Genomic DNA, 57,671 nt, shown 5'->3' on the forward strand with positions numbered 1-57,671 from the left:
TGGAGATCAGTTTGTGAGCAAAAAGGATGTGAAGATTCAGCTTGGGAAAAATTTTGAAGCACTTTGTGTCGATATGGAAAGTGGAGCCGTGGCTCAAGTCTGCACAAGATTAGGTATAAAATTTTTAATAATTCGTTCAATTTCTGATTCGATTACAGATGAATCTGATATGGAATATGAAACTTTTGTAAAATTAGCGGCTAAAAATTCTACAAAAATATTAAAAAATTTAACTTTATAATATTAAAAAATAGAATATTTTGAAACAAGAAGATGTTGATTTTCTTGATAAAAAAATTATTTATAGCAAGAGCAAAAATTTTTTATAAAAAGTAAATAAAAATTAGAAAATGAAGGGAGAAAGATATGAGTTTTCGATTAAATCCGTTTAAAGTAATGAGAGCTGTGGGAATTGTTGCAATTGTAGCTTATGGAGCAGTGCTTGTTATAGGATATAAAAAGTCAAAGGTAAATACGACTGAAAGCATTACAAAGGATATGAAAGTACGAAATAAGGATTTTTATAATTCAAAAGATTATAAAAATAATCTAACTTTGCCAAAGCAAGTTGTGGAAAATAACAATGAAACAGTTGCAAAGGAGCTGAAGCAGACTAAGCCAGCAGAAACTGTAGATTTACAAAAGGATTCTGTAAATTCTAACAAACAGCAAGCCGATAAAAAAGTGGCAGATGAAACTAAAAAAAAGGAAGAACAGGCAAAATTAGAAGCTCAAAAATTAGAAATGCAAAAAAAAGCTCAGCAAAAGGCGGATGAACAAAAACGCCAGGAAGAGGCAAAAATTGCAGCTAAACAAGCTGAAATAAAAAAACAGCAGCAAATAGAAGCAACAAGAAAGGAACAAGCAGCAGCACAGGCAAGAGCAGATGCAGCAAGACAACGTGCAAAAGAAGAGGCAGTTAAAAAGGCTAAAGAAGAAGCGGCTAAAAGAGCTAGAGAAAATGCGAAAAAACATCAGGGACCCAAAAAGTACATTCAAGTAGCTTCAGTATCGACAGAAGCTTCAGCAAGAGGAATAGCTAAAAAACTTGGCGGAAATTTTTATTATAAAAAAACAACTGTAAATGGTAGAACAGCTTATGTGGTAATGTCAAATATGACAGACAATCCCAATACATTAAAAGCTATGGAAAATCAAGCTAAAAAAGTAGGCGGAGGATATATGATCCGTTCAGTTGGAAAATAGATAAAACAAAAAATTAAAGAATGGAATAAAATAAAATTTATGAATAAAAATTATAAAGGAAATATTACACCGAAAGAAATTATAAAGGAAATAAAAGTTGCTAAAAATATTGTTTTGACAGTACATATTAATCCTGATGGAGATGCACTTGGTTCAGTTTTGGCATTTTATTTTATGATAGGTGAATATTGTAAAAAAAATAATATTGAAAAAGATATGAAAATTGTTGTTGATGACAAGTTACCTAAATATATGCGACATTTTGAGGATACAAAGTTAATTTCTAATTATGAAAAATTTTGTGATGAATTTAATAAAAATTCTCAAGACAATAAAAAATTTGATTTATTTATAAGTTTAGATTGTGCAAACGAAGAAAGATATGGAAGAGCTGTAGAAATAAAAAAATTAAGTAAAAAGTCAATAAATATTGATCATCATATAAGTAATACTGAACATGCTAATTTTAATTATGTGGAGGATATTTGCAGTACAGGAGAGCTTTTATATCAATTTTTAGAAATTTTAGACATCAAATTGACAAAAAAAATTGCTGAGTATATGTATCTTGGAATAATTAATGATACTGGAAATTTTAGACATGATAATGTTACAGAACAGACTTTTCTTGTTTGTTCAAAATTAATTGGAGCAGGTGTGAATAATCATAAAATTGCCAATATTATTTTTGAAGTTAGCGAAAAGAAAGTTGAATTAATTGGTGAAGTTTATAAAAATAAACAAATTAATGAAACTTATAAATTTGCCAGTTATTATTTGACACAGGCAAAAATTAAGGAACTGGGAATTGAAAAAGATGATACAGATGGTACAGCAGAAATGTTATTAAGAATCGAAGGAGTAGAGATTTCACTTTTTGTAAGGGAAAATACAGATGGTTCACTAAAGGGAAGTTTTCGTGCCAATGATAAATATGATGTAAATAAAATAGCCTCGATTTTTGGCGGTGGTGGACATATAAAAGCTGCTGGATTTAGGACAGATTTATCTTTTGAGGAAATTTTAGAAAAAACATATAAGGAATTGGGAAAATAAACTTGAATAAAAAAATTAATTTTTTGAAAGGAGAATTTAATGGTTGATTTTAATATGTTTAATTATTTAAAAATAAAGGGATTTTCAAATAATCAGCTTGCAGCAAATTTTCAGGAAATTGAACAAGCTAATCAAAATATCAATGAAATTTTAGAAAATAATCCAGATGCTGTTTTGAAAAAAGTAGAATATAAATATTTGGATAAGGAAAAAAAACAATTACAATTTGAAATTAAAATAGAAGTGGTGAATAATTAGTGGGAAAGAAAATAAAAAAAGTAGTAATAATTTTATGTTTTGGAATATTAATAAGCTGTTCATCAGTTGGAAAAAGAGTAGTTCCAAATTCAGCAGTTGTTTCAAGAGATACGGTTGTAAATAATAGCATTGTTGAAGTAAACCGAAAATTTAATGAAGAAATAGAATCACAAAATGTAGGACTTTATAAAAAAGGATTTAGAAACTGGAAAGTGATTTTATATGGAAAACAGGCATATTATCAAGTATTTGTAACAGAAGATGGTAAGATTGTTTCTAGTGAAAGATTTGATTATAAATAATATTTTAAATTATATGTTATTTAACATAAAATTTTAATTTTATATTAAATAAATAAGTTTTGTCATTACATAGTTTAGCACTAAAGTTATTATTATTTATAAAAAAAGATCTATTAGAAATTTTTTAGCAAGGGGTTTTAACCCCTTGTTAGAAATAAATAAAATTTAGCTTTTATTTTTTAAATATTTTTTATTTTATATAAATTATTTAAATTTAGAAAACAAAAATTTAGTTTTAAAAGTAACTTAGTTTCAAAAAGAGAATCGAACTTTTACTAAATTTTTAGTTATTAAGTTTTATTTTTTGTTATTTTCATTATTATTTTCAGTTTTTGAAGCAGAATCTAAATTATCAAAAACATTGATTAAACTTTCTGAATCGACATCATAGTAAATGTCGTCGTTATAATAATTATTTTCTTCTGTGTTGAAATTTCCAATTTCTCCAATTTCTTGATCAGTATTATTAGATTTTTTTGATGTATTATCTAGAATATTTTGGGAAATACTATCAGTATTTTTTTTATTATTCTGAATATCAGAAATTTGATTTTGAGATTTATTTTCTATTTCTTCTTTTATTTCTTTAGTTTCATTATTTTCATTTATTACGAAAATAGAATCGAAAATTACAAAGAAATCATTAATTGCAAAACTTTCCTTTTCTGTTTTTAACATAAGAATAGTACCTTCTAATAGAGCAATTAAAATCCTTGCAGTAGTTTCTGGAACGATTTTATTGTATTTTTCAGGAAAAGCATATTTTAGTGTTGTTATAAAAAATGAAAATCTAAGTTCGATTTTTTTGTATGATTTTACAAGTTCTTCACGGATATTTCTATTAATATCAGATAGTTCCAAAGCTAGATTTCCAAGTGGACTCCCACCGTGAAATTTGTTATTTACAATATTTTCAAAATATTTTTCAAAAAAATAGTGAAATTTTTGGATTGATAAGTCATCTACATTGTTGTTGAAAAAATTTATAAGATTTTCAGTATGATATTTTATAACATCAATAAGAAGCTCTTCTTTACTGGAAAAAAATTTATAAAAAGTATCATTAGGCATTTCACAAGCCTTAAAAATGTCAGTTAGTTCCGTGTTTTTGTAACCTTTATAATAAAAAAGTTTTGCACTTTGTTGTATTATAAAATTTTTGCTATATTTTTTAGTCATTAAATTTACCTCTTTACAGTATTTTGTATATATTTTATAATTTAATTTGAGGATTGTCAATAAAAATAATTAAAAACTATAAATAAATAAAAAAGGATGTGATTTTATGAAATATAATTTTGATGAAATTATCGACAGAAAGAGTAATCATTCTGTAAAATACAATGAACTTACGAGAAAATTTGGAGTGGATGATGTAATTCCGCTTTGGATTGCAGACATGGACTTTAGGACAGCACAGCCAGTAATTGACGCTCTTGAAAAAAAAGTTCAGCATGGAATTTTTGGATACGTGTATCGTCCCGACGAATATTTTGAGTCATTTATAAATTGGCAAAAAAGAAGATTCGGATGGGAGCCAAGAAAGGAATTTCTTAGTTTTAGTATTGGAATTGTACCAACACTTGGATCATTAATACAGCTTTTTTCTGAAAAAGGTGATAAAATTCTAATTCAAACACCTGTTTATTCAGAATTTTATGATATTAGTGAAGATAATGCCAGAGTTGTTATTGAAAATAAATTTATTGAAAAAAATGGAGAATATTTACTTGATTTGAAAGATTTGGAAAATAAATTAAAGGAAAAACCAAAACTATTTATTTTTTGTAATCCTCATAATCCTTTAGGGCATGTGTGGACACATGAAGAATTGGAAGCAATTGGAAATTTATGTATAAAATATAAAGTTCCTGTAATTTCAGATGAAATTCATGCTGATTTAACATTATGGGATAATAAGCACATTCCAATGGCAAGTGTTTCTGAAGAAATTAGACAAAATACAATAACTTGTACTTCAACAGGGAAAGCCTTTAACCTTGCTGGACTTCAAAGTGCGACAATAGTTTTTAATAATTTAGAAATGAAGGCAAAATTTGACAAATTTTGGAAGAATTTGGAAGTTCATAGAAATAATCCATTTAATTTGGTTGCTACAATTGCAGCTTATTCAGATGGCGGAGAAGAATATGTAAAACAATTAAAAAAATATTTAGAAAATAATATTTTATTTTTAAATAATTTCTTTAAAGAATATATTCCAGAGATTACTCCAAATATTCCACAGGCAACATATTTAGTATGGTTAGACTGCAGAAAATTATGTGAAAAATTTGGGTTTAATCAGGAAAATCTGGAAAAATTTATGTTGACAAAGGCAAAATTAGGATTAAATGAAGGGAGAGTATATCAAAAGGGATTGGTAGGATTTATGAGATTAAACACAGCTTGCCCTAGAGCAATTTTAGAAAAAGCATTAAATCAATTAAAAGATGCAATTTCAAATGAAAATGAAAAACTAAAGTAATTTTACTATAGAAGAAATTAATTACATATATTTACATCCTGATAAGCAATTACAAAGAAATAATTAAGTAATTTCTATTTATTAGCCTGTATAATTACAGCATGCAATTACGACAATACATAAAAATTATAAAAAAATTGATTGTTATGATGGAATAGAAATGAAAAAGTAAATATACAGCAATTTTATAGTTATTGCAATTTTATAAAATAAAGGAGGTGTATGTAATTTATGGCAAATATTAACGAAATTTATTTGGCTGGAGGTTGTTTCTGGGGTGTAGAAAAGTTCTTTAAAATGGCTCCGGGTGTCATTAAAACGTCAGTTGGTTATGCAAATGGACAGACTCTTGATACTAATTATGATATTTTAAAAATGACTGATCACGCTGAAACTGTGCATATAACGTATGATGCAGATATAGTATCTTTAAATCAGCTTCTCAACTATTATTTCTCAATAATTGACCCAACAAGTATTAATAGACAGGGACTTGATGAGGGTCGCCAATATCGGACTGGAATTTATTATGTGGATAAAGAAGAATTAAATACAATAAGAATGAGGGTAGAAGATGAGCAAAATAGATATTCAAGAGAAATTCAAGTAGAAGTTAGACCATTAAAACATTATATTCTAGCTGAGGAATATCATCAAAATTATTTAAATAAAAATCCTAATGGATATTGTCATCTAGATCTTGAAAATGCAGTAAAAATCTTTTCAAAGAAATAAAATAAGTAGGAATATAAAATAACAAGTCGGGAAATCCCGACTTTTGTTTCTATATTATAATCTTTATTTAGTTCAACAAAGTTTAAAATTCCTTGTTAGTAAAAAATAAATATTTGATATTAATTACTATTACTTGAATTACTAGAATTTAAAATATCCTTACTTAAAACAGAATATAAAAGATTTACATATCTTTTGGCTGCATGAGGCTTTGGATGTGTTCCATCCTTGTAGAAATATTCTTGTTTACCTTTTGAATATGAATACCAGTCAATTACTTTTATATTTGGGTTTTCAGAACTTACTTTTTTTATTTCAGCATTAACACTATCTTGCCAAGGATCGGGCATAACTGTATTTATAAAGTAAACATTATGTCCCTGCAATGTTTGTAAAACGGATTTCATATCTTTTTCAAAAATCGTACCATTTGTACCAAGAGCGATAACTACTATTTTTTTCAATTTTCCATTTTGAGCATAATTTTTTAACATATTTGGCAATTCGTAAAATTGACGACCGACTTTTGTCTCTATAATGGCATTTGGATATTTTTTCTTCAAATCAATTTTTGTCATATGAAGTACCGAATCTCCAATAAACAATATTTCCCTTTCATCGTTTGGATATTTTTTCAAAATTTCATCTTGAATTTTAGATTCCGCTTCAATACTTTTTGAAGGTGCATTTAAAGCTGCTAGCAATTTATCTATTGTCAGTTCTTCATTTTGGGAATTTTGTGCTGCTGCAGAAGCAGTATTTGCTGGAGTTTCCTTTTTATTTTCTTCCACGGCTGGAGTCTCCAAAGCTTTTTGCACTTCCTTCATTTCTTCCAGATCTTTATTTTCATAAACTGGAGAATATACTAAAATTGCAAGAATAGCGGCTAAAACTGGATAGCTCGCATAATTTATAGCTTTCTCATATTTCTTGCTATTTTTTTCAAGCAAAATATAACATAGTTCTGAAATTGTAACTAAAATAATAACTTGAAAGAAAAATTGCTGTGCATTTGAAAGTTTTGCCCATTTAAAATATTCACGTGAAAATATCATAATGGGATATTGCCATAAATAGTACTGATATTGATGCTGTCCTAATCTTATAATTGGATCAAAAAATTTTGGATATTTTGAAAGACTGAATTTTTGTAATTCTGGCTTTGAAAATAGTAGGATTGTAAATCCAATTAAAATACTGGCTAAAAACATCAATCCGTAATAGTTATAGGCATTTCTGTAATCTATTCCAAATGAAAAGAAAACAAGAGATGCTAAACCAAGCATTCCTAAAATAAATACAATTTTTTTCTCAATTTTATTTTTAATTTCCCTATTTACATAAAAACAAGCTATTCCAGCTGGAATAAAAAATGCAAATGCACGAGTGTCGGTTCCATAATATATTCTTGAAAAATCTGCTCCTTCTGGAGAATTTGAAGTTACATAAAATACGTAAGCCATCATTAAATCTGAAGCTATCCCAATTACCAAAAGAACAATACCAATTATATTATTTTTCAATTTAAGTTTTTTCAATCCTTGAATTAAAATAGGAAAAAATACATACATTTGAGTCAAGAAGGATAATGCCCAAACATGAGTAAGCGGTAAAATAATTCCAAAGTTATCAAAATAGGACATTTTTGAAAAAATTTGATAAATATTATTTAGTCCTAATATTGAAAACAATGCGCTGTATTTATACTTATCTTCAAGCCCATTATTTACAAAATATAATGCGATAGTTGAGACTAGAATAACAATTAGAAGGCTTGGATAAATTTTCTTTAACCTACGGTTAATTACAGAGAATATCGAAAAATTTCTTGAAAGCAGACTGCCTGTCATCAAATACCCACTTAATGCAAAAAATATAACAACTCCAATATAGGTTCCCTTGTAGGAAAACCAGTGATAGACGCAAATAAGAACAAGTGCAACCGCTCTTAATACATCAAGACTTTGTATTCTTTGTTTTTTCATAAATAAAAAAATTCCTTTCTTTTTTTCTTTAAATATAATTTATTTGATTTATATAGTATTAAAATTTTTTGTTGCAAAAAAATTAATACTATTTTCCATTTAAATAGCGGGCTGGTTATTAAATTCTTTGTAAGGAGTCTTAACCCCTGTTAGCAAATAAGATATAACTTTTATTTTTATTTTAAATGAAATATAAAAATAACATTGAAAAAACTACCTTAAAACAAACATTATGAGTTGTTAAATCTATTTTTGTGATAGCTCAACTATTTAAGTTTGAAATTAAAGTAGTTTTTAAAATTTTGTAATTAAATTATGGATATTTTGAAATTGTAATAATTTTATTTTACATTTTTTATCATATTTCTTAAATCTATTGTTTTTTCACTATTTCTATTATTATTTTGTGAATTCAAAGAATTATTTTTTAAAATATCATTTTTTTTAATTTCTCTATTTTCATCTTCTTTATTTTCTTCAAGATAATGTTTTTTAATTTCATTTGTTAAAAAGTCTGCATAATATCTTTGTCCTTTATCATTTGGATGAGTTCTGTCCTTGTAAAAATATTGATTTTTACCTTTTGCATAAGAATACCAATCTATAAGATAAGCATTTGGATATTGAGCAACTTTTTCCTTAAGTTTTCTGTTTACTTCCTGTTCCCATGGATCTTTATGTGCAGTATTCATAAAGAATACATCTTTACCATCTGCCATTTTCATAACATAATCAAAATCTTTATCTGTAAATTTTCCATTTGTTCCAAGGTGAACAACTAATGTAGTTTTTAATTTTCCATTTTCAACTAGTTTTGTAACAATTCCTGGAAGTGTTGAAAATTGACGTGAAATTTTTGTATCAAAATATGGGTTTTTAAAATTAGGAGCAATATACTGCTTACTGCTATCCATTATTGAATCTCCTACAAAAACAATATTTTCTGGCACTTCACTAGCAACAATAATTCCAGAACTAAAAAGTACTACAACTAGCATAAATAAAATCTTTTTCATAAAATTTCTCCCTTTTTTGTATTTTAAAATATAAGTTATTATAAAATATAATTTTGCTTTTGTCAAATATTCTTTTAAATTTATTAATTATTATTAAAAAAAATTAAAGATAAAAAAATAAGAGACTAGCCTTTAAAAAGTTACCATTTAAAGACAGTCTCACTATTTCCCTATTTAAATTAATTATTTAGTTTTCCAGATTTCATTTTCATATTGTGCAATTGTTCTATCTGATGAGAAGAAACCAGCTTTTGCTATATTATTTATTACTTTTTTATACCATAAGTCTTTGTTTTCATAATCTTTAAACATTTTTTCTTTTGTGTTGTAGTAATCTACAAAATCAATTAAAGTCATAAACCAGTCTTTATTTATTAATTCATTTTTAAGTCTTTCCAATCTTTCTTTATTTCCAACTTTGATTAATTTATCTGAAGTTATGAAATCAACTACTTCTTTAATTTCTTCTTGTTTGTAATAATCTTTTGAAACATAACCTGAAGTTTCATATAATTTTATTATTTCATCACTTTGTTTTCCAAAAATATAAATATTTTCATCACCTACAAGGTCATGAATTTCTACGTTTGCTCCATCCATTGTTCCAAGTGTCAATGCACCGTTTAGCATAAATTTCATATTTCCAGTTCCACTTGCTTCTTTTGAGGCAAGTGAGATTTGTTCAGAAATATCAGTTGCTGGGATGATTTTTTCAGCTAATCCTACATTATAGTTTTCAACTAGGTAAACATTTAAGTATTTGTTCACTTCTGGATCGTTGTTTATAATTTCTGATAGACAAAGTATTAAGTGGATGATGTCTTGGGCAATGATGTAGGCTGGTGCAGCCTTTCCTCCAAATAATACTGTTATTTTTGTTTCTGGTAATTTTCCATTTTTAATATCTAAATATTTTTTGATTACGTATAAAGCGTTCATTTGTTGGCGTTTATATTCATGGAATCTCTTAATTTGGGTATCAATAATACTGTTTTCGTCTATAATGATTCCTTGTGTATGTTTTAAATATTTTTTTAATTTAATTTTATTTCCATGTTTAATTTGTTCCAATCTTTCATACACATTTTTATCATCTACAAATTTTAAAAGATCTTTTAATTTTTCAGCATCTTTTAAATATCCTGTACCAATTAATTCTTTAAAGTAATCTGCTAAATCTTCATTACAGCTTTCAAGCCATCTTCTAAATGTAATTCCATTTGTTTTATTATTGAATTTTTCAGGATAAATTTCATAGAAATCTTTAAGTTCACTATTTTTCAAAATTTCAGTATGCAAATAAGCAACTCCATTTACACTTGAAGAAAAATGAATATCCATGTGTGCCATATGAACTCTATTTTGCTCATCTATAATTTGTACCTTTTTATTTGAATATTTAGCTTTTATAATTTTATCTAATTTTTTTATAATTTCAACAATATTTGGTACAACTTCTTCCAAGTAGTCTAAAGGCCATTTTTCCAATGCTTCCGCCAAAATTGTATGATTTGTGTATCCAGTCATTTTTGTTACAATTTCCACTGCTTCATCAAAAGAAATATTATGTTCTTCAGTCATGATACGAATTAATTCAGGAATTACCATACTTGGATGTGTATCGTTAATTTGAACAAAAGCATAATCTGCTAAATCATGAATATTGCTTCCTTTTTCAGTTGCTTCAGCAATAATCAATCTTGCTGCATTTGATACCATAAAGTATTGTTGATAAATACGTAATAATTCTCCTTTTTTTGTACTATCATCAGGATATAAAAATAATGTCAGATTTTTTTTAATATTTTCTTCATCAAATGAAATACCATCTTTTATTAAATTATAGTCAACACTTTCAATGTCAAATAAATTTAAATAATTTTTTGTATCTCTTTCATATCCTAAAATATCAATTCTTTTTAATTTTGAATGTAAAGTAAAGTTTTTGAATTTAACATCATATCCAATATTTGTATCTCTTAACCAGCTTTCATTTTCAATCCAATAGTTTGCTTCAGCTTTTTGCTCATTATTTTTGAAAATTTGTTTAAATAATCCGCAGTGGTAGTTAAGTCCAACTCCTTCTCCGTTGATTCCTAAAGTTGACATTGAATCAATAAAGCATGAAGCAAGTCTTCCAAGTCCACCATTTCCCAATGAAGGTTCTGTTTCAACTTCTTCCACGTGGCTTAAATTTTTCCCAGCAGCCTTTAATTCATCTCTGACTTCTTTATAAATTCCTAAGTTAATCAAGTTGTTTGATAATAATTTTCCAATTAGAAATTCTGCAGAAATATAGTATATTTTCTTTTTAGATTCATTTTTAGTTTTTTCATCTGCTCTTTCCTTAACATATTCAAGCAATTTATAGTAAATTTCTTGATTTGTCATTTTGCTTAATTGCTTTTCACTTTTTTTATTTAAAAAATCTGTAAATTTATAGCTCACTGTCTTAATTGTCTCCTTTTAAATTTTATTTTTATTTTATAATATTTTTTTATATCATTTGAACCGCTTCAAAATTGGAAAACTAAAATTAATGAACCTATAGCTTGAGTATTCGGTCATAATTTTTGTATCCAATTTTAAAGTTGTTTTACTATGTTAAGCCTATTATATAACTATTTTTTTAATTTGTCAAGACATTTACGTAAATGTCAAAAACTAGAGATATAAAAAGACTTTGCGAAACAAACTGGAAAACAAAAAATATACCTTCAATCCCGTATTTGAGATTGAAGGCATAGTAATATTTTTTATTTATCAATTTAAAATGTAAAAAAATTTATTTTTATAAACCAATTACTGAATGTAGTCAAAAGTTTCCAAAGTTAGATTTCTGTTTCCACTTCCATAAAAATATACTTTAAATATTGTTCCTTTTGAGAATTTGTAATAAGTCTGGTCAACAAGTCCTGTAAAATTAAATGTTTTTCCTGACTGAAGGCTAATGCAGTTTGCAAATTTTTTACCATCTTTTGTTATACCTCTTGAAGTTACACGACATTTTTCTACTGTCCGTAAAGTTTTTTGTGCTGCAAAACTGTAAATACTTCCTAATATTAAAAATGCAAAAATAATTTTTTTCATAACAAATCAGCTCCTATTATTATAATTTTTAGTTATTTGTGAAAATTTATAAATTCTACCATTTTACTCCCAGCCTTTTTGCAAGTTGTACATAATTTGCAGGAGGCATCCAGTATTTAATAATTTTTTTGTTTTTATTGAATACATCCAGTGCTTTTTCTTTTTCGCCTTTTTTCAGATAAACATCTATCATAATTCTGAACAGTTCATTCATCGGATGATTTCTACTACTTTCATAAACAAATTCCGGATATTTTTTTGTATCGACATTTTTATATGCTTCAATTCCTTTTTGTGCATAATTTAATATTTCTGAATAATTATCAGGATAATTATGATAAATAAAATCTGTCATAATACGGTATCCTTCCGGATAATCAGGGAGATTTTCTATTAATTTTTGCGATATTCTTTTAAAATTGATGTTATCAGGATTTTTTACCGGTGAGTAAAGTATTAGAAGCATTTTATAATCATCAATTTTTGCTGTTTTATTTTTTATTTTTTCCTCTTTTTCACTAATTAAAAGCTCTTTTTCTTCCTTTGTTGTTATAGGACTTCTTGCTATTTCCCCTATTGTTTTATCCATCCCCTTTATTTTATAATTATCAAGTGAAAGAATATTTATAAATTCCTTATTGCAGTCTTTGGGAATTACCCATCTTCCGATTGGAATATTATATTCAAATTTTACAGTCATCTCTTTTTCGATATATTTTATGTCATTCTTCTTTAATTCACTTTTTAAAAAGGAAGATATTTCCTGTTCTATTATTTCCATCTGTGTTAGGCTGCTTTTTCCTTTAACTAACGAATTAAAATCTTTATTTTTATAAAATTTAGACATTATATAGTTTAAATCGGGATATTTTAGTGACACATTTACATAAGCCAGTTTTATGTCCCTTCCGTTTCCATTTTTCTGCTTCGTTAGTTCAATTTTATTTATTTTATATGTAAGATATTTATAGCTTTCCTGTGAAGTACGCCAGACATTCCTCCATATTAAATGATATTCATTAACTTTTTTTGTATCTTCATTTTTTGCTGCATTGATATAATCGCTAAAAGCCGATGCTACTGCCTTTTTATCATCATTTTCAGAACTCTCGCTAATTCCACAGCTTGTTATAAACATCATTGCCAGTAAAATAAATGATATAAATCTTTTCATGATTCCTCCTGATTTTTCTAATAATAAGTTTTCTTACTTGTACTAAAAAATACTATATTTTAATCAAAAAGCAAACTATTTTTTTATATTTTCTAGAGTAGATGCCACATCTTTGGAAAATGTCATTGAAATTCCTGTATCCTGATTATACTGCACTTTTCCATTTTTTACAATAATTTCATCTGATTCCTTGCCATTTCCTACAAGAATGTATCTCCCGTTGCCCTTACTTTGCATGTCATAAGTTCCTGCCTTTGTTATACAGTTCCCGTTAACTACATTGTTAAGGCTTATATAGGCAATATTTCCTTTTATTTCAAAATATGAATCTTCAAAACATTCCTGACCTGCCACCTTTACAGTCTGCCCTTTCGTAGTCAACGTTTCCACATTATATTTTCCTGAAATGCTGTTTTGGGAAGCTTTCTTCTTTGCTTCACATCCCATACTCATTAAAATCATTCCTGCCATCATAGCTAGATTTATTTTTTTATTTTTCATTTTTTCACCTCTGTCTGTATTTAACTGTCCAAAATTTCATCAGCTATTTCTTATTTTATTAAAATAAATACATATATGCTTTGCTTTTATACAAAGAAACAAGTGTCACAATTGATATAAAAAGTAAAAAAAGAAGTATGCTCTGCATTTTTTTCATTTTAAAAAGTCTGAATTTTACTTTTGGGATCTGTCTTTTCTGGATTACATCAATAATATCATCTATAATTTTAGAAATTCTGTCATCTTCTATTATTATATCTATTTGAGATCTTTTTAACTGTCTTTCAGGTACAAAACAGATTTCCTTTTTGCCATCAAGAAGATAAATATGGGATTTAAGTCTGATTATTCGAGAGCCAAACAGGGGAAATAATTCAGTACCCCAGTTATAGCCCTTTATATCCAATAATTTTCCATTTAAGTAAAAGTCTTCATTTATTATTTCAAGTGTATTTTTTGTTTTTTCTTTTGAATAATAATATTTATATCCGTATATCATACTTATTACAGCACAGACTATTAAAAGCAGTATTCCAATTTTTATTCCCAGAAATATTAATATTAGCATTATGGCAAAGCAAATAAGATTTAGAATAACTGCTTTTTTCAAATCCTTCGGCACTTCATAAAATACTCTTCCTGTTTCTGTTCTTTCACGGTAAACTGTATCAGCTGATAAAATTCCAAGTTTTATTTTCTCTTTAACTTCATCTTCTTGTTTTTGATTAATTTTACGAAGATTTTTTCTGTTTTTTATTTGTTTCACACCAAAAACGATTAATATGACAGCAACTGAAAAATACACTAATACAATAATTAAATTCATTTCAGTCCCCTCCGTATTAATAAGATATTCCTTGCGATGTTATACGGACTCTACTGGCATCCACTTTTAAAATAGTTTCAAGTATCTGTTTTCCTGCTTCCCTTAATTGAGCGGTAGTCTGTGAGTTTGGATTACTCTGATTTAATGACTGTCCCACAGCCAAAGTCATTCCTACCATAACCATCTGGTCATACATGCTTTTTTTCTCTCTATTGCTCATTCCATCAAAGAATCTGCTATTTTCAAGATGAGCTTTGAACTGATTTGCCATAGGTTTCACATAGTCGTCATTAAGACTTATATTGTTATATGCCATGTATGCTCCTGCTATTACGGCCGCTACTGCTGAAGACAAATCATTTGTCGGTATTCCTACAGAACGTGCTACCTGTGGAAAAGCCTCATACAGCTGTTTTAATGATGCCCTTACTTCTTTATGTTGACTTTTCGGATAACTTGCAACTAATGTTTCCAGTCCATCAGTACTTCCGTCCTGTGTGAAAGTGAGCGATGATTTTCCATAGGAATTATTTTGTGAAGACGAAGTTATATTCAGAAGTTCCTGCATAATCCCATTTTTAAATGCATCGCTGTAATCAGCATAAGCCTGTCCTGAAATTCCAAATCCTAGTGTTAAAACACTTAAAAGAAATATTTTTTTCATAAATTTTGTTTTCATAGCTTCTCCTCCTATAATTTTTTTACTTTACTGTTAATTTAAATTAGATAATTTTTTCTTGTTTTCCTCATATTTTTTACTGTTGGAAGATTTTAGCGTTTCATTATCTTTTTTGGCATTATTTAATGCTATATTATACAAAAGAGGATTATAATTTTCCTTTAGAAATTTTTGGTTAATTATAAAAGTTTCTACTGCTTTTTCATTATCTCCTGATAATCTGTAAGCTTGTATCAGCTCTTTTTCAATTATCTCTGAAAGTACATTATTTAATACTTTAATATCCTTATATTCTGCATAACTCTGTTTACCGTGCTTTAAAAGTCCTATTGCTTTTTCATAATATTCAGTACTTTTGTTATATTTTTTTTCATAAAAGAGAATATCTGCCATTACTCTATAACCATAGGAATAATCAGGAGCATTTTTTAGAAATATTTCTGTAATTTCCTTTGTTCTTTTAAATTCACGGTTTTGATAAAATGCCACGGTTACATAATTACGGTATTTCTCAAGATTTTTGCTGTCCTTTAAAAATTCCTCTTCCGCTTTTTTTATAGCTTCTTCTGATGAAACTTCTTTCTGTTTTTCTATTTCAGGGCTATCTTTTTCTGAATTCTTTTTATTTTCTTCAGTTTTATTTTTATCGCTCTGGCTTGTATCAATATTATTATCTTTTTTTGTTTTATTTTGTTCCTGTTTCTTATTGCAGCTAAAAACAATAAAAACTATCATAGCTATTATTAAAATTTTTTTCAATTTTATCACTTCCCCAATGGATATAGAATTTTTTATGTTTTTTATTTTCTTAACAGTTCTTCTTAAACTTTTGCTTTGTAAATATTGGCTTTACTTAATTTCCATAATTCTTACCTATCAAAGAAATCAGATAAATCATAAAAGAAACATAAATCGCCACTATCATTAAAAGATGCAATGGATAAAAGAAATAAAACATATATTTTGTAAATTTGTTATGAATACCTTGTTTCCCATTATAAAGCCATATTATCGGCAGTGAAAATATTGCAAATATCTGTGTTTTTATAAATATTTCATTTCCAAAAAAGTTAAACGGAAATTCAAGTCCAGGCATAATAAATATGTTTAGAAGCACCATTAATAAAGTCTGAAATATTATATTTCTATAATTTTTTTCCCTGAAAAAATAAAATATCAAAATAGTTATAATTCCATATTCCAAATAATCACTTCTTGCAAAATGTGCAATTATAGCAATGATAATACTTATAACAGCTTTTGCAAAAAATTTTATTATTTTATTCAGATTTTCTGATTTATCTACTTTTTCCAGTAAATTCATTCCGCATAGAGCAATTCCGAAAGTCCATAATACATTGTTGTATGGATAAAATACCATTATTTCTCCTCTTAATGCCAGACTTGCAAAAAGATTGAACGGAATTTCTGAAATAGCCGCAAAAATAAAGATACGAGTTAAATACTTTTTTATGTTTTTTGTCCTGTAAAATCCTTCTACGAGCATAAAGGCAAAAATTGGAAATGCAAGTCTTCCAAGCACATTTAACCATATCTGATTGAGAAAAAAGATATTCCACAGATGATCTGCCACCATAAATGTCATTGCCAGAATATGCAGGGTAAAGGAATCTAACCCTTTAGAAAATATATCTTTTTTATTCATTTTTACTCCTAATTTTTTCTTTTCTGTTAATAAGGGGTAAATGAGCTGAACCCCTTATTGTATTTTGTGAATATAAAACTATTCTTTTTATTTAATAAATAAGCCCTGATGATGTAATCTTCACTTTACTTGCACTTACTCCAAGAAGTCCCTCAAGTACCTGTTTACCTGCATTTCTTAACTGAGCGGTAACTTTTGCATTTGGATTTTGCTGATTTTGAGATTGATTTACAGCCAAAGTCATTCCTATTATTACCATTTGGTCATATATATACTTTTTATCGCTGTTACTCATTTTATCAAAGTCATCTACGCCTTGAAGTACTGTTTTTAACTGATTTTGCAGAGGTTTCATATAATTATCATTCAGACTTACATTGTTATATGCCATATATGCTCCTGCTATTGCAGCTGCCAGTCCTGAAGACAGGTCATTTGTAGGTATTCCTACAGAACGTGCTACCTGCGGGAAAGAATCCTGAATTTTTTTCAAATATGTTCTTGCTTCCCCTCTCTGTTTTGACGGATAATTATTAACAAAATAATCAAGTCCTCTTGTATTTCCGTCCGATTTAAAAGTAATATTTGCTTTTGTTGTTTTTGGGGCTGTAGTTGAAGTTGCTGAACTTCCCGTTGTTTTTGTAGTTGTTTTTTTAGAATTTGATTTTTTCTTTGAAGAATAATCTCCTTTTTTAATGTGGCTTATTACTTCACTACTAAGTAAATAATTTCTTGTACTATTTATCACATTGTTTGTATAGTTAAAACTGTCTGACATATCATAATAAAATGCCTGTGCAGGCTGTGATACAAATACTCCCATTCCGATAATTGCTGTAACAAATAGTTTTTTCAAATTTATTTTCATAATTATTCCTCCCAAATTATATATTTTCATATTTTTTATTTTTTTAAATTATCACTATATACTATGATAAAACTTCTTATTTTTATAATTATTTATTTTAAAAAGAAAGTCCTGATGATGTAATCTTCACTTTACTTGCACTTACTCCAAGAAGTCCCTCAAGTACCTGTTTACCTGCATTTCTTAACTGAGCGGTAACTTTTGCATTTGGATTTTGCTGGTTTTGAGACTGATTTACAGCCAAAGTCATTCCTATTATTACCATTTGGTCATATATATACTTTTTATCACTGTTACTCATTTTATCAAAGTCATCTACACCTTGAAGCACTGTTTTTAACTGATTTTGCAGAGGTTTCATATAATTATCATTCAGACTTACATTGTTATATGCCATATATGCTCCTGCTATTGCAGCTGCCAGCCCTGAAGACAGGTCATTTGTAGGTATTCCTACTGAACGTGCTACCTGCGGGAAAGAATCCTGAATTTTTTTCAGATATGTTCTTGCTTCCCCTCTCTGTTTTGACGGATAGTTATTGACAAGATAATCAAGGCCTCTTGTATTTCCGTCTGATTTAAAAGTAATATTTGCTTTTGTTGTTTTCTTGGATACAGTTGAAGCTGATGAACTTCCTGCTATTTTTGTGGTTGTTTGTTTAGAATTTGATTTTTTCTTTGAAGAATAATCTCCTTTTTCAATGTGGCTTATTACTTCACTACTAAGTAAATAATTTCTTGTACTATTTATCACATCGTTTGTATAGTTATAAATGTTTGTCGTATCATAATAAAATGCCTGTGCAGGCTGTGATAAAAATACTCCCATTCCGATAATTGCCGTAACAAATAGTTTTTTCAAATTTATTTTCATAATTATTCCTCCTAAAATTTTATTTTTTTATGATTTCTATTATTTGATTATACTGTATATTTTTTAGATTAAAACAACATTAGAGTTTTTTACTTTTTATTTATTTTTTTAAATATAAGATTACTCTCGGGAACTCCGATATAAAGAGTTTGCTCATTATCCATAAACGTTATTACATCGGCATTACTTAAATCATATAAAAAATCTTTATCACTGTCGCTCAGTTCACTCTCTTTTTTCAGCAGATTGTTCAAATTATCTATTTCAAAAGAAATCCTGTGATTTTTCAGGGAATATTTCCCCGAATATTTTTTTCCATTTTTTCCTGTTATGACAATATTTCCTTTATCAAGTTTTATCGAAATTTTACTGTTTTTAAGCTCAAACCCTGCAATATTTACAAGAGTCCATTCATTAGCCATTATTTTTTTCTCAAAATCTTCGATATTACTAAAAAATGAAAATCTGTCTTTATACTTTTCTTTAGAATATTTTTCCATATTATTTAACATAAATTTGTCCTCTTTTTCAAAGCTGTTTTTCAAAAAATCGGGAATATCCTTTCTGTATATGAGATATACAGTTTCATAATTTTTGTTATCCACATAGACAGGATAATAGCCGTAATCAGAATTTCCTAACGACAGCATAGGCGAAAGGATTGCTTTAACCGTTCCATTTTTAAGATTCTGCACCATAATATCATTGTCCTTATATTCAGTCGCTTCGAAGACAGTATAAGTGGGAGAATGCTCCATTTTTTCGGCAAATTCCCTGTCAATCTCATTGGATACACCTACTTCTAATATATATCCCTTGTCTATTATGTCTTTTTTTGAAGGTTTTCCGCAGGAAATAAATATCATTCCAAAAAGTAGAAGAATCATAAATCCTGTTAATTTTTTAATTTTTATCATACTGTTTTTTCCTTCCTATTAATAAATTTACACCAAGCCCCACAAGAAATACTACATCCAATAAACCTATGGCAAAATAAACATAATAAGTTGATAAAAATTCTTCATCTCTTGCTAATGAAGCTAAATATTTATATGATATTAAAGATATTAGTATTTTTAATATTCATTAAACATCAATATTTTCAACAGTTTTAAAAACTATTCTTCTCCATAAAGTTTCTTTTTATTATCTGAAAAAACATTTAAAATTAATATTATTGTAAATATTACAATAACAGATGATGTTAAATAAAAATAATAATTAAACACTACTTCCTGCAAATTTGCATTTTGCATTATTTCTCTTATAAATCCAGAGAGCGTTTTCATTTTCCAGCCTTGACTTGTTTGAAATAGATATACATCCAAAAATAGCCCAACAAAATAAAAAATTATCATTAGAATTATTGAACTTACACCAGCAAAAATTATTGCAAATAGACTCTTTTTCTTATCATTTTCGTAAACTTTAATCGAGAATAAACACATTGTTAACAAAAATCCAATTAACTGCATCCCTTTTATTCCTTCTAAAACTCCCATTTTAAAAAATATAGTAATTTTATCACTCAAAGAAATACTTCCAATACTTTTAACTATCGAATTTATCATCGAAAAAGTCACTCCAAGTGCAAATAAAACAATAGTTATCATGATTATAACAAAAGTCCAGAATTTTATTTTATTCAAATTCTCCTTACCAAATCTAGTCTTCATCATTTTTATAAAAATAACACTCAATATAATCAATACAACAAGTCTAAATAATGTCTGAACAAGTGTTACTATTTCTCCAGCTTTCAAATCTCCTGTTTTTACCACACTATTGAAATAATAACTGCCAAAAATACCTCTTTGAAAAATTAAAGCACTCCACGTAAAAATCATTATTCCAACTATTTTAATAGCTCCCAATAAAATATCAGCAAAATTCCTATTTTTTATTTTTTCAAAATTTCTCATAAAAATCTCCATTATGTTTTAAATTTTTGTAAATCAACGTTTATAATTTTAAGTATGATTTATTTCACTTAAAAACTGTACTCTTTATAATCAAACCAGACATACCACAGTATTTTTTCTTTCTGATTAGGATATTTCCCAATAAGTTCTGTTGCTATTGCCAATTCTTTTATTACTCCACTAAGCCACATATCTTCATCAGCTTCATTATAATAAATTTCATATTTCTCCATTTTCTCTTTCGTTAGGTAATCACCAATTTTCAAATCTTCTGCTGGAAAATACTTCTCATCTTTTATATCAATCTTTATAATTTTTCCAGTTCTTGGATTTGCAAATAATGAATATTTCTGTCCCTTGTCTTCATACAACAAATACTGATAATATTTTTTTAGATTTCTTTTCTCTGATGCAGAAATTACTTTTTCAATGTGATTTCCTAATTTTATTCCACTATATTTATGGTTAATTTTAATATTTTTATCTAGTTTGACTTCAATTTTCCCAGTATCGAAATATCTCTTTAAGATTTTTTCAATTAATGTTAATTCATTACACCAATTATTGCTACAATTATCAAAGCCTTTTTTCTATTCCTCCCTATTCAAACACAAATTAATCAGTTATTTTTCAATTTTATGATATGTAATGCAGATTAAAATAGAATGAGAGTTTCTACTTTACTTTTTTCTTTCCATAGATATAAAACCAGGCTGCAAGAAATATAATTGAAGGCAGTAATGACATATTGCCGTTTGTTTTATTGCTATTATTAAAAACTTTGTTATGATTATCAAAAGTTTGCTGCAAAAGATTTTCCCGTAACGTATCGCTTGGCAAATTTGTAGGATCCATATAATAATCATATCCCATAAATGCATGTGACTGTTGTGATACAAATATTCCTGCTCCAATAATTGCTATAGCAAATAATTCTTTTAAATTTAATTTCATAGTTCTTACCTCCTAAAATCTGATTTTTTACATTTTCTCTCTTTTAATAAAACTTATTACAAAAAAACCTATTCCCACAGCCAAAAGAGGAGTATTTTTTATTAAAATTCCAATAGAAAGAGCATATATTCCACCCCAGACAAATTTTTTGACAAATCCATATTCTTCTATTTTTTTATCAATTTTCGCTTCCATTTCTTTTAGCGTCAAAACCATATTATCAACCTTTTCTGCCATTTCCTTTTTGTTTTCCCAAAGTATCTCATCATCTTTTGTTGCAAATTTCCAGCCACTTTTTAAAAGCGTATTAATATAAATCCTATTATATAAAAAACTAAATACCACCAATATCAAAAACATTAGTAAAGGCAACATCATATGGGATATAACCATTATTGTCAAAAGCACCCAGCCGGTATTCCAGTCTTTCCTATAAAACGGAACAAGAAAACCGAAAAAGAAAGTTACCCAGGAAAATCCAATTTTCACTATCTTTATCTCCTCTTCTTTACTCAATGTTATCTCTTTCTTGAAGTACCCATTTCTATTATTCATTTCCATACCCGAAATCCTCCCATCATATTTTTTTATGTAAAATTTAAAAATCTTATTTCACCTTAACAATATGCTTTTTAGATTAAAGGAATATTAGAGGAAAAAATTATTTTTATTTTTTGAATAACAAGATTTGTAATTTTCTGAATGTGAAATGCAATAAAAAAATGTTTAACAAGATTATACAAAAGAGATGGGAAAATTAAATACAGGGATTTACGAAAATGAATAATCCCTGCAAAAATAAAAATTAATAGACTACTTTCAATCCTTCCTCTTCCAGTTCCTGCTGTCTTATTTCCAAAAACTGAACATTTATCATATAGAGAATTTGAAAAAGCTCATCATTTGTGCTGATTGAATTATCTATGAAATCCCCGATAAATAGCATATCCTGAAATGCAAGTGCCTTATTTGTTGGAAGCTCTAGTAAATAATAATCTCCTTCTTCTCTGTTTATCGTCTGTTTTGTAAGATACTCGACTGCATAGTCTGAAGCTGTTATGTAACGGTACATATCGCCATCATATTTACACCTCATTTGAAATACAACAAGCCTTTTTTCTTTTAATGTTTTAACAATTTCAGGATTTGCTACGTCAGCCGGTACTTCCTCGTCTTTATATTTTTCCGTATCTTCGTAAATTAATCTTGCTTTACTGTTTATTTTTAGCTCTTTAGGAATATAGCACATGATTTTTTCAATCTGTTCTGCAGAAAAACTTAAATTAAAAAATATAAATGTCAGTATAATAATAATTTTTTTCATTTTCTTTCCTTTCATATATGCAAAATAAAGTAAAAATTTAATTTTAAAGTTATTTAAGTACATTATATAACAGAAAAAGGTTTTTCTCAAATAAAATCTTTAAAAATGGCTAAAAGTTACTTTACTACAAAATAAAATAAATAGAAATAGAAGTAAAATATCTCTCATTTTATTTTAATATCTTAATGATAATATATTTTACAAGAAAAATTTAGGAAAGGGGAACAATCAAAATGGAAAAAAATATTGAAAAATCTAAAATAAAAGAATTGGGGTTACTAATATTAAATACAGCCTGTTATTCAGCAATAGTTATTACATCTGTAATAATTTTACTTGCCATTTTAAGTTCTTTATTGTCTAAAAAGATAGTTCTTTCCGATTATTCAAAGCAGTCTTTTGCAATTAATGAATTACTTAAGTTTTTAGTATTTTATCCTGTTGGAGAAGAATTTTTATTGAGAGGACTGATGCTTCATTTTTTAAAGAAAAAAACAAAATATGCTAATTTAATTCAGGCTATAATCTTCGGAATACTTCATTTGAATCCTATTAAATTTATATACACAACAATATCAGGCATCTTTTTCGGAAATGTACGGCTAAAACCCAATCCAATCTGGTGGATAATTTTATTACATTCAGCATTCAATCTTGTTTCAATATTTCTATATAAGCCTTTTATAATTATAATTGAAAAGATATTTTATCTTCAAAATATGCCAATAATAACATTAATTATCGTATTTATTCCACCTTTATTCATATTTGATTATACTCTTAAACAACTTAAAAATAAATTTAATTATGAAAAACTTTACAAAGCATAATTTTTAACAAAAAATATCCTCTTCAGTCTATTTTTTCAGTTTAAACTTTAGAGGATATTTAACTTCACTAATTTTCATTTACTTCCCATTTTATTACTTCACCTGTTGTAGCATCAATGTCGAACTTATATTCTGTATTTTTATACACCATTCTTCCTTCGTAAATCATTCTTCCTTTTTCATTATCTAGCTGAATATTTGTAATGTTTATTCTTTTTGCACCAGTAATTCGTGAAACTGCTATTTCTTTTGCTTTTTCCATTCCGATATATTTTGGTGTTTTTCTTATTTCTGTATCACTGCCATTTGTATTAATAATTTTTCCGTCATCTCTGATTACTGTTGAAGCGGATGATCGTTCTTTTTCACTGTAACTCAGGACTTTTCCTGTGTTTGCATCAATGTTGTATTTATATTTTTTCCGTTCTGTATAAAATTCTATTTCATAAATAAATTTTCTATTTTCTTTATCCAGACGAATTTTAGTCATTTTTGCAGAATTTTTTGCCACTTTTGAATGATTCAATGCAAGTTGTTTTGCCTGTTCAATCGAAATTTTAACATCAACATTTAAAACTCTTATTGTTTTAGTCTTTTTAACTGAATTTTCATTTGCAAAAACTCCTGTCATTGTAATAAAAAATAGTATAAGCAATTTTTTTAAGAATTTTTTTTTCATTTTACCTCCTTTTTCAACTTAAATATAAACGAACTTCCTTTTCCAATTTCACTTTCTACATAAATATCTCCTTTGTGCGCTTCTATAATCCATTTTACCATTGATAATCCAAGTCCTAGATTTTCAGTTGTTCTGGAACTTTCTACTTGATAAAATCTCCCCCAGATTTTAGGGATATTTTCTTTTTCAATACCAATTCCGTCATCAATAATTTTACATATTGCAAAATTTTTATCTTGTGTTAATTTTATCCAAATATTGCCGTTTTCACGACCATAGTTAATCGCATTTGAAATTAAATTTACAAAGATTCTCATAATCATCATCTCATCACCAATAATAAAAATATCTTCCTCTATTTCAGGATGAATTTTTATATTTTTGCTATCTGCATTGTATAGCTGACTGTCAGCAATAAGATGTGCCATTTCGCTCATATTTATTTTATCAAGATTAAGTTTCTGATTTCCTCTGTCCATTCTTGATAAAGTTAGAAGCTGTGAAATTAATTTTGACATCTTTTTAGTTTCCTCAAGCACAGAAAAAATTGTATGTTTGGCATTTTCTATTGAAGTTAGGTTTTCAAGACCGTATTCACATTCGGAAATAATAATTGAGACAGGTGTCCGCAACTCGTGTGAAACATCCGATGTAAACTGTGCTTCTCTTTCAAAGGAGCTTTGCAGTCTGTCAAACATTGTATCAAATGTATTTGCCAAAGTATAAATTTCATCATTTCCTTCTCCAATGTTAATTCTTTGTGTCAAATCGTTTCCCTCATTGATTTTTTCCGCTGCTTCCCTTATTTTTTCTATCGGTTTAAATGCTTTCTTTGTTATAAAATATCCGCTTATTGCTGAAAATAACAGGAAAAATGGCAATACAATCAGAGAAATTAAAACAATTGTTTCGATAATATTTTCAACTTCTGTCGCAGGAGTGATTCCCCGAATATGAACAATACCATAATCTTGAAAATTCTTTTTGCTATCAAAAATATACCATTTTTTATTTTTGTGCCTTATAATTCTTACATTGTTTTTATCAGAAAAAGTTTCATCATATTCAAAATCCAGTGGAATATCCCCATAAATAAATCCTGTTTCATCGTTATAAACTGACAAATGAACATTATTATTAAAAATAATAAAATCATTGTCAATCGTAAGTTCACCATCATAAACTTCAATCTCATCAAATGCTGAAGCTACAGAGTTTTTTAAATTTTTGTAAGCATTTGCCCGTATAAGATTTTCGCTAATATAAATTATTGTTGTAAGAAATATGATTGCAAGGCTTATCATAAGACCAATATACCAGAAAGCTATTTTGGATTTTATGGAAAATTTATTTATTTTCATTATCAACCCTCAGGACATAGCCCAGTCCACGAACTGTGTGAATGAGTTTTGGGGTATAGCCGTCATCAATCTTTTTTCTCAAATATCTGATATAAACATCTATAACATTGGTTCCACCCTCGTATTCATAATTCCATATATGATCCTCTATTCTTTCTCTTGGTAAAATTTTTCCTTTATTTCGTATTAGATATTCCAAAATCGAATATTCTCTACCTGATAGCTTTATAAGCACATCATCTCTAAAAACTGTTTTAGCATCAAGGTCGACCTTAAGATTGGCTATTGTAATTATATTGTCGGCATTTCCAGAATTACGTCTTAGCAGGACACGGATACGAGCCATAAGTTCTTCAAAAATAAAAGGTTTCACAAGATAGTCATCTGCTCCGTAATCTAGCCCTTTTACTTTATCATCTATATTATCTCTTGCAGTTAAAAGCAGTATCGGAACTTTATTTTTCTTTGCCCTTATTCTTTTAATCACTTCAAATCCATCAAGTTTTGGGAGCATAATATCTAGAATTATTGCATCATATTCAGTTCCTTCCACATACCTGACTGCCTCTTCTCCATCGAAACAGCTATCAACTCCATAATATTCCTTTTCTAACTTTTTTGTAATAAGGTCATTTAATTTCTTTTCGTCTTCTACAACTAATAATCTCATTATCACTCACTCTCTTCCGTCTCAGTCAGGACACACTGATTCTCTTCGCAAAACAATTTTAATTGCTCTGTTTTCACTATTTTTTCATACTTTTCATCACTTTCTGTAAACAATTCATTTTTATTATACCTCATAAATACAGTTAAAAACAGTGAAAGAAGAAAAATTCTTTTTATAAGATTTCTATAATTTCCAGATTTAATTAAAAATTTTCTTATTTCCATTTTATTTTATCCTTATTTTTTACAGCTAGAAATGCTCCTCCGCCTGTCAGTACCACTCCCAAAAGAATTAAAATAATATTTGCTGTAAAAACTCCTGAAACAAGCGAAACAAGCCCTCCACCAATCAGTCTTGCAATAAATTTCTGAATCGTACGGTTTTTATAATTTGTTTTCGGAACATTCGGATTGCTATTATAAGAATTATCAGCATTTACATTATTTATAATACTATTATTATTTGTATTATTACTGTCATTTTCCTCAAATTCAGTAATTTCATTTTTCTCTGACTGCTGTGTTTCATAAGTTTTAACTTCTTTTATCTCTCTTTCTTTATTATTTTCATAAAAATTATTTTTATCATTAAAAAGAATCCCATTCATTCTCAAAACTTGTGCATCTTCTTTTGTAAATGGATACCAGCCTTGTTTAATCAGACTTTTAGCATACATTTTATTGTATATAAAACCGAATATAATTGATAAAACAAATATCAATGGAAAAAATATTATACCTGCCGTACTAATTACAACAAAAGTAATTCCAGCTGTGATGTAATCCTCTTTAATTAAAGGATATATAAATCCTAAAAGAAATGCTGCTCTTGAAAAACCAAATTTCACTTCTTTTCTTAAAACGCCATTTTCCAAAATCGCTCTTTTTCGATTTATCTGTTTCATGAGTAATCATCTCCTTTTATTTTATTATTTATATTTTCAAAAATATGGTATTATCAAAACATTAAAATAAAATGAGAGCTTTTATATTTTTTAAATTTGCTGCAATATATTATAACAATCTATGAAAAAAAAAGAAAAACTCAGAAATTTTTCTGAGTCTTATAGGCTTTGGTATAAGCCGGATTCTGTATTCGTTAATCATTTATCTAAATCAATAATTGCTTATGGATTTTAGCGAGCTACCAATCAAGCCAAGACGGGCCGCCTTTTAACAGCTTTCTGCTTGCTCTTGCTTTGGGAGGGGTTTACCTAGCTAACTCAATCTCTTAAATTACTGGTAGTCCCTTACACTACCTTTTCACCCTTACCTGAAAAAACACAGGCGGTTTCTTTTCTGTGGCACTTTCCTTAGGATTTCTCCCAGCAGCCGTTAGCTGCCTCCCTTGCCCTGCAAAGTCCAGACTTTCCTCTTAAAAATTTTTATTATAAGATCATCAAGCGATTAACTCCAAAACCATAATTTATAATATCATTTTTTTTCAATATTTGTCAATTTGTTTTTGATATAAATTAAGACTATCGCATATTAAAATTTTATCTTTAATGAAACATTTTATTTGTTGAGTAAGCAAATAAACAAGAATTTTATTAAAAAATATTTTGAAATTTATTTAAATTTATTTAAAAATTGTTTATTCAGATTTTTTATGTTTTCTTCTTACGGGTGTCCTAACTATAGGTAGAATGAAAACATTAGAAATATTTTTTTTAAATATTTACAAAACTTTTTTTATTTATTTTTAAATATTTTATTTTATCAAGAAAATTAAAAAATTTGAAATATTTTTTTGTATATGATATAATAAAGCAGGTTTTGATTAATTAAAAAGATTTTGAGGTGATTATAAAAATGAAAAAATTAGTGTTATTTTTTATGGCATTGCTTGTATTTAATGTGTCATTTGCAAAGGAAAAACTTGATACAACTTTTACATTTCAAGGATATTCTCCAACATCGAAAAGTGGTATAAGTGCTAGCCCTAGAACAAAGATTATGAAGAACTCGAAGATTTCCTATCCATTATTTATAGGTGGTAGTAATCCTGATGTTATTAAAAATATGAATGCAATTATGACAAGTTTTATTTCTAATTATAAATCTACAAAACATGTGTCTTATGATACTTCTTATGAAATTACAGCAAATAATAGTTTGTTTTTAAGTGTTTTATTTACAATTAAATTAACAGATAATGATACAGGACAAAAAACAATTCTTCACAATGCAATATCGTATAACTTAAAAAATGGTAAGCAATTGCAGCTTAAAGATTTGTTTGTAAATGGATTTAACGATTCACTAGCTGATGCAGTAAATTCAAAATTTAAACAATTTGGACTTCCACAAATTGATAAATTTGATGCTATTGATAGACAGCAAAATTTCTATTTGGAAAATGATGCTCTTGTCTTGATTTACAATAAAGGTGAAGCTTCTAATTTTGCTGATGGAGAGGTTTATATTCCATTCTTGTTTACAGATTTGATTGGAATTATACAATAATTTAAATAAAAAAATATATAAAAATACACTAAAAATAATTTTATTTTAACAAAAGATAGCAAGAAGTCTCCGGCTTCTACAAGCGGGAGATGAATTGCTTTTTTTTGTAAAAAAAATTGAAAAAAGGATATATTTATGATATAATTTATTCAGTGAAATAATATAAAAGTAGGTAATAATAATATCATATAATAGCAATTATCATTCAGTATTTGATATAAATTATCATATGATTTTTTGTATAAAGTATCGAAGAGAAGTCATTAATGATGAAATTTCTAATAGATTGAAAGGGATTTTTGAAAAAATATGTCCGAAGTATAACATTGTTCTTAAAGAATGGGAACATGATGTTGATCATATTCATATGTTGATTAATGCTATGCCTAATACTGAACTTTCTAAGTTTGTAAATACTTACAAAAGTGCTTCCAGCAGGTTGATAAAAAAAGAATTTCCTGAAATAAGGGGAAGATTGTGGAAAGAATATTTTTGGAGTAGAAGTTACTTAGTTGTAAGTGTTGGAGGTGCACCGTTAGAGATAATTAAAAAATATATTCAAAATCAAAAGGAGGTGTAATTCTATGAAATATAATTTAGCATTCAAATACAGAATTTATCCAAATAAAGAGCAGGAATTGTTGATAAACAAGACTTTTGGATGTGTTCGTTTTATTTACAATACAATTTTGTACACTGCTAATAAAATTTATGAAGAAACTGGAAAAAATAAAATAATTACACCTGCCAGTTTGAAAAGTGAAAATCAATTTTTAAAAGAAGTAGACAGTCTGGCACTTTCAAATGCTCAATTGAATGTAAAACGATCGTTTACGAATTTTTTTCAAAAGAGAGCGAAATTTCCAAAGTTCAAATCTAAAAAGAATAATGTTAAAAGTTATACGACAAATTGTGTGAATAATTCGATACGAATTGGGGAAAACAAATATTTGATTTTGCCAAAATTGAAAAGAGTAAAATTAAAATATCATAGAGAAATACCAAAGAATTATAGAATAAAGTCGGTAACATTGACAAACAGTAATGGAAATTACTATGTTTCTGTTTTGATAGAATTTGAAAAAGAAATTCAAAAAATACCAAGTAATGATAAAGTAATTGGACTTGATTTTTCAATGTCTAAATTATTTGTCAGTTCTGAAAACCAAAGGGCTGATTATCCAAGATATTTTAGGATGTTGGAGAAAAAATTGAAAAAATTACAAAAATCATTATCAAGAAAAGTGAAATTTTCTAAAAATTGGTATAAGCAAAAAGTGAAAATATCAAAATTGCATGAATATATCAAAAATTGTCGAAGAGATTTTCTACATAAATTATCGAAAAAATTATCTGAAGCGTATAATGCTGTGGTTGTTGAGGATTTGAATATGAAAGGGATGAGCCGGGCATTAAATTTTGGGAAAAGTGTAGGAGATAATGGGTGGGGAATGTTTTTGAGGATGGTTGGGTATAAACTGATGTTTTTGGGAAAGCAATTTTTGAAGATAGATAAGTGGTTTCCATCGTCGAAAACTTGTAGTAAATGTGGAAATGTTAAAGAGAAACTGAAATTATCAGAAAGAAGTTATAAATGTGAGTGCTGTGGGATTGAAATTGATAGAGATTACAATGCGGCATTGAATATAAAAAACATTGGAAAAGCGATGTTGGAATATTAAGAAAATAAAAGAAAACAGGGCAGGGACTGTCCGAAGAGCTTGGTAAATATATTTGGCTAGCAAAAGCAGATACTTCCCAAGAAGCTCCCACTTCTAAAAGCGGGAGTAGTTCACTTATTTTGAACAGCCTCTTTCTTTATAGACTTGATTGGGAACTGTATAAATTTATACTCAACTTTATTTAAAAAATAAAAATTGTATTTTATTTTGTAGCTTTTTCTATAATAATTTGTCGATTATAAGTATCTATTTTAGCTTTTGCTCCAATTGGAACAGTTATAAAAGGTCTTACATGTCCAGACTTGAAATTTTTTATGATCGGAATATTCAATTTTCCAAAATTATCATAAAATACTTCATCAATTGTCATATCTGTGGGATCCGCTTGTTTTGGATTTTTAAAGTCACCAAGTATAATTCCCTGTAATTTATCGAATTTTCCAGCTAATCTAAGCTGCTGTAACATTCTATCTATACGATAGCTGGCTTCATTTGTTTCTTCCAGAAAAAGAATTTTTCCATCAGTATTAATTTCATGATCTGTTCCAAGTGTTGCAACTACCAAGGATAAATTTCCACCAGTAATTTTTCCACTTCCACGTCCATTTTTCATGATTGAATATGTGTCATCAAAATCTAGCAAATTGTATGATTCATTGCTCATAAACGCTTTGTTAAAAGCATTTTCTGTAACTGGAGGAATATTTTTTAAGTTATCTGCCATAGGTCCTTGAAATGTTATAAGCCCTGTTTTTTCATTAATTGCCAAAAGTAATGTCGTATTATCACTAAATCCCGAAATAATTTTTGGATTTTTTTTGATTACATCATAATTTATCTTATCGACAATTCTAATTCCACCATAACCTCCACGTACAGCAAAAATAGCATTGATGTTAGGATTTGCAAACATATCGTTTATATCTTTTGCCCTTACATTGTCAGTGCCTCCAAATCCGTACCACTTTGAATAAAATGATTGCCCATAAACAACGTTAAATCCTCTGCTTTTTAAATATTCCACTTCTGCATTACTATTTTCGTTGGTGTAGTTTGCAGGTGCAATTAAGCCGATTGTATCACCAGGTTTTAAGCCTTTTGGAATAATAATTTCATCTGATGTAGTATTCTTGGTATTTTCGGGACTTGCAGCATTTCTTATTCTTGTGTTTATTTCTGAAGATTTTGATGGTCTGTATGTTGCAGCATTTAATGTTAGGCTAGCTCCAATTAATCCTGATATTATTAATATTTTATTTATTTTTATTGTTCTCACATCCTTTTTTATAGATTTATTTAAAAAAATAGGCAATTTATCTTAACTGATGAAAGTTAGAGATACCTTGCCTTTAATTCTTTAATTTTTTACTATTTCATAGCTTGAACTTGTTTTAAAACTTCTGCTGCTCCATTTACTTTGTTATTTACAGCTTCTTGTAAAATTTTGATTGCTTCATCTTTTTTACCTTGTCCTGCGTAAACTTGTCCTAAAACAACTTTTGCATTATTATCTTTATCCTCAGTTATTGCTTTCTTTAAGTATTTTTCAGCTAATGATCCTGCACCAACGCTTCCAAAGTAAGTTCCAATTTGTCTGTTTGTTACTTTTGGTGAAGCTGATTTTAATTGACTGTAAATTGAGTTTACTTTTGCTGTATTATTTTGTACTTCGTAAATTCCTAAAAGTAATATTTTTGCAGCTGAGTTTTTAGGATTCAAAGCTACTGTTTTTGTTAAATATTCTTCAGCTTTTGTTGGGTTATTTTGTTGTAAATAATAAGTTCCTAATATTTCAAGAATTTGTGCATTTTTACCTTTTGCAGCTGTATTCATTTCTAATAAATATTTTTCAGCTTGTGCTGGATTTTTTTCGTTCATTGCAAGTTCAGCTAATAAGATTCCTGCTCCATTTACACGATCAGAAGCTCCTGTGTATGCTTTTTGCAAATATGATTTAGCTTGTGCAGTATTATTTTTTGTTAAATAATATTGTCCAATGTTGTAATTAACTTCAGCTACGAAGTCTTTGTTTGCAGATTGTACAGCTTTGTTATATCTTGCAGTTCCTTTTGATTGTTCATTATTATCAAAGTAGAAAATAATTAAGCTTGATACCACATCGGCATTATTTCCACCAGATTTTTCATCTGTCCAGATAATATATTTTTCAGCATCAGCTTTGTTTTTTTGTTGAATTCCTACAAGATAAAGTAATCTTGCAGCTTCAATAGCTTCTGGAGTTGTTGATTGCCCATTTCCCCAAGCTGCTTGCAAATATGGCTTTGCTTGAGCTATTTTATTGTCTTTTAAATAGTATGCACCTAATTCAAGATTTGCTTTTTGTGCATAAGAAGTGTCAGTTCCTTTTGCAACATTTTCTAACACTTTTACAGCTTCTGCTACTTTATTTTCTCCAGCTAATTTTACTGCTTTTTCATAATCTGATTTTCCATCAGCAAATGAGATAGCTCCTGTGACCAAAATGGCTCCTACTAGTAATAATTTTTTCATTTTTCCTCCTAATTAATTTATAATTTAATAGATAATTTACAAAAATTAGTTAAAAATTTAAGATTATATATTTTTTTGTAAATGTCTAAAAATTTTATATATTTATTTAACAAATTATTGTATCATTTTTTTATTTGATTTTACTTATAAAAAAATGTAAAAAAATTTAATAAACTCTTTTTTATATGAAATTTTAAAAACAATACTTTAAAAGTGGTACTAAATATTTCTTAAAGCATCAACTAATTCTGTTTTTGAAGCAGTTTTAGCATCTACACCTTTTATAATTCTCGCAGGTGTCCCAGCCACAACTACACCTTCAGGTACATTTTCAGTTACAATTGCACCTGCTGCAACAACAGATCCTTTTCCAATTCTTACACCTTCTAATACAACTGCATTTGCTCCTACAACAACATCATCTTCAATAATTACAGGATCAGCTGAAGGTGGCTCAATAACTCCTGCAAGCACCGCTCCTGCACCTATATGGCAATTTTTCCCAACTTTTGCACGTCCACCAAGAACAACGTTCATATCAATCATTGTTCCTTCACCAATTTCAGCACCGATATTTATAACTGCTCCCATCATAATAACTGCTCTATCTCCGATACTTACCTTATCACGGATAAATACTCCTGGTTCAATTCTTGCATTAATATTTTTAATGTCAAGCATAGGCACACCAGAATTTCTTCTGTCATTTTTTAGATAATAATTAGTTAGATTATTTTCTTTAATAATCTTATCAATTTCTTCCCAATCCCCAAAAACTATTTTCAGACCTTCTTTTCCAATAACTTTGCAAGAATAAACATTTTTTATTTCTTCATCTGTATAAAGTTCCACAGGCGTAGTTTTTTTTGCATCAGCAATATATTGAATAATTGCTTTTGATTTTTCTAATTCTGTCATTATACTCCTCCATTTTTATTTTATATTTTAACTTTGAATCATTGCTTTTTCCGTATTTTAGCATTTTTTTTTGATTTTTACAACTATAATTATTTTTTACTCTTTCCATATAAGACTGAAAATTGACAGATAATTCTAAAAATGTTATTATGATTATAAATTTTATATCTAATGCTAATCTCCTTTAAAAAACAAAAATTTTTTAGAAAAACCATAAAAAAAATATAAATTTATTATTTATAACGGAGATACAGTATAAGTTTACTAGTAAACCTAAAAATAAAAATTATAAAAGTAGGATGGTGTTTAAATGAAAAAAATCTTGATTTTTCTCTTAGTTTTGTCTAATTTATCTTTTGCAACACAAAATTTACCTGTAAATTCAAAAGAAATTGAAAAGATAATTGATGAAACTTTTGAAAATATTGATAGAGGAAATACTCAAAAAGCTGTGGCAATATTAAAAAAGAAAATATCAGAAGATCCTTCAAAAATTATATATAAAGCAGTATTAGGATTAATTTATGATCGGTTAGGAAAAAAGAATGAGGCTGAAAAGGAATTTAATGAAGCTGTAAAATTACAGGAGAAATATCCTTTTATTGCTGAAGATGGTGAAAAATATGATATACGATTTATGATTGGAATGTTGTATGGTTTAACGGCAGATTATACAAATGCATTAAAATGGTTAAATCAAGTTAATGAGAAAGAATATAATGAAATGTTTAAAGATGAGATATGGTTGAAGGATTTTCTTCTTGGGATTTTTAATTATAATAATGATAATCCTGAAGAAGCAAAAAAATATTTTTTGAAATCATATATTTATGATGAAGACGGGTCTTCAGAAAATATCTTAGGAATGATTTATTTGGATGAGGGAAATCAAAAGGAAGCACAAAAATGGTTATTAGCTTCGGCAAATAAAGGAAGTTTAGGAGGTCAAGGTAATTTAGGCAGTCTTTATTATCAGCTGGGAGATAAAAAAATGGCATTAGAGTGGCTTCAAAAAGCCCTTGAAACAGCAAAAAAAGAGAAAAATAGCGAGCAAATAAAGGAAATACAGGAAACTATTAAAGAAGTTAAGAATAGTCAAAAATAATATTTTTATTTTAAGAAAGGGAAGATTTAGTATGAAAAAATATTTGATTTTATTAGTATTAATTGCAAATTTAGGATTGGGAATTCAAAGTTTTTCAGCAATGACAAGACAAGAAAGGGAAAATTTAGAAAAGCAGATAAGTGAGGCTTATGATAAGGATGATCAAAAGAAATTATTACCTTTGGTTACTAAATATGTGAATGAGTTTCCAGATAATGCAGATTATTTGAATAAATTGGGAGTTTTATATGATAATTTAGATAATTATTCAGAAGCTGAAAAATATTATTTGAAGGCTATTGAAAGAGGGAATTATAATGCAATTTCAAATTTGGCCTATGTTTACTATGAAAAGGAGGAATATGGGAAAGCTCTAAAATATTATAAGGAATACCAGAAAATAGCAGATAACACTGATAATTATTTTTGGATTGGAGCATCTTATGCAGAACTGGAAGATTACAAAAATGCAAAGGAATGGTTTTTGAAGGTGACAAAATTTGAAAAGGATGGGTCTTCAGAAAATAGATTGGGATTAATAGCTGAAAATGAAGGAAATCAAAAGGAAGCGTTAAAATGGTATTTGGCGTCAATTCAAAAAGGGAATTTGTGGGCCTATGATAATTTGGCAGTTTTGTATGTCGATTTGGGAGATTATGATAATGCGGAAAAATTGGTAAAAAAAGGTATGGAGTTGGCTAAAAATTCAGATGATGAAGATTTGAAAAAGGAATTTAGAGAAACACTTGATACAATTCAAGCAAAAAGATAATTTTTTAAAAGATTAATAAAATAGATAGACTATATATATAATATATATTTTACAAAATTAGTGATTTTTGCTATAATGATTACATAAAAATAGAGTAAAAAAATTAAAAAATTGAAAAACTGGAGGAAATTATGTCATTATTAATTTTAGTCTTATCATTATTACTGACTATTGAAATTTTAGGAATTAAAGTCGTGCAAAATAGAAAATATGTTGCCTTAAAAGTTTCTGATGATGATTTTGTTGCATCGGTAAATGATAAAAAAAATGATGACTAATTTTACTGAAAGATAGTTATATAGAATCATGATAATATTAAAAAACTATTTTTGTTTTTATAACTTTAAGGCGATTTATATTTAAATCGTCTTTTGTTTTTTATAAAAAAAATAGATAAAAATTTTATAAAATATATGATAAAATATATTCAAATAACTTTAAGTGATTATGTTATTAATTTTTAAAGTTGAATGATATTTATATAAAAAAATTTTAGGAGAGTGAAAATCAATGCAAGGGAAAAAAAGAAGTAACAATTTAACAGAAGGTGCAGCAAGAGCGCCACATAGATCGTTGTTAAAAGGATTAGGCTTTATAAGTGAAGAAATGGAAAAACCAATAATTGGGATTGCAAACTCATTTAATGAAATTATACCAGGACACGTTCATTTGAAAAACTTGGTGCAATCGGTAAAAGATGGAATTAGAATGGCCGGAGGAGTTCCGATGGAATTTAATACTATTGGGATTTGTGATGGACTTGCGATGAATCACATTGGGATGAAATATTCATTGGTTACAAGAAATATAATTGCAGATTCGATTGAGGCAGTTGCGATGGCTACTCCGTTTGATGCGATTGTATTTATGCCAAGCTGTGATAAAGTAGTGCCTGGAATGTTGATTGCGGCGGCAAGATTAAATATTCCTTCAATATTTGTAAGTGGAGGAGCTATGCTTGCGGGAGTTTATAAAGGTAAGAAAATTGGACTTAGTAATGTGTTTGAAGCGGTTGGAGCTTACAATACTGGGCAAATTACTAGAAAAGAATTAAATTCTGTAGAAGAAATGGCTTGTCCGACTTGTGGATCATGTGCAGGAATGTACACTGCAAATACTATGAACTGTTTGACAGAAGCACTTGGAATGGGACTTCCTGGAAATGGAACTGTCCCAGCGGTATTTTCAGAAAGAGCGAGACTTGCTAAAAAAGCAGGAATGCAAATTATGGAAGTTTTAAAAGCAGATTTAAGACCGAGCGACATTTTGACAAGAGAAGCGTTTGAAAATGCAGTTGCAGTGGATATGGCACTTGGAGGATCTTCTAATACAGCTCTGCATTTACCTGCGATTGCTCATGAAGCTGGAATTGACTTGACTTTAAGTAACTTTAATGAAATTGCGCAAAAAACTCGTCAAATTTGTAAATTATCGCCATCTGGAGAATACTTCATTGAAGACTTGTATAGAGCGGGTGGAGTTACTGGAGTTATGAAGAGATTGCTTGAAAATGAAAGATTGCATGGAGATGCGAAAACTGTAGCATTGCAAACACAAGGAGAATTGGCAAAAGATGCATTCATTAATGATGACGATGTAATCAAACCTTGGGATAAACCAGCGTATAAGACTGGAGGAATCGCTGTATTGAAAGGAAACTTGGCACCAGATGGATGCGTTGTTAAAGAAGGAGCGGTAGATCCAGAAATGTTACAGCATACAGGACCAGCGAAAGTATTTAACAGTGAAGAAGAAGCTGTCGAAGCGATTACAGGTGGAAAAATTGTAGCAGGAGATGTTGTGGTTATCAGATATGAAGGACCAAAAGGTGGACCTGGAATGAGAGAAATGCTATCGCCAACAGCTATGATCGCTGGAATGGGATTAGATAAAGATGTTGCTTTAATCACTGATGGAAGATTTTCAGGAGCGACAAGAGGTGCATCAATTGGGCACGTTTCGCCAGAAGCAGCTTCGGGTGGAAATATTGCGATAATTCAAGATGGAGATACTGTTGAAATTGATATTCCAAATAGAACAATAAATATTAAAATTTCAGATGAAGAAATTGAAGCTAGAAAAGCTAAATTGGAACCATTTAAACTTCAAGTTAAGGGATATTTGAAAAAATATGCTATGCACGTGTCTTCTGCGGATAGAGGAGCTATTGAAATATTAGATTAATGTGTGTTTCACGAAGGAGAAATGTTGAAATGGAAAATGATTGTGAAAGTAAAATTTTAGATATTGAGCTGACACAGGAAAAGATAAAATCAATGGTAAATATTACTTATTCTCAGCCAGTCAGCTATTTTGGGAAAAAAATTAAATTGGAAATGGATATTTTGAAACCGTATAAGGCTGAGAAATATCCAGCAGTACTATTTGTTCCAGGTGGTTCATTTGCACATAGCTACAAGGAAAACTATTTGCAGCAAAGATTGGAAATTGCAAAGGCGGGTTATGTGGTTGCGAGTATAGAATATAGAACTATTCCTGATGGAGTGTTTCCACAAAGCGTGGAAGATGTGAAGGCGGCAGTAAGATTTTTGAAGGCAAATGCTGATGAATATGGCATAGATAAGGAAAGAATAGCTATAATGGGCGAATCAGCTGGAGGTTATCTGGTGGCAATGGCTGGTGCGACAAATGGAACTAGGGATTTTGACAAAGGGGAAAACTTATCTGAAAATAGCGATATAAAAGCAGTTATTGATATTTATGGCGTAACAGAATTTGGAGAAGAAGCGGATTTTGAAATTCCTGATGATGTTGAGGAAGGTTATAGAGCAACATTTTTATCAGTAAAATTTTGGTTAGATGACGTAAGAAACAATATAGAAGTAACAAATCCTATACCACATATTTCATCCAAAACTCCACCATTTCTGTTAATGCATGGAGACAAAGACACGTTAGTTCCTCCAGTTCAAACTGAAAAACTTCATAAGGCATTGATTGAAAGAGGGATAGAGTCAACGAGATACGTGATAAAGGGAGCAGGTCATTCCGATGAATATTGGTTTCAGCCTGAAATTATAAAGATAATAATAGAATTTTTAGATAAAAAATTAAAAAATAAAAATTTTTAAGAAGGTGAAAAAATTGCATAAACTATATGATTTTATGGAAGCAAGGGAAAGGTTAAATACTGTGATTACTAAAACTAAATTGATTTATAGCAACATTTTTTCCAATGAAACTGGAAACGATGTCTATATCAAACCAGAAAACTTGCAAAGAACGGGAGCATTCAAAATAAGAGGTGCTTATAATAAGATTGCAAAATTGACGGAAGAGGAGAAAAAAAGAGGAGTAATTGCAGCATCGGCGGGAAATCACGCGCAAGGAGTGGCATTAGCTGCTCAAAAATTGGGAATAAAGGCTGTAATTGTTATGCCTAAACATACGCCACTGATTAAGGTTGAAGCGACTAAAAGATACGGTGCGGATGTGATTTTGACTGGGGAAGTTTATGACGAGGCTTACGAGTATGCGAAAAAATTGCAGGAAAAAGAAGGGTATACTTTTGTACATCCATTTGATGACGAAGATGTGATTGAAGGGCAAGGGACAATTGCTCTGGAAGTTTTGGATGAGTTGCCTAATGCGGATATAATTTTGGTGCCAATTGGTGGCGGAGGACTGATTTCAGGGATTGCTTCGGCTGCAAAATTGAAAAATCCACTAATAAAAATAATTGGTGTTGAGCCAGAAGGTGCGGCAAGTGCACTAGAAGCTAGGAAAAATAAACATGTAGTTGAATTGGCTGAAGCGAATACAATTGCAGATGGAACGGCTGTGAAAAAAATTGGTGAAATTACATTTGATTACATTGAAAAATATGTAGATGATATAGTTACTGTATCTGATTATGAGTTGATGGCAGCGTTTTTAATTTTGGTTGAAAAACATAAAATTGTTGCAGAAAATTCAGGAATTTTGTCGGTGGCAGGATTAAAAAAATTAAATGTCAAAGGCAAAAAAATAATTTCAATAATAAGTGGTGGTAATATAGATGTATTAACTATTTCATCTATGATTAATAAAGGACTGATAGCCAGAGGAAGAATTTTTACGTTTGCAGTAGATTTGCCTGATAAACCAGGGCAATTGGTGGCTGTGTCGCAAATTCTGTCGAAGCAAAATGCGAATGTAATAAGACTGGAACATAATCAGTTCAAAAATCTGGACAGATTTCACGAGGTTGAATTACAAGTTACGGTTGAAACTAATGGAGAAGAGCATATAAATAAAATAACAGAAGAGTTTAAGAAAAGAGGATATAGAATAAAAAGATTGAATTCTCAAGCGATAATAGATGATTAAAAACAAAAAATTAAGAAAAGGTGGTTTAAAAAATGAGTGAAACTAAAATGATTAACGGTGGAAGAATGTTATTGGAATCGTTACACAGATTAGGAATAACGGATATTTTCGGGTATCCTGGAGGAGCGGTAATTCCAATATTTGATGAAATATATAGTTATGATAAAATAAATTACTATTTTGCTAGACATGAACAAGGATTATCTCATGCGGCAGATGGTTATGCGAGAGTTTCTGGAAAAGTGGGAGTTTGCCTTGCAACTTCAGGCCCTGGTGCGACAAATATGGTTACAGGGATAATGACGGCACATATGGATTCTGTGCCAATGATAGCGATAACTGGACAAGTTAGATCGAATTTATTGGGAAGAGATGCTTTTCAGGAAACTGATACAGTAGGGATTACAATGCCGATTACAAAGAGTAATTATCTTGTTCAAAATGTAAAAGAAATACCAAGAATTGTGAAAGAAGCTTATTATATTGCAACAACAGGAAGACCGGGACCAGTTCTTATTGACATTCCAAATGACATTCAAGTTCACAAAATTCCATATGCTGAATTTGAAAGATTATTTGAGGAAAAAATTGAGCTGGAAGGATATTCACCAACTTATGAAGGGCATCCAGTTCAAATAAAAAGGGCTATAAAATTGATAAAAGAAGCAAAAAAACCATTAATAATTGCAGGAGCAGGAGTTTTAAAATCGAAAGCGTCGAAAGAACTGTTTGAATATGCCGAAAAGACACAGACACCTGTGGCTATGACATTGCTCGGATTGGGAGCGTTTCCTGGTTCACATGAGTTGTCGCTTGGAATGCTTGGAATGCACGGAACTGTACCAGCGAATTATGCGACAGATGAGGCAGATTTAGTAATTGCGGCTGGAATCAGATTTGATGACAGAATTGCTGGAAATCCTAATAAATTTATTGAAAATGCAAAAGTTATTCACATTGACATTGATCCAGCTGAAATTGATAAGAATAAAAGGGCTGATGTGCCAATTGTTGGGGATTTAAAACATGTATTGACTGATATTAATGCTGAAATTGAGCCACAAACTCACGAAGAATGGGTTAAAAAAGTTGTTGAATGGAAAAAAGAATATCCATTAGGACATAGAGAAGTTGGAGAAGATAAATTGCTTCCACAAGAAGTTCTAAAAGCGATTGACGATATTTTGCAAGGGGATACAATTGTTGTAACTGATGTTGGTCAACACCAAATGTGGGCTGCTCAATATTTCACTTACAAAAATCCTGATTCAATTGTAACTTCAGGAGGAGCTGGAACAATGGGATTTGGACTTCCTGCGGCAATTGGAGCACAAATTGGAGCACCTGATAAAAAAGTTGTTTTAATCGTTGGAGATGGTGGTTTCCAAATGACATTGCAAGAATTAATGATGATTAAACAATATAATTTACCAGTAAAAGTTGTTATCTTGAACAATTCTTATTTGGGAATGGTTAGACAATGGCAAGAATTATTTAAGGATAGAAGATACTCGTTTGTTAATTTAGAAGTAAATCCAGATTTTATAAAAATTGCGGATGCTTATGGAATTAAAAATGCGAAATTGACAAATAAAGAAGATTTGAGAACAAAATTAAAAGATTTGATATTATCTGATGAAGGTGTGTTAATCGAATGTGTTGTTGAAAAAGAAGAAAACGTATTTCCAATGATTCCAGCTGGAAAAACTGTAAGTCAAATGATCGGAAAGAAAGGTGAGTTAGAAAATGAATAGAGAGCATGAAATTTTAATAATTGCGAAAAATACCGATGGAATTGTGTCAAGAATAATGTCTTTATTCAACAGAAGGGGATATTCGGTTTTAAAAATGACAGCAGGAGTTACAAATAAGCCTGGTTATGCTAGATTGACTTTGACAGTTGACGGAGATGACAAGACATTAAATCAGATTCAAAAGCAAGTTTATAAGATTGTGGATGTTGTAAAAGTAAAAGTGTTTCCGGTTGAAAATGTCATAAGAAGAGAATTGATGTTGATAAAAGTGAAATCTGCTCCTGAAACTAGGGCACAAATTGTTCAAGTTGCTGATATTTACAGAGGAAAAGTGCTAGATGTGTCACCGACTTCGTTAGTTATCGAACTTACAGGGGATGTAAAAAAATTGCGTGGATTTGTGGAAATAATGCACAATTACGGAATTTTGGAAATCGCAAAAACTGGAGTTGTAGCGATGAGCCGTGGAGAAAAATTATAAAATTTTAGAAATTTTGAAATAAGTTTTGAGCTTAAATATTAGGAAAATAGAGATTTTTTGCTAAAGTAAAAATTCTTGTTGAAAATATAAACAGGAATATCACAGAAAGAAGGTACAAAAAATGAGTGTAAGTCAGCATTGGGAAAAGGAAAAGTATGAGAAAAATGCACGTTTTGTTTCTGATTATGGAGAAGAACTGATAGAATGGCTGAGTCCCAAAAAAGATGAATATATTTTGGATTTGGGCTGTGGAGATGGAGTATTGACTAAGAAAATTACTGAATATGGGTGCAAAGTTTTAGGACTTGATGGAAGTCAGAAATTTGTTGAGGCGGCAAGAAAAATTGGGGTTGAGGCAGTACAGGGAGATGCACAGAATATGAAATTTGAAAATGAGTTTGATGCGGTTTTTTCCAATGCGGCGCTACATTGGATGACTAATCCAGAGAAAGTAATGGAAGGAGTATCTCGAGCCTTGAAAAAAGGCGGACGTTTTGTAGCCGAAACGGGCTGTAAAGGAAATGTGGGAAAAATAGAAAATGCAATGTTTGAAGTTGCAGAAAAACATAATTTTAAAACTGTAAAATGCTGGTTTTTTCCGACAGAAAAAGAAAAAACAGAATTACTTAATAAATACGGCTTGAAAGTGAAAAGAATGATAAGTTTTTCTCGTCCAACTTTACTTCCTACTGGAATAAAAGGATGGCTACAAACCTTTTCTGCACCTGCTTTTGTGAATATTCCAAAAGAGATGCACGAAAAATTGATTGATGAAATAGCTGAAAAAGTGGAAAAAGAACTGGAAAAAAATGAAAATGGACAAATTATAGCTGATTATGTGAGATTGAGATTTGAGGCTGTGAAGGAATAGTTATTTTTATTTTGAGAGGAAGATGAAATTGAAAACAATAGGATTAATAGGAGGAATGAGCTGGGAAAGCACAGTAACTTATTATAAAATAATAAATGAAACTGTGAAAGAAAAATTAGGCGGACTTCATTCGGCTAAATGTATATTATACAGTGTGGATTTTCAGGAAATAGAAGAATGTCAGGCAAATGGTAATTAGAAAAAAAGTGGAGAAATTTTAGGAGAGGCTGCTAATAATCTTGAAAAAGCGGGAGCAGACTTTATAGTTATTTGCACCAATACAATGCACAAGGTTATTAACCAGATTAAAGAAAAAATCTCCATTCCAATATTGCATATCGCCGAAATGACAGCAGAAAAGATATTAGAAAAAGGATTAAAAAATATAGCATTGCTTGGAACAAAATATACGATGGAACAGGATTTTTATAAATCGAAACTTATTGAAAAAGGGATAAATGTCATAATACCTGATAAAAATGATATAGAAATTATAAATAAAGTAATATATGATGAACTTTGTCTTGGAACTATCAATTCTAATTCAAAAAAGAAATTTTTAGAAATTGTTGATAAACTTAGAAGTAAAGGGGCAGAGGGTATAATACTAGGATGTACTGAAATAGGGCTTCTTATAAAAAATGAGGATACTGATGTTCCATTGTTTGATACAGCGGTTATTCATGCAGAAGAGGCGGCGATTTATTCTATATTGTAATAGTAACTTTTAAATTAAGTTAAAAAAGTTAATTGGAGAAAGGGAAGGGATATGAATATAGATTTAATAAAGGAAGCGGTGGAATTTTCAGAATTGCAAAGTAAAATTTTTCATAATAATTTATATGGAGTTACTGATGGTAAAAAAGTTGGAACTTATATTGAAAAATTATTTCAAAAGTTTTTAGAAGATAAATATGGAGATTTAGGAACAGGAAATTCTGCAAAAGGAATTGATTTGCCTGGGTTAAATACAGATATAAAAGCAACTTCCATAGTACAGCCACAATCATCTTGTCCTTATAGAAATGCTAGACAAAAGATATTTGGATTGGGGTATAATTTAATTGTATTTGTTTATGAAAAAAAGGATTATATTGACAATGATCAAAGATTATGTAAAATAAATTTTAAATATATCACTTTTATAGAAAAACATAGAACGGCAGATTACACAACTACACAAATGCTAATAAATATGAAAAATGCAGGTGCTAATAAAGAGGATATAATGTCTTATTTAAACGATAGAAGAATTCCAGAAGACGAGATAGAGCATAATATGATAGCTGAAGAGATTTTGAAAAAAACATTTGAACAAGGATATTTAACTGTTTCGAATGCTTTACAGTGGAGACTGCAGTATAAAAGAGTAATTGAGTTAAATAATCAAATAGAAGGTGTTTACAATTATGTTAGATAACAAAAAAGAATACGGTGATTATCAAACTCCTTTAGATTTTGCAAGTACAGTAGTAAAATATATAAAAAATAATTATGATTTTACACCAGATTTTATAATAGAGCCTAGTTGTGGAATAGGAAATTTCTTTGAAGCTTCAAAAAAATATTATAAATCAGAAATGTTTGGAATAGAAATAAATAAAAATTATTCAGATACTGCAAAAAAGAACAATCCAAAAGCAATAATTTATAATGAATCCATATTTAGTTACAAATGGGACAAAGATATGGAAAAATTTGGCAAAACATTAATACTTGGAAATCCACCTTGGGTGTCTAATACAGAATTAGGGAAATTTGGTTCTAAAAATTTACCTCAAAAAACAAATTTAAAAAAATACAAAGGATTAGAAGCATTATCAGGAATGTCTAATTTTGATATTTCAGAATCAATTATTTTAAATTTATTAAATAAATTCTCAAAAAGAAAATTCATATTAGCTATGTTATGCAAAAAAAGTGTTGCGATTAATATCTTTAAAGAATTATACAGAACTAGCTATAAAAGTGGAAATATAAAAATAATTAATTTTGATTCAAAAAAAATATTTAATATCAGTGTACCTGCTTGCCTTTTGATTATTGATTGTTCGAGTGATACCAAAGTTCAAAATGAAGTGAATATTTATAATTTTAACAATAGTTATGTAGATACAATAGGATATGCTGATAATAAATTTTTTCTGAATACTAATTACAGTTCTGATTTAGATGGAAAGTGTGAATTTGAATGGAGGCAGGGAATAAAGCATGACTGCTCTAAAATTTGTGAATTAGAGTTAAATAAAAAAATTTATATGAATGGATTAAAAGAAAAAGTAGAAATAGAAGAAGATTTAGTATATCCATTAATAAAAAGTAGCCATATTAAAAATTTTAAAGAAAATGTTTTTAAAAAGTATGTTTTAGTAACTCAAAAAAAAATGAAAGAAGATACTTTATGGATAAAGGAGAAATATCCTAAAACTTGGAATTATCTTGAAAAACATAAAGATAATTTTATGAAACGGAAAAGTTCAATTTACAAAAAAATGCCACAATACAGTATGTTTGGAATAGGTGATTATAGTTATATGAAATATAAGGTTGTAATATCAGGATTTTATAAAGATCCAATATTTAAAGTAATTTTTTCTGAAAAACCTGTCATGGTTGATGACACTTGCTATTTTTTAGCTTTTGAAAATAAAAAAGATGCAGAGATTGTTTGTGATGTGTTAAATTCAACGGAAACAATTAGATTTTTAAAATCCATATCAGATATGACAGCAAAAAGACCATTTACAAAAAAGGTTTTATCAAGAATAGAATTTAAAAAATTTAATTATGAGATTTTAAATTACACAGAAAAAGAAATTTTGGATTTTAAAATTAGAAATGGATTGTATATAAATAAATTATTTTAAAAAATTAAGTTTAAAGAGAGGGAGATAAATATGAGACATATTAAAATATTTGATACGACACTAAGAGATGGAGAACAGACACCAAGAGTTAATCTTAATGCACAGGAAAAATTGAGAATTGCAAAACAGCTTGAGAGTCTTGGAGTAGACATAATTGAAGCTGGGTTTGCTGTGGCTTCGCCTGGGGATTTTGAAGCGGTTAAGATGATATCGGAAAATGTAAAGAATTCAATAGTCTGTAGTTTATCAAGAGCTGTGAGAAAGGATATTGAGGCTGCGGGAAAAGCTTTAGAAGGTGCGGCAAAACCTAGAATTCATACATTTATTGCGACTTCGCCTATTCACAGGGAATTTAAGTTGAAAATGACAAAAGAGCAAATTCTTGAAAGAGTAAAAGAAATGGTAGAACTTGCAAAATCATTTGTTGATGATGTTGAATTTTCTTCAGAAGATGCGACTAGAACGGAAAAAGAATTTTTGGTGGAAGTGTATGAAACAGCTATAAAAGCTGGAGCAACTACACTTAATGTGCCTGATACTGTGGGTTACAGAACTCCAAATGAAATGTTTGAACTTATAACTTATTTGAGAAAAAATGTAAAAGGAATTGAAAATGTTGATATTTCTGTGCATTGCCACGATGATTTGGGACTTTCTGTGGCAAATTCGGTTGCGGCGATTCAAGCTGGAGCAACTCAAATTGAATGTACAATTAATGGACTTGGGGAAAGAGCTGGAAATACTTCACTAGAAGAAATTGCGATGATTTTGAAAACAAGAAAAGACCTGTTTGAAGAATATTACACAAACATTGATTCAAAGCAAATTTATCCAACAAGTAAATTAGTAAGCCTTTTGACGGGAGTTACAACACAGCCTAATAAAGCAATTGTTGGAGCAAATGCATTTGCACACGAATCAGGAATCCATCAACACGGAGTTTTGGCAAATCCTGAAACTTATGAAATTATGAGTCCTGAATCTGTAGGAAGAAATCCAGATAGCTTGGTACTTGGAAAACATTCTGGAAAACACGCCTTTGTACAAAAATTAGAATCTTTAGGATTTGACCATGTTGGAAGTGACAGAGTAGAAGAATTATTTGCACAATTTAAAAAATTGGCAGACAAGAAAAAATATGTTTTAGATGAAGATATTATCGCATTAGTCGCTGGAGATGCAGCAAAAATCGAAGGAAGAATAAAACTTACTCACTTTGAAATTTCAAGACAGGAAGGTAAAAAGCCAAAAGCTACAGTTACAATCGACTTGGATGGAGAAAAATTGGTTAAAGAAGCTCTTGGAGATGGACCAGTTGACGCAGCTTACAACGCAGTAAATTTAGCAGTGAGCGACACTTTTGTATTGGAAGAATATAAATTGGAAGCAATTACAGGAGATACGGATGCACAGGCACAAGTTGTTGTTATAATTGAGAAAAATGGAAACAGATTTATTGGAAGAGGGCAAAGTACGGATGTAGTTGAGGCTAGTATTAAGGCTTATATTAATGGGATAAATAGATTATATAGTAATTAAGTGAAAATATAGGAGAATAGAAAACATGATAATGATGCAGTATAAAGTAAAACTTCCAAATGATTTTGATATGAACAATATTAGAAAAAGAGTGCAAGAAAATGGATTTAAAACAGATGGATTTGAAGATTTATTTTTTAAAGCTTATTTAATCTCTGAGGAAAATAAAGAATATTCACCATTATACTTTTGGAAAGATAACAAAGGAATGAATAAATTCATATTTGATGGATTTTATGATAATATCTTAAATTCTTTTGGCTGGCAGACTATAAATATTGGAATACCATTGTTACAAGAGTTTAATGAAAACTTTTCTAAAGCAAAATATTTATTGGAAATAGAAAATGAAACAAAACCGATGGAAAAAATGAAAAGAATGGAATTTTCTATATCATATGATAAAATTATTGGAAAAGCATTAGTATATAACCCTGAAAATTGGAAATATACGGAGTATTATTTTTTTGAAGATGCCCCTAAAGAAATAGAAAATTCAAAGGTGTACGAAATTTTGCATGTTTCTCAATAAATTAAAATGAGAGAAATAGATTTTACAGTAATCAAAATAGATTTTAGAAAGATAAAAATGGAAATAGATTTATTGGTAGAGGACAAAGTACGGATGTAGTTGAGGCTAATTAAGGCTTATATTAATGGGATAAATAGACTTTATAATAAGTAATTTTAAAAGGGAGGGGATTTTGATGGAAATATCAAATAATTACATTAATGAAATAAAGAAAATACTTAAAAATGCTAGACAAAAAGCATATACCGCTGTAAATTCGGCGATGGTGGAAGCATATTGGGAAATTGGAAGAAGAATTGTAGAAGAAGAACAGAACGGGAAAGAAAGAGCTGAATACGGGAAAGAAATTATCAAAAATTTATCAAAAGAATTGACAGAAGAATTTGGAAAAGGTTTTGGTGAAAGAAATATTCGGAATATTAGACAGTTTTATGTGCTATTTTCAGATTATGAAAAATGGAAATCACTGATTTCCAAATTAACTTGGACACACATTCAAAAAGTTTTAAGAGTTTCTGATGAGAAAGCTAGAATATTTTATTTGACGGAAGCAGCGGAGAATATGTGGTCTGTAAGAACTTTGGATAGGAATATATCTACACTTTACTATAATCGTATTGTTGCAAGTATTGATAAAAAAATTGTCGAAAATGAAATGAAAGAGAAGACAAAAAAACTACAAGCAAAAGAATTTATAAAAAATCCAGTAGTTTTGGAGTTTCTAGATTTACCAACAAATATGTCTTATACAGAAAATGAATTAGAAAAAGCACTAACAGATGATATTCAAAAATTTATGATGGAACTTGGAAAAGGTTTTGCATTTGTGGAAAGGCAACAGCATATTCGTACAGAAAATTCAGATTTTTATATTGATTTGGTATTTTATAACTATATTTTGAAATGTTTTGTTATAGTAGAGTTAAAAACAGGAAAATTAACACATCAGGATATAGGACAGCTTGATATGTATGTCAGAATGTATGATGATTTGAAAAAACAGGAAAATGATAATCCGACAATAGGGCTTCTTCTTTGTACAGATACAGATAGTACTGTTATAAAATATTCAGTCTTGAATGATAATAAAAATCTTTTTGCAAGTAAATATGTAAATTATCTTCCTAGTGAAGAAGAATTGATAAATGAAATTGAAAGACAGAAAATATTGTTTGAAATAAATAATGAAGTGGATATGTAGAAATGAAAAAGATATTGATTTTAATGATGGGAATTTTTTTGTTAATTCCTATTTTAGCGTTAATTTATGCACATTATGAGTTTTATTTCTAGAGTGGGAGGAGCTGTGAAAGGAATGTTTATTAGATTTTTTGCAAAGCCTGAAATTGTGGTGTTTACTTTGAAAAGAAGTTGAGATAGAAATTAAATAATATTTTGGTTAAAAGAAAAAAATTGTAATTTTCAGATAGCTCTAAAATAAATATATTTTTAGATTTTATAAAGATTATTTACAGAAAGAAGGAATTTTAAAATGAAAACAATAGTTTTTGCACATCCATGGAATGGAAGTTTTAACAAGGCAATTTTAGATAAAGTAGTGGAAAAACTTGATGAAACAAAAGAAAAATATACAATTATAGATTTGAATAAGGATAAATTTAATCCTGTAATGACAGAAGAAGAATTGTCTTTATATTCACAAGGGAAAAGTATTGATCCTTTAGTGAAAAAATATCAGGAAATATTAAAAAATACTGATGAATTGATACTTGTATTTCCAATTTGGTGGATGTCATTACCTGCTATATTAAAAGGATTTTTTGATAAAGTTATGTTGAGAGGATTTGCATACGAAAATACACAGAATGGAATAAAAGGTTTTTTGACTAATATAAAAACAGCAAAAATGATTACAACTGCTACAGCACCTAAATTTTTGTTAAATATAACAGGTTTTGGGATTACGATGAAAAAAGCCAATCTTGGTGGAGTTGGGATTAAGAAAACGAAATGGATTCATTATAGTTTGAGAATGCAAGGGAAAGATGAAGACAGGAAGAAATTTCTTGAAAAAGTTGGGAAATTTGTTGGGAATTAAGAAGAAAAGTAGAAAATATTTAAAGCAAATAAAAAACAAGGAGTTTTATATTATGAAAAAGAAATTGTACAAATCAGTAAAAGATAGAAAACTTACGGGCGTATGCGGAGGAATTGCAGAATATTTTGATATTGATTCAAGTATTGTAAGAATAGTATGGCTTATTTTGGTTCTTTGTGCAGGAACGGGTCTACTGGCTTATATTATTTGTGCGATAGTTCTTGATGATAATCCTAATGAGTAAAATATTTTTGAAAAAAAGAATTTGATTTTTGAAATTCTTAAATATCTAAATAAAAAATTAGGTGGAGAATAAAAATGAAAAAAGTATTTTTTTTTGATATTCTATGTATTGTTTTTATCATTTTTTGATATTGGTTTGACAAGATAGTGTAAAAATTTTAATTTCAGTATTTTTTAATTACAAGATGTTATTTTTTTTAGTATAGTTTTTTATTTTTTTACATAAGGGGAAAGGACCGCCATTTCCCCTTATAATCCCCACGCTCGTCTAAGCATTTTTTTGAAGCAAAGCCGAAACTCACTTCGTTCAGACAGTCGTCTTTACTCCAAAAAAATCACGACACTTTTTGTATGATAGTAAAATTCAAACCATCGGAACATTTTTACGTGCTGACAAAACTGTCTGAGCACAATTAGTGCGAGTTTTTTATCAGTGCATAAAAATAAAGTATATTTTTTACATTTTTCATGGTAGTAGGATTTGGAGCTTATATAGGAATGATGAATTTATACTTCTATTTGGGGTTATTGTTTAATTTATTTAGAAGGAGAAAGAATGAAAAAAATAATTCTTAAAAGTTCATACTTTATTCATTTGCTTTGTTTTAATGTTTTGGCATCAATTTTATTGCCAGAATTGCTAGAATCGGTTTTAAGTAGTTTTAAAATTGATGAAACCGCATATTTTGGAATAAGTTATCTTGTGTTGGTTTTGTTTAATATATTTTTATCGTATTTTTATGCAAAAGTAAGAATAGGAAAAAAAACATTAATAATTTTAACAATAGCTGGAGTGGCGATAAAAATATTATTATTCTTATTGTGGGCTCAAGAAGCATTTTCAGAAGTTGGAGATGATAAAATGGGAATATTTATGGTCGCTATTGTTTATGGGTATTTTGCTTATATAGGATCTTTAGATGTAATATTTCTTATAGGGCTGGGAGTAAATTTATTAATAAGGAGAAAAAATGAAAAGAAAAAGTTGGATTCTTAATGTTTTGTATGTCTTTTTAACAATAATTATTGTGTTTTTGATTGATTCACATTATGAATATAAACAAATAAAAATTAAAATGATTGAGATAAAATCGAAAGATATTCCAAAAGAATTTGATGGGAAAAGAGTGCTGTTTGTAGCGGATTTTCAATATGATACGATGACACGGTTTAATCGAGTTCAGGAAAAAAAGGCGATTGAGCTGATTAATGCACAGAAAAAGGATATGATACTGCTGGGGGGAGATTATACGACTTGGGAGAAAAATATTCCTAAGTTTTATGAGGATGCGAAGGATATAAAGATTCCAGAACTTGGAGTATATGCGATTTATGGGAATCATGAATATCCAGGTGAAAAGGAAACTGCTGAAAATATGAAAAAACTTGGATTTAATCTTCTCGTAAATGAAAATAGGAAAATAACAATTAACAATGAAAATATATATATTGCGGGAGTGACTGACTTGTGGCACGGAAAGCCTGATGCGAAAAAGGCTCTTGAAGGTATAAAAAAAGAAGATTTTGTATTGTTTTTGACTCACAATCCTGAATATTTTGAACAGATGTCAGAAGATGAAAAGGAAAAAACTGATGTGATTTTAGCGGGACACAGTCATGCTGGACAAGTTACTTTTTTTGGAAAAATCATTATGTCGGCAGTAAAGGATAAGAAAAAATATGGCTATGGAATGAAAGAGTACGGAGGACATAAAATTTATATTACCTCAGGGCTAGGAGGAGCTTTTCTTGAAATGTTTATTAGGTTTTTTGCACAGCCTGAGATTGTGATTTTTGAACTTAAAAGAGGATAAAAAATAATAAAATTTTATTATAATCATTTTGACAAACCAGAATATGAATGTTATTTAGGTGGAAATTCTCCTTGGTAGGACATTGTAGGATATTCGAGAGCAGTAAGGATAGGAAATATTTTTTGAATAGCAGGAACAACAGTTGTCAAGGATGGAAAGCCTTATGTAGCAGGAAATGCTTATGAACAGACAAAATATATTCTTGAAAATATAAAAAAAGTTCTTGAAAAGGAAGGATTGGGGTTAAAAAATGTTATTAGAACAAGAATGTTTGTTACAGATATTTCAAAATGGGAAGAATATGGAAGAGCATATGGAGAATTTTTTAGGGACATTAAACCAGTTGCAACAATGGTAGAGGTGTTTTCATTAATTGATAAGGAATTGATGATAGAAATAGAAGTAAGTGCAGTTGTTGATTAAGAAATAAATAGAAAAGTTATAAATCTTAAAATTTAGAGAGAAAATAAAACAATTTGAAAAAAAGTCAAAATATAAATATAAATGTTTTTATTGTGAAAAGGTAATCTTGGAAGATGAAATAAAAATTCAATAGTTAATTTAAAAAATAGTTTATTAAAGAAAGGAAAAGCCGATGCCTAAAATAATTATAGAATCAAAAATATCTTCTAATGGTGGAGGAGATAAGTTTAAATTAAAAATAAATGATGAAAAAATTGTAGAAGTAAAATTTAATGAAAAAACAGAAATTGATGTAGACTATGGAGAACAAACGCTTCAAGTATGCAATAATTTTTTAATAAAAACTCCTAAAAAAGTTATAAATGTGGAATCAGATAATCAAAACTACAGAATAACACTTCATTTTAAAGCATGGGGAATTATTTTTATCTTTCAGATTCTAATGGCAGTGTTAATTATGAATATACATCAAACAGCAGTTTTTATTGTAATTCCAATATTTATTTTAGAAATTTTGATTCTAATTTTTATGGGAATGTTTGAAATAAAAGAAGTTAAAAGAAAGGAAGATTAGAATGACTAGAATTGATGAGAGAGTAAAAGATAGAATATTTGTTGCACTAGATTATGATAATATGGAAGATGCAAAAAGACTTGTAGAGAAACTTGGAGAAAATGGATATAAAAACTATAAATTATGAATATTTTTTAGATTTATCAGTAAGAATGACGTATCATTCAAATGCAATTGAAGGAAATACATTGACACTAAATGAAACGGCTACGATTATTTTAGATAGCACAATACCTGGAAGTAAGAGTGTTCGTGAGGTTTTTGAAGTTTTGAATCACAAAAAGGCAATTGACTATATGTTGACTGAACTTGCGAATGACCAAAAATTGGATATTTATGTGATTAAAAATATAAATAAGGAAATTTTAGACAGGTTGAATGATAATGCTGGAAATTTTAAAAATAGCAGTAATGCAATAATTGGTGCAGATTTTCAAACTTCTACACCAAGTCAAGCGCCAGTTCTTACAAAAAATTGGATTGAAAACTTGAATTATCGGTTGGAATTGTGTAAAACTGATGATGAAAAGCTGCTTGAAATTTTAAATTCACATATAGAATTTGAAAGAATTCATCCTTTTAGCGATGGAAATGGACGAACAGGAAGGCTGACTATGCTGTATTTGTGTTTTCAGGAAAATATAAGTCCATTTGTGATTGAAAAAAAAGATAGAGCATTGTATATGAACTATTTGAGGAAACAAAATGCGGATATTATTTTTGATAAAGTGAAGGAATTGCAACAATTTGAAAAGAAACGAATGGAACAATTTTAAATAGGTTAATAAATTAATTAAAAAATATAAATAAAAAATTTGGAGAGAAAATCGGAGGAGAAAAAATGTCAGAAATTAAAAATGAAGCGAAAAAACCAAAAACTTTGTTTGATAAAGTTTGGGAAAAACATGTGATTACGGGAGAACCTGGAGAAGCACAACTTTTGTATATTGATTTGCACTTGATTCATGAGGTTACTTCGCCGCAGGCGTTTTCAGGATTAAGAATTGCAGGGAGAAAAGTTAGAAGACCTGACTTGACATTTGGAACAATGGATCATAATACACCAACAATTATGGCTGACAGAATGAATATTAAAGATAAAGTTTCAAAGGCACAGCTAGATGCGTTGGCAGCTAATTGCAAAGAATTTGGGATTGAACTTGTGGATATGTTTGATGAAAATAATGGAATTGTGCATATGGTGGGGCCTGAGCAAGGGCTGACACAGCCTGGAAAAACTGTAGTTTGTGGAGATAGCCATACTGCGACTCATGGAGCTTTTGGAGCTTTGGCGTTTGGAATTGGTACGAGTGAAGTGGAACATGTTTTGGCTACACAGACAATTTGGCAAAAGAAACCAAAAACAATGGGAATTGAAATTACTGGGAAATTACAAAAGGGTGTATATGCAAAAGATATAATTCTTCATATAATCAAGACTTACGGAATTGGGCTTGGAAATGGTTATGCTTTCGAGTTTTTCGGAGATACGATAAGAGGGCTTTCGATGGAAGAAAGAATGACAATTTGTAATATGGCAATCGAAGGAGGAGGAAAGTCAGGAATTATTGCACCTGATGAAACAACTTTTGAATATGTAAGAGGAAGAAGATTTGCACCAAAAGGCGAAGAATTTGATAAAAAAGTGGCTGAATGGAAAGAATTGTACACGGATTCTGTAGATGCGTTTGACAAATACATAAAAGTTGATGTTTCAAACCTTGAGCCACAAGTTACTTGGGGAACAAATCCTGAAATGGGAATTAATGTTACTGAAAAATTTCCAGAAATCAGAGATCACAATGATGAAAAAGCATACGAATATATGGGCTTAAAACCGGGACAAACTCCATTTGACATACCTTTAAAGCACGTATTTATCGGTTCTTGTACAAATGGAAGACTGAGCGATCTGGAAATTGTCGCAAAAATTGTAAAAGGAAAGAAAGTTGCACCAAATATTACAGCAGTTGTAGTTCCTGGCTCGCAAGTAGTAAAAAAAGCGGCTGAAGAAAACGGAATTGCACAGATATTAAAAGATGCGGGATTTGAATGGAGAGAAGCTGGATGTTCCACTTGTCTTGGAATGAACCCTGATTTGATACCAGCTGGAGAGCATTGCGCCTCAACTTCTAACAGAAACTTTGAAGGACGGCAAGGAAAAGGGGCAAGAACTCATCTGGTAAGTCCTGCGATGGCTGCTGCTGCTGCAATTTATGGGAAATTTGTGGATGTAAGAGAATTGGATGAAGTGAAATAATTTGATGTTAAAGAATTTTAAATAATTTATACAAAATAGAAAGAGATAAATAAAATGAATAAAAATGAAATGATTAATGAGGTGCAACAACAATTTGGATATGATGAAAACTTTTCTCAGAAGGTTATAAGTATTTTTGAAAGTTGCTCAGAAATAGGGCAAAAAGGAAAAGAGCAAGTTGTAAGTCGTTATGTAAAAGAGTTAAATATTGGTGAAACCGAAGCAAACAATATTTTTGATTGTGTTTTTAATTTAATCAAAAAAGGGATAAAAGACAAGTTGAAAAATCCTTTTAAAAAGTAGTTAAAAATGGGATTTTTATACAAAAAAAATGAAGGAGAATAAAATATGAAACCATTTACAAAATATGAAGGAACAATCGTTCCAATAATGAATGACAATATTGATACGGATCAATTAATTCCGAAACAATATTTAAAAAGTATCGAAAAAACAGGATTTGGAATACATGTTTTCGATGAGTGGAGATACAACGAAGATGGGTCTGACAATATGGATTTTAACTTAAATAAGCCAGAATACAAAAATGGGACAATTTTGATTACAGGAGATAACTTTGGCTGTGGTTCAAGTAGGGAGCATGCGGCTTGGGCATTGCAGGATTATGGTTTTCACGTTATTGTGGCTGGAGGATATTCAGGAATTTTCTACATGAACTGGTTAAACAATGGGCATCTGCCAATAACTTTGCCAGAAGCAGATAGAATCGAATTATCAAAATTGCCTGGAGATGTGAAGGTTACAGTTGATTTGGAAAATAACAAATTGATTGCGAATGGGAAAGAATATGTTTTTGAGCTGGAAGAAAGCTGGAAACAAAGATTGCTTAAGGGATTGGATTCGATTGGGTTGACTTTGCAGCATGAAGATGAGATTAGAAAATATGAGGAAAGTCATAAGTAGTTAAAGAAGGAGTAAAAATGAAAAATTGGGAAATCATAGATGGAGAGCATACTCGTAAAGTGATGTGGATAAATCATGAAATAGAAATGAAATTGTACTGTAATGGTGAAGATGACATTGATGAAGAGAAAATTGATGAAATAAAAGTCGAAGAAATGGTTGAAAAAATTTTAGAAAAGAAAGAATACAGGGATACAAAGTGTAAAGATTTATTTGCTAATGAATTTGTTGACTGGTTTAATGAGGAAAAATGGGTAAAGCCAGAATATGCTGAAATTTATTATGAAACAAATAGTATTGATGAAGTGGAGAAAAAATTACTTAAAATTATTGAAAAAGAAGATACAGAAAAAATTATGAAAAATAATTTCCTTACAAAAGAAGCATTTAAAAAATTGCTTGATAATGATGAAATAGAAATAGTAATTGATTATGGTGAGGTAGAAGAAAATTCTAATTTTACAATAGCTATGCATAAAAAATTATTTTTTGTTGATAAAATGTTTTACACTTGTTGTAATTTTAATGGTGAAATAGACGAGTATTATATGGGCTAACTTTCTTAAATTTTTTTAAAAAGGAAAATCAGATATGGAAATTCAGAATTTTCGAGAAAGTTCACATAGCAGTTATTTTAAAGAATGGTATGGAAAAGTTATTTGGAAAGGTGAAGAAATACGAGTAAGTCTAACAATTTCAAAAAAATGTGGTAATGTTGAACTTGAAAAAGAAAAAATGCTTAAAATTTTGGAAGAATTGTATCTTAATCAGGATGAATGGAATAAAAAAGTGAAAGATACGATGGTTAAGTATTTTTATGATGTGCTGAATGATGATTTTTTTGATGATGGAGCATTTCCAGAGTATCCAACTTGCTATGATATGTTATTTGAAATTTTAAAAGACGATTTTACAAAAGAAGAAGCTGAAATGGCATATAAAAATAATATATTTCCACTAGACAAGTTTAAAAAATATATTTTTGTTGAAAGTATTGAAATAACAAGTGAAGGAAATTTTTATTTTGAAGTAGTTGATGATTATATAGTTGTGGGGGATAATTGGATTTGGTTAAAAGGGA

The 57,671-nt window shown here is 28.9% G+C and carries 65 protein-coding genes, 1 other RNA gene and 2 pseudogenes (2 of these 68 only partly in view); 40 read left to right on the forward strand and 28 right to left on the reverse strand.

Annotation, left to right across the window (positions count from 1 at the left end):
* The 5 genes from FVE73_RS02205 to FVE73_RS02225 all read left to right on the forward strand — a co-directional run.
* Positions 1 to 241 carry the 3' portion of a 5'-methylthioadenosine/adenosylhomocysteine nucleosidase gene (locus tag FVE73_RS02205; RefSeq protein ID WP_018499489.1) on the forward strand. The gene continues 437 nt to the left of window position 1, outside the view, so only the last 241 of its 678 coding nucleotides appear in the window; its start codon lies off the left edge, out of view; the stop codon is at positions 239 to 241.
* Positions 242 to 366: 125 nt separating this feature from the next.
* A complete protein-coding gene (locus FVE73_RS02210) occupies positions 367 to 1,206 on the forward strand; it encodes an SPOR domain-containing protein (RefSeq protein WP_018499488.1) in 840 nt (279 codons plus the stop codon).
* 39 nt (positions 1,207 to 1,245) lie between these two features.
* Entirely contained in the window at positions 1,246 to 2,262 is a 1,017-nt protein-coding gene (locus tag FVE73_RS02215; protein WP_018499487.1) for a DHH family phosphoesterase, read from the forward strand.
* Positions 2,263 to 2,301: 39 nt separating this feature from the next.
* Positions 2,302 to 2,520, forward strand: coding sequence for a hypothetical protein (locus FVE73_RS02220; RefSeq protein WP_018499486.1), 219 nt, complete (start codon positions 2,302 to 2,304; stop codon positions 2,518 to 2,520).
* Entirely contained in the window at positions 2,520 to 2,822 is a 303-nt protein-coding gene (locus tag FVE73_RS02225) for a hypothetical protein (protein WP_018499485.1), read from the forward strand. Before FVE73_RS02220 ends, FVE73_RS02225 begins: the two co-directional genes overlap by 1 nt.
* Positions 2,823 to 3,119: 297 nt before the next feature.
* Here the strand turns inward: FVE73_RS02225 and FVE73_RS02230 are convergent, their stop codons facing one another.
* Entirely contained in the window at positions 3,120 to 4,001 is an 882-nt protein-coding gene (locus tag FVE73_RS02230) for a TetR/AcrR family transcriptional regulator (protein ID WP_018499484.1), read from the reverse strand.
* Between the two features lie 106 nt (positions 4,002 to 4,107).
* Between FVE73_RS02230 and FVE73_RS02235 the strand changes: the two genes are divergently transcribed.
* Both FVE73_RS02235 and msrA read left to right on the forward strand, forming a co-directional pair.
* Positions 4,108 to 5,310, forward strand: coding sequence for a MalY/PatB family protein (locus FVE73_RS02235; RefSeq protein ID WP_018499483.1), 1,203 nt, complete (start codon positions 4,108 to 4,110; stop codon positions 5,308 to 5,310).
* 231 nt (positions 5,311 to 5,541) lie between these two features.
* Entirely contained in the window at positions 5,542 to 6,045 is a 504-nt protein-coding gene (gene msrA, locus FVE73_RS02240) for a peptide-methionine (S)-S-oxide reductase MsrA (protein WP_018499482.1), read from the forward strand.
* 119 nt (positions 6,046 to 6,164) lie between these two features.
* On the opposite strand, the gene FVE73_RS02245 is transcribed toward msrA, so the two are convergent.
* The 18 genes from FVE73_RS02245 to FVE73_RS02330 form a co-directional block, all read right to left on the reverse strand.
* Positions 6,165 to 8,030 (reverse strand): acyltransferase family protein, encoded by a 1,866-nt coding sequence (locus tag FVE73_RS02245; RefSeq protein WP_018499481.1) that lies wholly within the window; start codon positions 8,028 to 8,030, stop codon positions 6,165 to 6,167.
* A gap of 341 nt (positions 8,031 to 8,371) precedes the next feature.
* The gene (locus FVE73_RS02250; RefSeq protein WP_018499480.1) at positions 8,372 to 9,046 is read right to left on the reverse strand and encodes an SGNH/GDSL hydrolase family protein; all 675 of its coding nucleotides are present in this window, start codon (positions 9,044 to 9,046) and stop codon (positions 8,372 to 8,374) included.
* A gap of 183 nt (positions 9,047 to 9,229) precedes the next feature.
* Positions 9,230 to 11,494, reverse strand: coding sequence for a glycogen/starch/alpha-glucan family phosphorylase (glgP, locus tag FVE73_RS02255; protein ID WP_018499479.1), 2,265 nt, complete (start codon positions 11,492 to 11,494; stop codon positions 9,230 to 9,232).
* A gap of 354 nt (positions 11,495 to 11,848) precedes the next feature.
* Complete coding sequence (locus FVE73_RS02260) at positions 11,849 to 12,136, reverse strand: hypothetical protein (RefSeq protein WP_018499478.1); 288 nt, start codon at positions 12,134 to 12,136, stop codon at positions 11,849 to 11,851.
* Between the two features lie 55 nt (positions 12,137 to 12,191).
* Complete coding sequence (locus tag FVE73_RS02265) at positions 12,192 to 13,310, reverse strand: hypothetical protein (protein WP_018499477.1); 1,119 nt, start codon at positions 13,308 to 13,310, stop codon at positions 12,192 to 12,194.
* A 75-nt stretch (positions 13,311 to 13,385) separates the two neighbouring features.
* Positions 13,386 to 13,811 carry a hypothetical protein gene (locus tag FVE73_RS02270; RefSeq protein WP_018499476.1) on the reverse strand — a complete coding sequence of 142 codons (426 nt, stop codon included), beginning with the start codon at positions 13,809 to 13,811 and terminating at the stop codon, positions 13,386 to 13,388.
* 58 nt (positions 13,812 to 13,869) lie between these two features.
* Entirely contained in the window at positions 13,870 to 14,637 is a 768-nt protein-coding gene (locus FVE73_RS02275) for a hypothetical protein (RefSeq protein ID WP_018499475.1), read from the reverse strand.
* A gap of 16 nt (positions 14,638 to 14,653) precedes the next feature.
* Positions 14,654 to 15,316, reverse strand: a complete 663-nt coding sequence (locus FVE73_RS02280; protein WP_018499474.1) for a DUF6683 family protein — start codon at positions 15,314 to 15,316, stop codon at positions 14,654 to 14,656.
* Positions 15,317 to 15,349: 33 nt separating this feature from the next.
* Positions 15,350 to 16,084 (reverse strand): hypothetical protein, encoded by a 735-nt coding sequence (locus FVE73_RS02285; protein ID WP_232058521.1) that lies wholly within the window; start codon positions 16,082 to 16,084, stop codon positions 15,350 to 15,352.
* Between the two features lie 85 nt (positions 16,085 to 16,169).
* Entirely contained in the window at positions 16,170 to 16,982 is an 813-nt protein-coding gene (locus FVE73_RS02290) for a TraX family protein (protein ID WP_018499472.1), read from the reverse strand.
* Between the two features lie 91 nt (positions 16,983 to 17,073).
* The gene (locus FVE73_RS02295) at positions 17,074 to 17,850 is read right to left on the reverse strand and encodes a DUF6683 family protein (protein ID WP_146997820.1); all 777 of its coding nucleotides are present in this window, start codon (positions 17,848 to 17,850) and stop codon (positions 17,074 to 17,076) included.
* 97 nt (positions 17,851 to 17,947) lie between these two features.
* Complete coding sequence (locus tag FVE73_RS02300) at positions 17,948 to 18,724, reverse strand: DUF6683 family protein (RefSeq protein ID WP_146997821.1); 777 nt, start codon at positions 18,722 to 18,724, stop codon at positions 17,948 to 17,950.
* An 89-nt stretch (positions 18,725 to 18,813) separates the two neighbouring features.
* Entirely contained in the window at positions 18,814 to 19,641 is an 828-nt protein-coding gene (locus FVE73_RS02305) for a hypothetical protein (protein WP_018499227.1), read from the reverse strand.
* Positions 19,642 to 19,842: 201 nt separating this feature from the next.
* Positions 19,843 to 20,646, reverse strand: a complete 804-nt coding sequence (locus FVE73_RS02310; protein ID WP_018499228.1) for a hypothetical protein — start codon at positions 20,644 to 20,646, stop codon at positions 19,843 to 19,845.
* 68 nt (positions 20,647 to 20,714) lie between these two features.
* On the reverse strand, positions 20,715 to 21,017 hold the full coding sequence (locus tag FVE73_RS02315; protein WP_146997873.1) for a hypothetical protein: 303 nt from the start codon (positions 21,015 to 21,017) through the stop codon (positions 20,715 to 20,717).
* Positions 21,018 to 21,321: 304 nt separating this feature from the next.
* Positions 21,322 to 21,600: a hypothetical protein gene (locus tag FVE73_RS02320; protein WP_018499230.1), complete on the reverse strand. Its 279-nt coding sequence runs from the start codon at positions 21,598 to 21,600 to the stop codon at positions 21,322 to 21,324.
* 27 nt (positions 21,601 to 21,627) lie between these two features.
* The gene (locus FVE73_RS02325; RefSeq protein ID WP_018499231.1) at positions 21,628 to 22,161 is read right to left on the reverse strand and encodes a hypothetical protein; all 534 of its coding nucleotides are present in this window, start codon (positions 22,159 to 22,161) and stop codon (positions 21,628 to 21,630) included.
* Between the two features lie 244 nt (positions 22,162 to 22,405).
* Positions 22,406 to 22,924 carry a hypothetical protein gene (locus FVE73_RS02330; RefSeq protein ID WP_018499232.1) on the reverse strand — a complete coding sequence of 173 codons (519 nt, stop codon included), beginning with the start codon at positions 22,922 to 22,924 and terminating at the stop codon, positions 22,406 to 22,408.
* Between the two features lie 233 nt (positions 22,925 to 23,157).
* Between FVE73_RS02330 and FVE73_RS02335 the strand changes: the two genes are divergently transcribed.
* Positions 23,158 to 23,754 (forward strand): CPBP family intramembrane glutamic endopeptidase, encoded by a 597-nt coding sequence (locus tag FVE73_RS02335; RefSeq protein ID WP_018499233.1) that lies wholly within the window; start codon positions 23,158 to 23,160, stop codon positions 23,752 to 23,754.
* A 67-nt stretch (positions 23,755 to 23,821) separates the two neighbouring features.
* Here FVE73_RS02335 and FVE73_RS02340 read toward each other — a convergent pair whose 3' ends face one another.
* The 6 genes from FVE73_RS02340 to rnpB all read right to left on the reverse strand — a co-directional run bounded on the left by FVE73_RS02340 (position 23,822) and on the right by rnpB (position 27,886).
* On the reverse strand, positions 23,822 to 24,433 hold the full coding sequence (locus FVE73_RS02340; RefSeq protein ID WP_018499234.1) for a PepSY domain-containing protein: 612 nt from the start codon (positions 24,431 to 24,433) through the stop codon (positions 23,822 to 23,824).
* Positions 24,430 to 25,794 (reverse strand): sensor histidine kinase, encoded by a 1,365-nt coding sequence (locus tag FVE73_RS02345; protein WP_018499235.1) that lies wholly within the window; start codon positions 25,792 to 25,794, stop codon positions 24,430 to 24,432. The genes FVE73_RS02340 and FVE73_RS02345 overlap by 4 nt, the downstream gene beginning before the upstream one ends.
* Positions 25,781 to 26,464: a response regulator transcription factor gene (locus FVE73_RS02350; RefSeq protein WP_018499236.1), complete on the reverse strand. Its 684-nt coding sequence runs from the start codon at positions 26,462 to 26,464 to the stop codon at positions 25,781 to 25,783. Before FVE73_RS02350 ends, FVE73_RS02345 begins: the two co-directional genes overlap by 14 nt.
* 2 nt (positions 26,465 to 26,466) lie before the next feature.
* On the reverse strand, positions 26,467 to 26,688 hold the full coding sequence (locus FVE73_RS02355; RefSeq protein ID WP_018450591.1) for a hypothetical protein: 222 nt from the start codon (positions 26,686 to 26,688) through the stop codon (positions 26,467 to 26,469).
* Positions 26,679 to 27,368 carry a GTPase gene (locus FVE73_RS02360; protein WP_018499237.1) on the reverse strand — a complete coding sequence of 230 codons (690 nt, stop codon included), beginning with the start codon at positions 27,366 to 27,368 and terminating at the stop codon, positions 26,679 to 26,681. Before FVE73_RS02360 ends, FVE73_RS02355 begins: the two co-directional genes overlap by 10 nt.
* A gap of 158 nt (positions 27,369 to 27,526) precedes the next feature.
* Positions 27,527 to 27,886, reverse strand: an RNA gene (gene rnpB, locus FVE73_RS02365) — RNase P RNA component class A.
* 392 nt (positions 27,887 to 28,278) lie between these two features.
* On the opposite strand from rnpB, the gene FVE73_RS02370 reads away from it, so the two are divergent.
* From FVE73_RS02370 to FVE73_RS02380, 3 genes are all read left to right on the forward strand, one after another.
* Complete coding sequence (locus FVE73_RS02370; protein WP_018499238.1) at positions 28,279 to 28,932, forward strand: RsiV family protein; 654 nt, start codon at positions 28,279 to 28,281, stop codon at positions 28,930 to 28,932.
* 181 nt (positions 28,933 to 29,113) lie between these two features.
* Complete coding sequence (gene tnpA / locus FVE73_RS02375; RefSeq protein ID WP_146997822.1) at positions 29,114 to 29,512, forward strand: IS200/IS605 family transposase; 399 nt, start codon at positions 29,114 to 29,116, stop codon at positions 29,510 to 29,512.
* A 4-nt stretch (positions 29,513 to 29,516) separates the two neighbouring features.
* Positions 29,517 to 30,614 carry an RNA-guided endonuclease TnpB family protein gene (locus tag FVE73_RS02380; protein ID WP_146997823.1) on the forward strand — a complete coding sequence of 366 codons (1,098 nt, stop codon included), beginning with the start codon at positions 29,517 to 29,519 and terminating at the stop codon, positions 30,612 to 30,614.
* A gap of 202 nt (positions 30,615 to 30,816) precedes the next feature.
* Here FVE73_RS02380 and FVE73_RS02385 read toward each other — a convergent pair whose 3' ends face one another.
* From FVE73_RS02385 to dapD, 3 genes are all read right to left on the reverse strand, one after another.
* Positions 30,817 to 31,890 (reverse strand): S66 peptidase family protein, encoded by a 1,074-nt coding sequence (locus tag FVE73_RS02385; RefSeq protein ID WP_146997874.1) that lies wholly within the window; start codon positions 31,888 to 31,890, stop codon positions 30,817 to 30,819.
* 92 nt (positions 31,891 to 31,982) lie between these two features.
* Complete coding sequence (locus tag FVE73_RS02390; RefSeq protein WP_018498815.1) at positions 31,983 to 33,125, reverse strand: tetratricopeptide repeat protein; 1,143 nt, start codon at positions 33,123 to 33,125, stop codon at positions 31,983 to 31,985.
* A gap of 219 nt (positions 33,126 to 33,344) precedes the next feature.
* Positions 33,345 to 34,043: a 2,3,4,5-tetrahydropyridine-2,6-dicarboxylate N-acetyltransferase gene (gene dapD / locus FVE73_RS02395; protein ID WP_018498816.1), complete on the reverse strand. Its 699-nt coding sequence runs from the start codon at positions 34,041 to 34,043 to the stop codon at positions 33,345 to 33,347.
* Positions 34,044 to 34,353: 310 nt separating this feature from the next.
* Here dapD and FVE73_RS02400 point away from each other — a divergent pair, with 310 nt between their 5' ends.
* The 29 genes and pseudogenes from FVE73_RS02400 to FVE73_RS02540 form a co-directional block, all read left to right on the forward strand.
* Positions 34,354 to 35,148 (forward strand): tetratricopeptide repeat protein, encoded by a 795-nt coding sequence (locus FVE73_RS02400; protein ID WP_018498817.1) that lies wholly within the window; start codon positions 34,354 to 34,356, stop codon positions 35,146 to 35,148.
* 31 nt (positions 35,149 to 35,179) lie between these two features.
* Positions 35,180 to 35,920 carry a tetratricopeptide repeat protein gene (locus tag FVE73_RS02405; protein ID WP_018498818.1) on the forward strand — a complete coding sequence of 247 codons (741 nt, stop codon included), beginning with the start codon at positions 35,180 to 35,182 and terminating at the stop codon, positions 35,918 to 35,920.
* Positions 35,921 to 36,051: 131 nt separating this feature from the next.
* Positions 36,052 to 36,198: a hypothetical protein gene (locus FVE73_RS02410; protein ID WP_018498819.1), complete on the forward strand. Its 147-nt coding sequence runs from the start codon at positions 36,052 to 36,054 to the stop codon at positions 36,196 to 36,198.
* A gap of 232 nt (positions 36,199 to 36,430) precedes the next feature.
* The gene (gene ilvD / locus FVE73_RS02415; RefSeq protein ID WP_018498820.1) at positions 36,431 to 38,104 is read left to right on the forward strand and encodes a dihydroxy-acid dehydratase; all 1,674 of its coding nucleotides are present in this window, start codon (positions 36,431 to 36,433) and stop codon (positions 38,102 to 38,104) included.
* Between the two features lie 29 nt (positions 38,105 to 38,133).
* On the forward strand, positions 38,134 to 39,012 hold the full coding sequence (locus tag FVE73_RS02420; protein ID WP_018498821.1) for an alpha/beta hydrolase: 879 nt from the start codon (positions 38,134 to 38,136) through the stop codon (positions 39,010 to 39,012).
* A 13-nt stretch (positions 39,013 to 39,025) separates the two neighbouring features.
* Positions 39,026 to 40,249 carry a threonine ammonia-lyase gene (gene ilvA / locus FVE73_RS02425; RefSeq protein ID WP_026239063.1) on the forward strand — a complete coding sequence of 408 codons (1,224 nt, stop codon included), beginning with the start codon at positions 39,026 to 39,028 and terminating at the stop codon, positions 40,247 to 40,249.
* 32 nt (positions 40,250 to 40,281) lie between these two features.
* Positions 40,282 to 42,003 carry a biosynthetic-type acetolactate synthase large subunit gene (ilvB, locus tag FVE73_RS02430; RefSeq protein WP_018498823.1) on the forward strand — a complete coding sequence of 574 codons (1,722 nt, stop codon included), beginning with the start codon at positions 40,282 to 40,284 and terminating at the stop codon, positions 42,001 to 42,003.
* Positions 41,996 to 42,484: an acetolactate synthase small subunit gene (gene ilvN, locus FVE73_RS02435; protein WP_018498824.1), complete on the forward strand. Its 489-nt coding sequence runs from the start codon at positions 41,996 to 41,998 to the stop codon at positions 42,482 to 42,484. The genes ilvB and ilvN overlap by 8 nt, the downstream gene beginning before the upstream one ends.
* A 121-nt stretch (positions 42,485 to 42,605) precedes the next feature.
* Positions 42,606 to 43,355 carry a class I SAM-dependent methyltransferase gene (locus tag FVE73_RS02440; protein ID WP_018498825.1) on the forward strand — a complete coding sequence of 250 codons (750 nt, stop codon included), beginning with the start codon at positions 42,606 to 42,608 and terminating at the stop codon, positions 43,353 to 43,355.
* Between the two features lie 28 nt (positions 43,356 to 43,383).
* Positions 43,384 to 44,073 (forward strand): annotated as a pseudogene (locus FVE73_RS02445) (aspartate/glutamate racemase family protein).
* Positions 44,074 to 44,124: 51 nt separating this feature from the next.
* The gene (locus FVE73_RS02450; RefSeq protein WP_018498828.1) at positions 44,125 to 44,775 is read left to right on the forward strand and encodes a type II restriction-modification system restriction endonuclease; all 651 of its coding nucleotides are present in this window, start codon (positions 44,125 to 44,127) and stop codon (positions 44,773 to 44,775) included.
* Positions 44,765 to 46,222 (forward strand): DNA methyltransferase family protein, encoded by a 1,458-nt coding sequence (locus tag FVE73_RS02455; RefSeq protein ID WP_018498829.1) that lies wholly within the window; start codon positions 44,765 to 44,767, stop codon positions 46,220 to 46,222. Before FVE73_RS02450 ends, FVE73_RS02455 begins: the two co-directional genes overlap by 11 nt.
* Positions 46,223 to 46,252: 30 nt before the next feature.
* Positions 46,253 to 47,761, forward strand: a complete 1,509-nt coding sequence (locus FVE73_RS02460) for a 2-isopropylmalate synthase (protein ID WP_018498830.1) — start codon at positions 46,253 to 46,255, stop codon at positions 47,759 to 47,761.
* Positions 47,762 to 47,786: 25 nt separating this feature from the next.
* Positions 47,787 to 48,293 carry a DUF4865 family protein gene (locus tag FVE73_RS02465; RefSeq protein WP_018498831.1) on the forward strand — a complete coding sequence of 169 codons (507 nt, stop codon included), beginning with the start codon at positions 47,787 to 47,789 and terminating at the stop codon, positions 48,291 to 48,293.
* Between the two features lie 50 nt (positions 48,294 to 48,343).
* A pseudogene (locus FVE73_RS11140) lies at positions 48,344 to 48,446 on the forward strand (alpha-isopropylmalate synthase regulatory domain-containing protein); the annotation flags it as partial.
* 22 nt (positions 48,447 to 48,468) lie between these two features.
* Positions 48,469 to 49,494: a PDDEXK nuclease domain-containing protein gene (locus FVE73_RS02470; protein WP_018498832.1), complete on the forward strand. Its 1,026-nt coding sequence runs from the start codon at positions 48,469 to 48,471 to the stop codon at positions 49,492 to 49,494.
* A gap of 291 nt (positions 49,495 to 49,785) precedes the next feature.
* Positions 49,786 to 50,352 carry an NAD(P)H-dependent oxidoreductase gene (locus tag FVE73_RS02475; RefSeq protein ID WP_018498834.1) on the forward strand — a complete coding sequence of 189 codons (567 nt, stop codon included), beginning with the start codon at positions 49,786 to 49,788 and terminating at the stop codon, positions 50,350 to 50,352.
* A 52-nt stretch (positions 50,353 to 50,404) separates the two neighbouring features.
* On the forward strand, positions 50,405 to 50,596 hold the full coding sequence (locus tag FVE73_RS02480) for a PspC domain-containing protein (RefSeq protein ID WP_026239065.1): 192 nt from the start codon (positions 50,405 to 50,407) through the stop codon (positions 50,594 to 50,596).
* A gap of 555 nt (positions 50,597 to 51,151) precedes the next feature.
* Positions 51,152 to 51,592 (forward strand): hypothetical protein, encoded by a 441-nt coding sequence (locus tag FVE73_RS02485; RefSeq protein ID WP_018498836.1) that lies wholly within the window; start codon positions 51,152 to 51,154, stop codon positions 51,590 to 51,592.
* Positions 51,567 to 52,409, forward strand: coding sequence for a metallophosphoesterase (locus FVE73_RS02490; protein WP_018498837.1), 843 nt, complete (start codon positions 51,567 to 51,569; stop codon positions 52,407 to 52,409). Before FVE73_RS02485 ends, FVE73_RS02490 begins: the two co-directional genes overlap by 26 nt.
* Before the next feature lie 126 nt (positions 52,410 to 52,535).
* Positions 52,536 to 52,832, forward strand: a complete 297-nt coding sequence (locus tag FVE73_RS10810; RefSeq protein WP_269473113.1) for a Rid family hydrolase — start codon at positions 52,536 to 52,538, stop codon at positions 52,830 to 52,832.
* A 172-nt stretch (positions 52,833 to 53,004) separates the two neighbouring features.
* The gene (locus FVE73_RS02505; protein WP_018498839.1) at positions 53,005 to 53,406 is read left to right on the forward strand and encodes a hypothetical protein; all 402 of its coding nucleotides are present in this window, start codon (positions 53,005 to 53,007) and stop codon (positions 53,404 to 53,406) included.
* A 1-nt stretch (position 53,407) separates the two neighbouring features.
* The gene (locus FVE73_RS11015) at positions 53,408 to 53,533 is read left to right on the forward strand and encodes a hypothetical protein (protein ID WP_018498840.1); all 126 of its coding nucleotides are present in this window, start codon (positions 53,408 to 53,410) and stop codon (positions 53,531 to 53,533) included.
* Positions 53,508 to 54,182, forward strand: coding sequence for a Fic family protein (locus FVE73_RS02515; protein WP_018498841.1), 675 nt, complete (start codon positions 53,508 to 53,510; stop codon positions 54,180 to 54,182). The genes FVE73_RS11015 and FVE73_RS02515 overlap by 26 nt, the downstream gene beginning before the upstream one ends.
* Before the next feature lie 65 nt (positions 54,183 to 54,247).
* Positions 54,248 to 55,666, forward strand: coding sequence for a 3-isopropylmalate dehydratase large subunit (gene leuC, locus FVE73_RS02520; protein WP_018498842.1), 1,419 nt, complete (start codon positions 54,248 to 54,250; stop codon positions 55,664 to 55,666).
* 54 nt (positions 55,667 to 55,720) lie between these two features.
* Positions 55,721 to 55,969: a hypothetical protein gene (locus FVE73_RS02525; protein WP_018498843.1), complete on the forward strand. Its 249-nt coding sequence runs from the start codon at positions 55,721 to 55,723 to the stop codon at positions 55,967 to 55,969.
* A 45-nt stretch (positions 55,970 to 56,014) separates the two neighbouring features.
* On the forward strand, positions 56,015 to 56,590 hold the full coding sequence (gene leuD, locus FVE73_RS02530; RefSeq protein WP_018498844.1) for a 3-isopropylmalate dehydratase small subunit: 576 nt from the start codon (positions 56,015 to 56,017) through the stop codon (positions 56,588 to 56,590).
* Between the two features lie 17 nt (positions 56,591 to 56,607).
* Positions 56,608 to 57,147, forward strand: coding sequence for a hypothetical protein (locus FVE73_RS02535; RefSeq protein WP_018498845.1), 540 nt, complete (start codon positions 56,608 to 56,610; stop codon positions 57,145 to 57,147).
* A 34-nt stretch (positions 57,148 to 57,181) separates the two neighbouring features.
* Positions 57,182 to 57,671, forward strand: the 5' portion of a protein-coding gene (locus tag FVE73_RS02540) for a DUF2262 domain-containing protein (protein ID WP_018498846.1). It continues 311 nt past the right edge of the window; 490 of the gene's 801 nt are visible here — the first part of the coding sequence; its start codon is at positions 57,182 to 57,184; the stop codon falls past the right edge of the window.

Origin of the sequence: Leptotrichia wadei (assembly GCF_007990545.2) — a bacterium.
Taxonomy (GTDB): domain Bacteria; phylum Fusobacteriota; class Fusobacteriia; order Fusobacteriales; family Leptotrichiaceae; genus Leptotrichia; species Leptotrichia wadei.

Bases quoted from the DNA above. Each gene is read 5' to 3' on its own strand.
- FVE73_RS02455 (WP_018498829.1), top strand. From the start codon at position 44,765: ATGTTAGATAACAAAAAAGAATACGGTGATTATCAAACTCCTTTAGAT.
- FVE73_RS02245 (WP_018499481.1), bottom strand. From the start codon at position 8,030: ATGAAAAAACAAAGAATACAAAGTCTTGATGTATTAAGAGCGGTTGCA.
- FVE73_RS02400 (WP_018498817.1), top strand. From the start codon at position 34,354: ATGAAAAAAATCTTGATTTTTCTCTTAGTTTTGTCTAATTTATCTTTT.
- FVE73_RS02265 (WP_018499477.1), bottom strand. From the start codon at position 13,310: ATGAAAAGATTTATATCATTTATTTTACTGGCAATGATGTTTATAACA.
- FVE73_RS02345 (WP_018499235.1), bottom strand. From the start codon at position 25,794: ATGAAAATAAATAAATTTTCCATAAAATCCAAAATAGCTTTCTGGTAT.
- FVE73_RS02470 (WP_018498832.1), top strand. From the start codon at position 48,469: ATGGAAATATCAAATAATTACATTAATGAAATAAAGAAAATACTTAAA.
- FVE73_RS02505 (WP_018498839.1), top strand. From the start codon at position 53,005: ATGCCTAAAATAATTATAGAATCAAAAATATCTTCTAATGGTGGAGGA.
- FVE73_RS11015 (WP_018498840.1), top strand. From the start codon at position 53,408: ATGACTAGAATTGATGAGAGAGTAAAAGATAGAATATTTGTTGCACTA.
- FVE73_RS02305 (WP_018499227.1), bottom strand. From the start codon at position 19,641: ATGATAAAAATTAAAAAATTAACAGGATTTATGATTCTTCTACTTTTT.
- FVE73_RS02480 (WP_026239065.1), top strand. From the start codon at position 50,405: ATGAAAAAGAAATTGTACAAATCAGTAAAAGATAGAAAACTTACGGGC.
- FVE73_RS02535 (WP_018498845.1), top strand. From the start codon at position 56,608: ATGAAAAATTGGGAAATCATAGATGGAGAGCATACTCGTAAAGTGATG.
- FVE73_RS02300 (WP_146997821.1), bottom strand. From the start codon at position 18,724: ATGAAAATAAATTTGAAAAAACTATTTGTTACGGCAATTATCGGAATG.
- FVE73_RS02275 (WP_018499475.1), bottom strand. From the start codon at position 14,637: ATGAATTTAATTATTGTATTAGTGTATTTTTCAGTTGCTGTCATATTA.
- FVE73_RS02260 (WP_018499478.1), bottom strand. From the start codon at position 12,136: ATGAAAAAAATTATTTTTGCATTTTTAATATTAGGAAGTATTTACAGT.
- FVE73_RS02320 (WP_018499230.1), bottom strand. From the start codon at position 21,600: ATGAAATTAAATTTAAAAGAATTATTTGCTATAGCAATTATTGGAGCA.
- FVE73_RS02485 (WP_018498836.1), top strand. From the start codon at position 51,152: ATGAAAAAAATAATTCTTAAAAGTTCATACTTTATTCATTTGCTTTGT.
- FVE73_RS02310 (WP_018499228.1), bottom strand. From the start codon at position 20,646: ATGAGAAATTTTGAAAAAATAAAAAATAGGAATTTTGCTGATATTTTA.
- FVE73_RS02410 (WP_018498819.1), top strand. From the start codon at position 36,052: ATGTCATTATTAATTTTAGTCTTATCATTATTACTGACTATTGAAATT.
- FVE73_RS02210 (WP_018499488.1), top strand. From the start codon at position 367: ATGAGTTTTCGATTAAATCCGTTTAAAGTAATGAGAGCTGTGGGAATT.
- ilvN (WP_018498824.1), top strand. From the start codon at position 41,996: ATGAATAGAGAGCATGAAATTTTAATAATTGCGAAAAATACCGATGGA.
- FVE73_RS02290 (WP_018499472.1), bottom strand. From the start codon at position 16,982: ATGAATAAAAAAGATATATTTTCTAAAGGGTTAGATTCCTTTACCCTG.
- FVE73_RS02380 (WP_146997823.1), top strand. From the start codon at position 29,517: ATGAAATATAATTTAGCATTCAAATACAGAATTTATCCAAATAAAGAG.
- ilvB (WP_018498823.1), top strand. From the start codon at position 40,282: ATGAGTGAAACTAAAATGATTAACGGTGGAAGAATGTTATTGGAATCG.
- FVE73_RS02335 (WP_018499233.1), top strand. From the start codon at position 23,158: ATGGAAAAAAATATTGAAAAATCTAAAATAAAAGAATTGGGGTTACTA.
- FVE73_RS02235 (WP_018499483.1), top strand. From the start codon at position 4,108: ATGAAATATAATTTTGATGAAATTATCGACAGAAAGAGTAATCATTCT.
- FVE73_RS02325 (WP_018499231.1), bottom strand. From the start codon at position 22,161: ATGGAAATGAATAATAGAAATGGGTACTTCAAGAAAGAGATAACATTG.
- ilvD (WP_018498820.1), top strand. From the start codon at position 36,431: ATGCAAGGGAAAAAAAGAAGTAACAATTTAACAGAAGGTGCAGCAAGA.
- FVE73_RS02525 (WP_018498843.1), top strand. From the start codon at position 55,721: ATGAATAAAAATGAAATGATTAATGAGGTGCAACAACAATTTGGATAT.
- FVE73_RS02360 (WP_018499237.1), bottom strand. From the start codon at position 27,368: ATGAAACAGATAAATCGAAAAAGAGCGATTTTGGAAAATGGCGTTTTA.
- FVE73_RS02390 (WP_018498815.1), bottom strand. From the start codon at position 33,125: ATGAAAAAATTATTACTAGTAGGAGCCATTTTGGTCACAGGAGCTATC.
- FVE73_RS02515 (WP_018498841.1), top strand. From the start codon at position 53,508: ATGGATATAAAAACTATAAATTATGAATATTTTTTAGATTTATCAGTA.
- FVE73_RS02215 (WP_018499487.1), top strand. From the start codon at position 1,246: ATGAATAAAAATTATAAAGGAAATATTACACCGAAAGAAATTATAAAG.
- FVE73_RS02450 (WP_018498828.1), top strand. From the start codon at position 44,125: ATGAATATAGATTTAATAAAGGAAGCGGTGGAATTTTCAGAATTGCAA.
- FVE73_RS02230 (WP_018499484.1), bottom strand. From the start codon at position 4,001: ATGACTAAAAAATATAGCAAAAATTTTATAATACAACAAAGTGCAAAA.
- FVE73_RS02280 (WP_018499474.1), bottom strand. From the start codon at position 15,316: ATGAAAACAAAATTTATGAAAAAAATATTTCTTTTAAGTGTTTTAACA.
- FVE73_RS02460 (WP_018498830.1), top strand. From the start codon at position 46,253: ATGAGACATATTAAAATATTTGATACGACACTAAGAGATGGAGAACAG.
- FVE73_RS02355 (WP_018450591.1), bottom strand. From the start codon at position 26,688: ATGGAAATAAGAAAATTTTTAATTAAATCTGGAAATTATAGAAATCTT.
- FVE73_RS02340 (WP_018499234.1), bottom strand. From the start codon at position 24,433: ATGAAAAAAAAATTCTTAAAAAAATTGCTTATACTATTTTTTATTACA.
- FVE73_RS02350 (WP_018499236.1), bottom strand. From the start codon at position 26,464: ATGAGATTATTAGTTGTAGAAGACGAAAAGAAATTAAATGACCTTATT.
- FVE73_RS02250 (WP_018499480.1), bottom strand. From the start codon at position 9,046: ATGAAAAAGATTTTATTTATGCTAGTTGTAGTACTTTTTAGTTCTGGA.
- FVE73_RS02220 (WP_018499486.1), top strand. From the start codon at position 2,302: ATGGTTGATTTTAATATGTTTAATTATTTAAAAATAAAGGGATTTTCA.
- FVE73_RS02270 (WP_018499476.1), bottom strand. From the start codon at position 13,811: ATGAAAAATAAAAAAATAAATCTAGCTATGATGGCAGGAATGATTTTA.
- leuC (WP_018498842.1), top strand. From the start codon at position 54,248: ATGTCAGAAATTAAAAATGAAGCGAAAAAACCAAAAACTTTGTTTGAT.
- FVE73_RS02490 (WP_018498837.1), top strand. From the start codon at position 51,567: ATGAAAAGAAAAAGTTGGATTCTTAATGTTTTGTATGTCTTTTTAACA.
- FVE73_RS02370 (WP_018499238.1), top strand. From the start codon at position 28,279: ATGAAAAAATTAGTGTTATTTTTTATGGCATTGCTTGTATTTAATGTG.
- FVE73_RS02475 (WP_018498834.1), top strand. From the start codon at position 49,786: ATGAAAACAATAGTTTTTGCACATCCATGGAATGGAAGTTTTAACAAG.
- FVE73_RS02465 (WP_018498831.1), top strand. From the start codon at position 47,787: ATGATAATGATGCAGTATAAAGTAAAACTTCCAAATGATTTTGATATG.
- FVE73_RS02295 (WP_146997820.1), bottom strand. From the start codon at position 17,850: ATGAAAATAAATTTGAAAAAACTATTTGTTACAGCAATTATCGGAATG.
- dapD (WP_018498816.1), bottom strand. From the start codon at position 34,043: ATGACAGAATTAGAAAAATCAAAAGCAATTATTCAATATATTGCTGAT.
- FVE73_RS02405 (WP_018498818.1), top strand. From the start codon at position 35,180: ATGAAAAAATATTTGATTTTATTAGTATTAATTGCAAATTTAGGATTG.
- FVE73_RS02420 (WP_018498821.1), top strand. From the start codon at position 38,134: ATGGAAAATGATTGTGAAAGTAAAATTTTAGATATTGAGCTGACACAG.
- FVE73_RS02330 (WP_018499232.1), bottom strand. From the start codon at position 22,924: ATGAAAAAAATTATTATTATACTGACATTTATATTTTTTAATTTAAGT.
- leuD (WP_018498844.1), top strand. From the start codon at position 56,015: ATGAAACCATTTACAAAATATGAAGGAACAATCGTTCCAATAATGAAT.
- FVE73_RS02440 (WP_018498825.1), top strand. From the start codon at position 42,606: ATGAGTGTAAGTCAGCATTGGGAAAAGGAAAAGTATGAGAAAAATGCA.
- msrA (WP_018499482.1), top strand. From the start codon at position 5,542: ATGGCAAATATTAACGAAATTTATTTGGCTGGAGGTTGTTTCTGGGGT.